This window comes from Rhizobium sp. TH2 (genome assembly GCF_024707525.1).
Taxonomy (GTDB): Bacteria; Pseudomonadota; Alphaproteobacteria; order Rhizobiales; family Rhizobiaceae; genus Rhizobium_E.
Genome location: NZ_CP062231.1, coordinates 334,353 through 391,126, shown reverse-complemented (window position 1 = coordinate 391,126; position 56,774 = coordinate 334,353). Strand labels below are relative to the sequence as shown.

General features: G+C 62.4%; 52 protein-coding genes (2 of these 52 cut by a window edge). 19 read left to right on the top strand and 33 right to left on the bottom strand.

The window, feature by feature from the left end; genetic code table 11:
• The 3 genes in view from IHQ71_RS02045 to IHQ71_RS02035 are tightly spaced (at most 3 nt apart) and all read left to right on the top strand, a layout consistent with a single transcriptional unit that may run on beyond the window.
• Positions 1–261, top strand: the end of a protein-coding gene (locus tag IHQ71_RS02045; RefSeq protein WP_258160234.1) for an ABC transporter permease. It extends 804 nt beyond the left edge of the window; 261 of the gene's 1,065 nt are visible here — the last part of the coding sequence; its start codon lies off the left edge, out of view; its stop codon occupies positions 259–261.
• Positions 262–264: 3 nt separating this feature from the next.
• Entirely contained in the window at positions 265–1,302 is a 1,038-nt protein-coding gene (locus IHQ71_RS02040; protein ID WP_258160233.1) for a Gfo/Idh/MocA family protein, read from the top strand.
• On the top strand, positions 1,299–3,176 hold the full coding sequence (locus IHQ71_RS02035) for a hypothetical protein (RefSeq protein ID WP_258160232.1): 1,878 nt from the start codon (positions 1,299–1,301) through the stop codon (positions 3,174–3,176). Before IHQ71_RS02040 ends, IHQ71_RS02035 begins: the two co-directional genes overlap by 4 nt.
• A gap of 4 nt (positions 3,177–3,180) precedes the next feature.
• Here IHQ71_RS02035 and IHQ71_RS02030 read toward each other — a convergent pair whose 3' ends face one another.
• A complete protein-coding gene (locus IHQ71_RS02030; protein ID WP_258160231.1) occupies positions 3,181–4,113 on the bottom strand; it encodes a dihydrodipicolinate synthase family protein in 933 nt (310 codons plus the stop codon).
• A 177-nt stretch (positions 4,114–4,290) separates the two neighbouring features.
• Positions 4,291–5,013, bottom strand: a complete 723-nt coding sequence (locus IHQ71_RS02025) for a transcriptional regulator NanR (protein ID WP_258160230.1) — start codon at positions 5,011–5,013, stop codon at positions 4,291–4,293.
• 155 nt (positions 5,014–5,168) lie between these two features.
• On the opposite strand from IHQ71_RS02025, the gene oiaX reads away from it, so the two are divergent.
• Positions 5,169–6,425, top strand: coding sequence for a 3-oxo-isoapionate-4-phosphate decarboxylase OiaX (oiaX, locus tag IHQ71_RS02020; protein WP_258160229.1), 1,257 nt, complete (start codon positions 5,169–5,171; stop codon positions 6,423–6,425).
• Between the two features lie 3 nt (positions 6,426–6,428).
• Positions 6,429–7,727, top strand: coding sequence for a four-carbon acid sugar kinase family protein (locus IHQ71_RS02015; protein WP_258160228.1), 1,299 nt, complete (start codon positions 6,429–6,431; stop codon positions 7,725–7,727).
• A gap of 15 nt (positions 7,728–7,742) precedes the next feature.
• Here the strand turns inward: IHQ71_RS02015 and IHQ71_RS02010 are convergent, their stop codons facing one another.
• The 10 genes from IHQ71_RS02010 to IHQ71_RS01965 all read right to left on the bottom strand — a co-directional run bounded on the left by IHQ71_RS02010 (position 7,743) and on the right by IHQ71_RS01965 (position 17,108).
• Positions 7,743–8,336 carry a flavin reductase family protein gene (locus IHQ71_RS02010; RefSeq protein ID WP_258160227.1) on the bottom strand — a complete coding sequence of 198 codons (594 nt, stop codon included), beginning with the start codon at positions 8,334–8,336 and terminating at the stop codon, positions 7,743–7,745.
• Positions 8,333–9,559, bottom strand: a complete 1,227-nt coding sequence (locus IHQ71_RS02005; protein ID WP_258160226.1) for an acyl-CoA dehydrogenase family protein — start codon at positions 9,557–9,559, stop codon at positions 8,333–8,335. The genes IHQ71_RS02010 and IHQ71_RS02005 overlap by 4 nt, the downstream gene beginning before the upstream one ends.
• Positions 9,560–9,642: 83 nt before the next feature.
• The gene (locus tag IHQ71_RS02000; RefSeq protein WP_258160225.1) at positions 9,643–10,422 is read right to left on the bottom strand and encodes an alpha/beta fold hydrolase; all 780 of its coding nucleotides are present in this window, start codon (positions 10,420–10,422) and stop codon (positions 9,643–9,645) included.
• A 32-nt stretch (positions 10,423–10,454) separates the two neighbouring features.
• On the bottom strand, positions 10,455–11,459 hold the full coding sequence (locus tag IHQ71_RS01995) for a zinc-binding dehydrogenase (RefSeq protein ID WP_258160224.1): 1,005 nt from the start codon (positions 11,457–11,459) through the stop codon (positions 10,455–10,457).
• Positions 11,456–12,493, bottom strand: a complete 1,038-nt coding sequence (locus IHQ71_RS01990; protein ID WP_258160223.1) for a branched-chain amino acid ABC transporter permease — start codon at positions 12,491–12,493, stop codon at positions 11,456–11,458. The genes IHQ71_RS01995 and IHQ71_RS01990 overlap by 4 nt, the downstream gene beginning before the upstream one ends.
• A gap of 4 nt (positions 12,494–12,497) precedes the next feature.
• The gene (locus tag IHQ71_RS01985; RefSeq protein ID WP_258160222.1) at positions 12,498–13,355 is read right to left on the bottom strand and encodes a branched-chain amino acid ABC transporter permease; all 858 of its coding nucleotides are present in this window, start codon (positions 13,353–13,355) and stop codon (positions 12,498–12,500) included.
• The gene (locus IHQ71_RS01980) at positions 13,342–14,070 is read right to left on the bottom strand and encodes an ABC transporter ATP-binding protein (protein WP_258160221.1); all 729 of its coding nucleotides are present in this window, start codon (positions 14,068–14,070) and stop codon (positions 13,342–13,344) included. The genes IHQ71_RS01985 and IHQ71_RS01980 overlap by 14 nt, the downstream gene beginning before the upstream one ends.
• On the bottom strand, positions 14,067–14,795 hold the full coding sequence (locus IHQ71_RS01975) for an ABC transporter ATP-binding protein (protein WP_258160220.1): 729 nt from the start codon (positions 14,793–14,795) through the stop codon (positions 14,067–14,069). Before IHQ71_RS01975 ends, IHQ71_RS01980 begins: the two co-directional genes overlap by 4 nt.
• A 113-nt stretch (positions 14,796–14,908) precedes the next feature.
• On the bottom strand, positions 14,909–16,210 hold the full coding sequence (locus tag IHQ71_RS01970) for an ABC transporter substrate-binding protein (RefSeq protein ID WP_258160219.1): 1,302 nt from the start codon (positions 16,208–16,210) through the stop codon (positions 14,909–14,911).
• Between the two features lie 79 nt (positions 16,211–16,289).
• Entirely contained in the window at positions 16,290–17,108 is an 819-nt protein-coding gene (locus IHQ71_RS01965; protein WP_258160218.1) for an SDR family NAD(P)-dependent oxidoreductase, read from the bottom strand.
• Between the two features lie 348 nt (positions 17,109–17,456).
• On the opposite strand from IHQ71_RS01965, the gene IHQ71_RS01960 reads away from it, so the two are divergent.
• Positions 17,457–19,067: a XylR N-terminal domain-containing protein gene (locus tag IHQ71_RS01960; RefSeq protein ID WP_258160217.1), complete on the top strand. Its 1,611-nt coding sequence runs from the start codon at positions 17,457–17,459 to the stop codon at positions 19,065–19,067.
• 90 nt (positions 19,068–19,157) lie between these two features.
• Here the strand turns inward: IHQ71_RS01960 and IHQ71_RS01955 are convergent, their stop codons facing one another.
• From IHQ71_RS01955 to IHQ71_RS01945, 3 genes are read right to left on the bottom strand one after another with little or no spacing between them, the layout of a single operon-like run.
• Entirely contained in the window at positions 19,158–20,432 is a 1,275-nt protein-coding gene (locus tag IHQ71_RS01955) for an ABC transporter substrate-binding protein (RefSeq protein ID WP_258160216.1), read from the bottom strand.
• 35 nt (positions 20,433–20,467) lie between these two features.
• Positions 20,468–21,130, bottom strand: coding sequence for an alpha/beta hydrolase (locus IHQ71_RS01950; RefSeq protein ID WP_258160215.1), 663 nt, complete (start codon positions 21,128–21,130; stop codon positions 20,468–20,470).
• A gap of 8 nt (positions 21,131–21,138) precedes the next feature.
• Positions 21,139–22,095, bottom strand: coding sequence for a VOC family protein (locus IHQ71_RS01945; RefSeq protein WP_258160214.1), 957 nt, complete (start codon positions 22,093–22,095; stop codon positions 21,139–21,141).
• Between the two features lie 135 nt (positions 22,096–22,230).
• On the opposite strand from IHQ71_RS01945, the gene IHQ71_RS01940 reads away from it, so the two are divergent.
• A complete protein-coding gene (locus IHQ71_RS01940; RefSeq protein WP_258160213.1) occupies positions 22,231–23,220 on the top strand; it encodes a LysR family transcriptional regulator in 990 nt (329 codons plus the stop codon).
• 3 nt (positions 23,221–23,223) lie between these two features.
• Here the strand turns inward: IHQ71_RS01940 and IHQ71_RS01935 are convergent, their stop codons facing one another.
• The 8 genes from IHQ71_RS01935 to IHQ71_RS01900 are packed head-to-tail and all read right to left on the bottom strand — an operon-like array spanning position 23,224 to position 31,247.
• The gene (locus IHQ71_RS01935) at positions 23,224–24,111 is read right to left on the bottom strand and encodes an intradiol ring-cleavage dioxygenase (protein WP_258160212.1); all 888 of its coding nucleotides are present in this window, start codon (positions 24,109–24,111) and stop codon (positions 23,224–23,226) included.
• 7 nt (positions 24,112–24,118) lie between these two features.
• The gene (locus tag IHQ71_RS01930) at positions 24,119–25,873 is read right to left on the bottom strand and encodes an FAD-dependent monooxygenase (protein ID WP_258160211.1); all 1,755 of its coding nucleotides are present in this window, start codon (positions 25,871–25,873) and stop codon (positions 24,119–24,121) included.
• Positions 25,866–26,966 (bottom strand): branched-chain amino acid ABC transporter permease, encoded by a 1,101-nt coding sequence (locus tag IHQ71_RS01925; protein ID WP_258160210.1) that lies wholly within the window; start codon positions 26,964–26,966, stop codon positions 25,866–25,868. Before IHQ71_RS01925 ends, IHQ71_RS01930 begins: the two co-directional genes overlap by 8 nt.
• A 7-nt stretch (positions 26,967–26,973) precedes the next feature.
• A complete protein-coding gene (locus tag IHQ71_RS01920) occupies positions 26,974–27,837 on the bottom strand; it encodes a branched-chain amino acid ABC transporter permease (RefSeq protein ID WP_258160209.1) in 864 nt (287 codons plus the stop codon).
• A complete protein-coding gene (locus IHQ71_RS01915) occupies positions 27,824–28,543 on the bottom strand; it encodes an ABC transporter ATP-binding protein (protein ID WP_258160208.1) in 720 nt (239 codons plus the stop codon). Before IHQ71_RS01915 ends, IHQ71_RS01920 begins: the two co-directional genes overlap by 14 nt.
• A complete protein-coding gene (locus IHQ71_RS01910) occupies positions 28,543–29,262 on the bottom strand; it encodes an ABC transporter ATP-binding protein (protein ID WP_258160207.1) in 720 nt (239 codons plus the stop codon). Before IHQ71_RS01910 ends, IHQ71_RS01915 begins: the two co-directional genes overlap by 1 nt.
• Before the next feature lie 60 nt (positions 29,263–29,322).
• Positions 29,323–30,387 (bottom strand): maleylacetate reductase, encoded by a 1,065-nt coding sequence (locus tag IHQ71_RS01905; RefSeq protein ID WP_258160206.1) that lies wholly within the window; start codon positions 30,385–30,387, stop codon positions 29,323–29,325.
• Positions 30,384–31,247 carry a dioxygenase gene (locus IHQ71_RS01900; protein WP_258160205.1) on the bottom strand — a complete coding sequence of 288 codons (864 nt, stop codon included), beginning with the start codon at positions 31,245–31,247 and terminating at the stop codon, positions 30,384–30,386. The genes IHQ71_RS01905 and IHQ71_RS01900 overlap by 4 nt, the downstream gene beginning before the upstream one ends.
• A gap of 92 nt (positions 31,248–31,339) precedes the next feature.
• Here IHQ71_RS01900 and IHQ71_RS01895 point away from each other — a divergent pair, with 92 nt between their 5' ends.
• The 5 genes from IHQ71_RS01895 to IHQ71_RS01875 all read left to right on the top strand — a co-directional run bounded on the left by IHQ71_RS01895 (position 31,340) and on the right by IHQ71_RS01875 (position 39,759).
• Positions 31,340–32,290: a LysR family transcriptional regulator gene (locus tag IHQ71_RS01895; protein WP_258160204.1), complete on the top strand. Its 951-nt coding sequence runs from the start codon at positions 31,340–31,342 to the stop codon at positions 32,288–32,290.
• Positions 32,291–32,517: 227 nt separating this feature from the next.
• Positions 32,518–33,930, top strand: a complete 1,413-nt coding sequence (locus IHQ71_RS01890) for an adenylate/guanylate cyclase domain-containing protein (protein ID WP_258160203.1) — start codon at positions 32,518–32,520, stop codon at positions 33,928–33,930.
• Between the two features lie 119 nt (positions 33,931–34,049).
• Entirely contained in the window at positions 34,050–35,993 is a 1,944-nt protein-coding gene (locus IHQ71_RS01885; protein ID WP_258160202.1) for an adenylate/guanylate cyclase domain-containing protein, read from the top strand.
• A gap of 13 nt (positions 35,994–36,006) precedes the next feature.
• Positions 36,007–37,356, top strand: a complete 1,350-nt coding sequence (locus IHQ71_RS01880) for an aspartate aminotransferase family protein (protein WP_258160201.1) — start codon at positions 36,007–36,009, stop codon at positions 37,354–37,356.
• Between the two features lie 105 nt (positions 37,357–37,461).
• Complete coding sequence (locus IHQ71_RS01875; protein WP_258160200.1) at positions 37,462–39,759, top strand: diguanylate cyclase; 2,298 nt, start codon at positions 37,462–37,464, stop codon at positions 39,757–39,759.
• A gap of 7 nt (positions 39,760–39,766) precedes the next feature.
• Here the strand turns inward: IHQ71_RS01875 and IHQ71_RS01870 are convergent, their stop codons facing one another.
• Positions 39,767–40,966, bottom strand: coding sequence for an MFS transporter (locus tag IHQ71_RS01870; protein ID WP_258160199.1), 1,200 nt, complete (start codon positions 40,964–40,966; stop codon positions 39,767–39,769).
• A gap of 161 nt (positions 40,967–41,127) precedes the next feature.
• Between IHQ71_RS01870 and IHQ71_RS01865 the strand changes: the two genes are divergently transcribed.
• Positions 41,128–41,349 (top strand): hypothetical protein, encoded by a 222-nt coding sequence (locus tag IHQ71_RS01865; RefSeq protein ID WP_258160198.1) that lies wholly within the window; start codon positions 41,128–41,130, stop codon positions 41,347–41,349.
• Positions 41,350–41,357: 8 nt separating this feature from the next.
• Here IHQ71_RS01865 and IHQ71_RS01860 read toward each other — a convergent pair whose 3' ends face one another.
• Positions 41,358–42,782, bottom strand: a complete 1,425-nt coding sequence (locus tag IHQ71_RS01860; RefSeq protein WP_258160197.1) for a mannose-1-phosphate guanylyltransferase/mannose-6-phosphate isomerase — start codon at positions 42,780–42,782, stop codon at positions 41,358–41,360.
• Between the two features lie 284 nt (positions 42,783–43,066).
• On the opposite strand from IHQ71_RS01860, the gene lnt reads away from it, so the two are divergent.
• The 4 genes from lnt to trmB all read left to right on the top strand — a co-directional run bounded on the left by lnt (position 43,067) and on the right by trmB (position 47,600).
• Complete coding sequence (gene lnt, locus IHQ71_RS01855) at positions 43,067–44,659, top strand: apolipoprotein N-acyltransferase (RefSeq protein WP_258160196.1); 1,593 nt, start codon at positions 43,067–43,069, stop codon at positions 44,657–44,659.
• A 150-nt stretch (positions 44,660–44,809) separates the two neighbouring features.
• Complete coding sequence (locus tag IHQ71_RS01850; protein ID WP_258160195.1) at positions 44,810–45,232, top strand: helix-turn-helix domain-containing protein; 423 nt, start codon at positions 44,810–44,812, stop codon at positions 45,230–45,232.
• Between the two features lie 401 nt (positions 45,233–45,633).
• Positions 45,634–46,872 (top strand): methionine adenosyltransferase, encoded by a 1,239-nt coding sequence (metK, locus tag IHQ71_RS01845; protein WP_258160194.1) that lies wholly within the window; start codon positions 45,634–45,636, stop codon positions 46,870–46,872.
• Positions 46,872–47,600 carry a tRNA (guanosine(46)-N7)-methyltransferase TrmB gene (trmB, locus tag IHQ71_RS01840; protein WP_258163006.1) on the top strand — a complete coding sequence of 243 codons (729 nt, stop codon included), beginning with the start codon at positions 46,872–46,874 and terminating at the stop codon, positions 47,598–47,600. Before metK ends, trmB begins: the two co-directional genes overlap by 1 nt.
• A gap of 157 nt (positions 47,601–47,757) precedes the next feature.
• Here the strand turns inward: trmB and IHQ71_RS01835 are convergent, their stop codons facing one another.
• From IHQ71_RS01835 to IHQ71_RS01820, 4 genes are all read right to left on the bottom strand, one after another.
• Complete coding sequence (locus IHQ71_RS01835) at positions 47,758–48,465, bottom strand: RES family NAD+ phosphorylase (protein ID WP_258160193.1); 708 nt, start codon at positions 48,463–48,465, stop codon at positions 47,758–47,760.
• A gap of 11 nt (positions 48,466–48,476) precedes the next feature.
• Positions 48,477–48,890, bottom strand: a complete 414-nt coding sequence (locus IHQ71_RS01830; protein ID WP_258160192.1) for an MbcA/ParS/Xre antitoxin family protein — start codon at positions 48,888–48,890, stop codon at positions 48,477–48,479.
• A gap of 275 nt (positions 48,891–49,165) precedes the next feature.
• Entirely contained in the window at positions 49,166–49,426 is a 261-nt protein-coding gene (locus tag IHQ71_RS01825; protein ID WP_258160191.1) for a DUF1150 family protein, read from the bottom strand.
• A 46-nt stretch (positions 49,427–49,472) separates the two neighbouring features.
• A complete protein-coding gene (locus IHQ71_RS01820; protein ID WP_258163005.1) occupies positions 49,473–49,907 on the bottom strand; it encodes an Hsp20 family protein in 435 nt (144 codons plus the stop codon).
• 152 nt (positions 49,908–50,059) lie between these two features.
• Between IHQ71_RS01820 and IHQ71_RS01815 the strand changes: the two genes are divergently transcribed.
• Positions 50,060–51,004 carry a nucleoside hydrolase gene (locus IHQ71_RS01815; RefSeq protein WP_258160190.1) on the top strand — a complete coding sequence of 315 codons (945 nt, stop codon included), beginning with the start codon at positions 50,060–50,062 and terminating at the stop codon, positions 51,002–51,004.
• A 15-nt stretch (positions 51,005–51,019) separates the two neighbouring features.
• On the opposite strand, the gene IHQ71_RS01810 is transcribed toward IHQ71_RS01815, so the two are convergent.
• The 4 genes from IHQ71_RS01810 to IHQ71_RS01795 form a co-directional block, all read right to left on the bottom strand.
• A complete protein-coding gene (locus IHQ71_RS01810; protein WP_258160189.1) occupies positions 51,020–51,715 on the bottom strand; it encodes a L,D-transpeptidase in 696 nt (231 codons plus the stop codon).
• A gap of 193 nt (positions 51,716–51,908) precedes the next feature.
• Positions 51,909–54,140, bottom strand: a complete 2,232-nt coding sequence (locus tag IHQ71_RS01805) for a methyl-accepting chemotaxis protein (RefSeq protein WP_258160188.1) — start codon at positions 54,138–54,140, stop codon at positions 51,909–51,911.
• A gap of 191 nt (positions 54,141–54,331) precedes the next feature.
• Positions 54,332–55,240 (bottom strand): ribokinase, encoded by a 909-nt coding sequence (locus IHQ71_RS01800; protein ID WP_258160187.1) that lies wholly within the window; start codon positions 55,238–55,240, stop codon positions 54,332–54,334.
• Between the two features lie 50 nt (positions 55,241–55,290).
• Positions 55,291–56,517, bottom strand: coding sequence for a DNA recombination protein RmuC (locus IHQ71_RS01795; protein WP_374990072.1), 1,227 nt, complete (start codon positions 56,515–56,517; stop codon positions 55,291–55,293).
• 151 nt (positions 56,518–56,668) lie between these two features.
• Here IHQ71_RS01795 and def point away from each other — a divergent pair, with 151 nt between their 5' ends.
• A protein-coding gene (def, locus tag IHQ71_RS01790; RefSeq protein ID WP_258160185.1) for a peptide deformylase crosses the window boundary here: on the top strand, positions 56,669–56,774 show its start. Its footprint extends 404 nt past the window's final position; the window shows 106 of its 510 coding nt (coding positions 1–106); the start codon lies at positions 56,669–56,671; its stop codon lies beyond the right edge, outside the window.

Below are 56,774 nucleotides of genomic sequence, written 5' to 3'. Positions count from 1 at the left end.
ACCAATCTCGAGCTCAACGCCATCGCAGCAGCCGTGCTTGGCGGAACCTCGATGTCCGGTGGGCGCGGCACGATCGGCGGTACGATCATCGGCGCTTTCGTCATCGGCATCCTCTCCGACGGTCTTGTCATGATGGGCGTCAGCTCTTTCTGGCAGATGGTCATCAAGGGTCTTGTCATCATCGTGGCAGTCGTGGTTGATCAGGCGCAGCGCCGCTTGCAGCAGCGCGTGACCCTGATGCAGATGGCAAAGGCAGGCTGAGAAATGAAGGTTTTCAAGGGTGCGGTGACCGGCTGCGGCTTCTTCGCGGTCAACCAGATGCATGGCTGGCAGGATCTCGACAATGCCGAGATCGTGGCGATCTGCGATCGCGATCCGGAACGGCTCCGGATCGTCGGCGACCAGTTCGGCGTGGCGCGGCGCTACGCGTCGGCCGAGACCATGTTCGCCGATGGCGGTTTCGATTTCGTCGATATCGCAACCACGGTGGCGAGCCACCGGGCGCTGGTCGAGCTTGCCGCACGCCACAAGGTGCCGACGATCTGCCAGAAGCCTTTTGCGCTCAACCTCGATGACGCGAAGGCGATGGTGAAGGCAGCCGACGATGCCGGCGTGCCACTTATGGTGCATGAGAATTTCCGCTGGCAGACGCCGCTGATGGCCGTCAAGGACGCGCTCGACAGCGGCGCGATCGGCAAGCCGTTCTGGGGCCGCGTGTCGTTCCGCTCTGGTTATGACATTTTCGCCGGACAGCCCTATCTCGCCAAGGGCAAGCGTTTCATCGTCGAGGATCTGGGCATCCATGTGCTCGATATCGCTCGCTACTTGTTCGGCGATGTCGACCGGCTGACCGCGCGGACCCTGCGCGTGCGGCCCGATATTGCCGGCGAGGACGTGGCTACAATGCTACTCGACCATGCGAACGGCATCACGTCGGTGGTCGATTGCAGCTACAGCACCTTTTTGCCCGAGGAGCAATTTCCCGAGACCTTCATCGAGATCGACGGGTCGGACGGCACCATCCGGCTATCCAAGGATTACAAGCTGGTGATCCATGGCAGGACGTCCGGCACCAGCAGGCGGGATGTCGAACCCGAACTCCTGCCCTGGGCGGCCAAGCCCTGGCACAATATCCAGGAAAGCGTAGCGATCATCGAGAAGCACTGGATCGAAAGCCTCGCCACCGGCACCGAGCCGGCGACCTCCGGCCACGACAATCTCAAGACCTTCGCGCTGGTCGATGCCGCCTATCTCAGCGCCGAGACCGGCAGGACGGTGGACCTCAAGGACCTGCTGGGATGAGCGGCGACGGCTTCCGGCTCTACGGCACCGAATTGCAGGAGCCCGAGGCGCGTGAGTTGACCGCTGGCGCGCTGAGCGTCACACTGCAGGATGGAAATCTCCGGAGCTTGCGTTTCAAGGGGCATGAAGTCCTGCGGGCCGTCGCCTTCCTCGTCCGCGACAAGGATTGGGGAACCTGCAATGCCGCGATCAACGGTCTGTCCGTCCGCTCCGAAGACTATGGCTTTACGATCAGCTATGCCGCGCGCTTCACCGCACCCTCGGGCGCCAATCTCGATTGCGAAGTCAGCATTCTGGGAACCCCGGATGGCTTGAATTTCTCGGCGGACTGCGTCAGCGATGCGGCGTTCGAGACCGCCCGCGCCGGTTTTGCGGTGCTGCACCCTATCGTCGGCGTGGCGGGCGAGCCGGTGACGGTGGAACATGCCGATGGCGCGATCGAGCAGGCACACTGGCCCGACGGGATCGATCCCTGGCAGCCGTTCAAGGAGATCGCCGCGATCACCCATCGCGTTGCCGAAGGCATCGAGGCGACGACGCGTTTCGAAGGCGATGTCTTCGAGATGGAAGACCAGCGGAACTGGACCGACGGTTCCTACAAGACCTACGTGCGGCCGCTAGCGCTGCCATGGCCCTACATGCTGAAGAAGGACAAGGCGTTCAGCCAGCGGGTTTCTGTGGCGATCAAGGCCGATGAAGATGCGGTGCCTGCGTGGGGCATGGGTGAAGCGATTTCCATTCGCATCTTGCCGACCTCGCTTAGATTGCCGGAGATCGGTGTCGGGCTGCGACCGGAATCTGTCGATCAAGATCAGGCTTCCATCGCGACATTGAAGGCGACGGACGCCCGGCATCTCATCGCCCATTTCGATCCACTTGCCGGACATGGCGTGGATGCTCTCAAGGGCTACGCAGCGATTGCCGAGGCTTCAGGGCTGAAGATGACGCTGGAACTCGCAGTTCCCTGTGTCCGGTCGTTGCGCGAGGAACTCTCCGAAATCGCCGCTCTCGTACGACAGTCCGGACTTACGCTCGACACCCTATTCGTCAGCCCTGCGATCGACCGCCAATCGACGCCACCGGGAAGCGCGTGGCCAGCCTGCCCTCCCCTTGAAGATGTCTACGCCGCGGCCCGCGAAGCCTTTCCCGGCATCCGTCTTGGCGGCGGCATGCTGTCCTATTTCACCGAGCTCAACCGCAAACGCGTGCCGGGCGAATTGCTCGACTATGTCAGCCATTGCACGAATCCGATCGTACATGCCGCCGACGATCTCTCGGTGATGCAGTCATTCGAGGCGCTGCGCGATGTGGTCGCCTCAACGCGCGCCATCTACGGCGACAAGGCCTATCGCATCGGTCCCTCGACGATCGCCATGCGGCAGAATCCCTATGGCAGCGCGACCAAGGACAATCCCTCGCTGGCGCGCATTCCGATGGCGAATGTCGATCCGCGCCACAATGGCCAGTTCGGCGCAGCGTGGACGCTGGCCTATGCCGCAACGGTTGCCTCCGCCGGTCTCGAAGTGCTGACGCTATCGACGCTGACAGGTCCGTTCGGGCTGGTGGCGGACAAAGGAGAGCCGGTGGCGGAGGGCCAATTGCGGCCATTGGCGCATGTGATCTCGCGGCTTGGTGCGCTGTCCGGCAAGGACTATCAAGAGGTGAAGACCTCAAGGCCTGATGCGGTGCTCGGGCTTGCCACGCATGGCCGGCTGCTGCTGGCGAACATCACGCCGCAAATCCAGCGCGTGGCGCTTCCTGTCATGGCACTGGAGATCACAGCCCTATCCGCCGGACAGCGGGAAATCCCCGCCACGGACGTTCTGGAACTCGGCGTTTACGAATGCGCCGAGATTATTTTCGATCCGGCTTGAGGCCTCAAGCGTAGCGCGAGGCGTACCAGGCCTTGAACAGCTTGTACTGGCTTTCGAGGTGGCGCTGCTGCGAGGCGCTGAGCTTGTCGGTCTCGTTGAAATGCAGCGTGTATTCCGCGTCTCCATTCAGCACCATCAGGTGCTTGTAGTGCAGGACGAGATCCGGGCCTTCGTCATAGGTCGAGAGAACCGTCAGCGCTTCTTCGAGTTCCAGTGCCTCGCGGCGTGCCGTGGCATCGCCCTTGGCGGCCTTTTCGCAGAGGGCGACGAGGTGCAGCACTTCCTTCGGCAGAGCATTGCCGATGCCGGTGATCGCGCCGCCCGCACCGCAATTGACGAAGCCGTGATAGACGCCGGTATCGACGCCGACCATCAGGGTCAGGCTGTCATCGCCCGAGGTGATGTTCTCGGCCGCATAGGTCATGTCCTGCTTGCCGCCGAATTCCTTGAAGCCGACGAGATTGGCGTGGCGCGAGCGCAGTTCGAAGAACAGGTCGGCGCGGGTCGCGAAGCCATAGTATGGGCTGTTGTAGATGACGGCCGGAATATCCTTGGCGGCATCGAGAATGGCGGCGAAATGGTCGCGCTGGGCGGAGACCGAGGAGCCGCGCGACAGTACGCGCGGGATGACCATCAGGCCCTGCGCGCCGACTTGTGCCGCGTGCGCCGCATGGCTGACAGCCGACTTGGTGTTGATCGCGCCGGTGCCGACGATGACGGGGACGCCCGCCTCGCAGAGCCTGCGCACGCCTTCCTGGCGCTGTTCATCTGTCAACAGTGGCCAGTCGCCCATCGAACCGCAATAAACGACGGCGGACATGCCTGATGCGATCAGTTCCTTGCCCTTCTTGACCAGCAGGTCGAAATTCGGCGTGCGGTCGGGGTTGCAAGGGGTCATCAGCGCCGGGATGCAGCCAGAGAAAACATTTCCTGCCATCGAAATCTCCTGATCTAGAAACCGGCGCTTCGGCCGCTATGTTGGAATGTCATCTGATATATCAGATGCTGATTTTACTGTCTATGAGAAAATGAGAGCAGCCGGGATTATCTATATAACACGGGTTTCATACCGGTTTCCTGCTCAAACATGCCAGATATTTCAGAGAAGAGAAGACTAAGAGGTCTTGTGGTTTCTCATCGCATAGAGCGCGCGGGAGCGTTCGAGATGCTTGATCATAGCCTTCTCAGCGATGTCGGAATCGCCCTTCTCGATGGCCCGGATGATTTCCTCGTGCTCGACCAGGGTGAAATTTTCGCGGCCGGTCCAGATCAGCATTTCCGTGTGATAGCTTTTCAGCCAACCAAGCATGGCGCCGCTGACGGCCGCGAAAATCGGGTTGCCCGAAATCTGCGCGATATGCTGGTGGAAGGCCATATCGGCATTGATGAAGGCTTCGGAATCGCCGAGGCTCTGGCTCTGCCGGTCGAGCAGCGCACGCAGCTCTTCGATGTCTTCCGGTGTCGCCTTCGCTGCCGCCTCTCGCACCATGCCGCGCTCGAAGAAGATGCGCGCGCTCTTGAGGTGTTCGAGCGAATCCGACGAACCAGAGAGCATCAGCTTGGCCGGCAAATCCACCTGGCGGAAAATGGACTCGGCGGTGACCTGCAAGACCTTGGCGCGCTCGCCGTGGGAAATTTCCACCAGCCCCTTGCCGGCCAGCGCCTGCATCGCCTCGCGGATGGCAGGGCGGCCGACGCCGAAACGCTCCATCAATTCACGCTCGGACGGCATGTCATCGCCGGCCCTGAGTTCGCCGTTTTCGATCAGGAGTTTCAGGCGGGCAAAGACTTCGTCCGAAAGCTTCTTGCGGACGATCGGCTCGTTCAGAAGACTCATTGGCCCCTCGGGTTTTGCTCCGGCTAATTATGCATAATAATCGCCGCTGCCAATCGCGATTTCGCGGGAAGGAACACTTGTTTTAACTTGAATACTCATTATACCAGTTGCGAAAGATTGACAAGCCGCGAACCTTGGCGGCCGGAGGAATGCGCGTGATCCGCTTGACCTACAGGATCGAGACGCCGGGCTCGGTGGAAGCCATGGCGACCAAGATCGCCAGCGACCAATCGACCGGCACGTTCGTCGCCCTTCCCGGCGAGACGGAAGAGCTGAAGGCGCGGGTGGCCGCGCGTGTCACCGGCATCCGTGAATTGCCTCCCACGGACAAGGCGTCCTTCCCGGATGAAGCCGGCAACGCCACGCATTTCAACCGCGCCGATGTCGATGTGGATTTCCCCATGGACGCGGTGGGCACCGACCTTTCGGCGCTGATGACGATCGCCATTGGTGGCGTCTTCTCGATCAAGGGCATGACCGGCATTCGGATCGTTGATATGAAGCTGCCGCAGGAATTTGCCGCCGCACATCCCGGGCCGCAATTCGGCGTGCGCGGCAGCTTCGCGCTGACCGGCGTCAAGGGCCGGCCGATCATCGGCACGATCGTCAAGCCGGCGCTGGGGCTCCGGCCGCATGAAACGGCCGAGATGGTGGGTGAATTGATCGATGCAGGCGTCGATTTCATCAAGGACGACGAGAAGCTGATGAGTCCGGCCTATTCGCCGCTCAAGGAGCGCGTCGCCGCGATCATGCCCCACATCCTCGACCATGAGCAGAAATCTGGCAAGAAGGTCATGTATGCCTTCGGCATCAGTCACGCCGATCCCGATGAAATGATGCGCAACCATGACATCGTTCTCGAAGCGGGCGGCAATTGCGCGGTCGTCAACATCAATTCGATCGGCTTTGGCGGCATGTCTTTCTTGCGCAAGCGCTCGGGCCTGGTGCTGCACGCGCACCGCAACGGCTGGGATATACTGACGCGCCATGCCGGCTTGGGCTTCGAATTCTCCGTCTGGCAGCAGTTCTGGCGTCTGCTCGGGGTCGATCAGTTCCAGATCAATGGCATAAGGGTGAAGTACTGGGAGCCTGACCAGAGTTTTGTCCGCTCCTACAATGCCGTTACTACGCCGCTGTTTTCGGAGAAGGATGTGGCGCTGCCGGTGATCGGTTCCGGCCAATGGGGCGGCCAGGCGCCGGATACGATCAAGGCGACAGGCGGCTCGACCGACCTGCTCTATCTCTGCGGCGGTGGAATCGTCAGCCATCCCGGCGGGCCGGGTGCGGGCGTGAAGGCGGTAAAGCAGGCGTGGGAGGCGGCGATGACAGGTGTGCCGCTCGAGGTCTATGCGCGGGAGCATGCGGAACTGGCACAGTCGATCGAGAAGTTTGCAGATGGTAAGGCGGCGTAAGGCATGACCAAGCCCCTGATCAGCTATTACGGCGACGACTTCACCGGCTCGACGGATGTCATGGAAGCTCTCGCCTCGAACGGCGTCGAGACGGTGCTGTTTCTCGAAAAGCCCGATGATGCGCTGCTTTCGCGCTTCGCCACCGCCCGCGCGTTCGGACTTGCCGGCACCAGCCGCAGCGAGACGCCAGAATGGATGGATAGCCATCTGCGCCAGGCATTTGAATGGCTGAAGACGCTCGATGCGGAACTCTGCCACTACAAGGTCTGCTCGACCTTCGATTCCGCGCCCGGAATCGGCAATATCGGACGGGCGATCGAGCTTGGCCGTGCCGTGTTCGGCGAGACCACGGTACCGTTGATCGTAGGCGCTCCGCAGATCCGGCGCTATACCGCCTTCGGCCAGCTCTTCGCCGCGTATCAGGGCCAGAACTACCGCATAGACCGTCATCCCGTCATGTCGCGCCATCCCGTTACGCCAATGGACGAAGCCGATATCCTGAGACATCTGGCACGCCAGACCGACCTCTCGTCGGCGCTCATCGACAATGTCGCGATTTCCGGCGCCTTTGGCGGGACCGATGCTGCTATCCTGCTGCTCGACGTGCTCGACGCCGCGACACAGGCTACCGCTGGCAATCTCCTTTGGAACGAATTGAGGCGGGAGAGCCGCTTCGTCTGCGGCTCCTCCGGTGTCGAATACGCGCTGATCCATGCCTGGAGTGCGGCGGGTGTGATCGGCGAACGTCCCCGGTTCGATGATGCCGGCCCCGTCGATCGAATCGCGGTCGTGTCGGGTAGTGTTTCGCCGACGACGGAGCGGCAGATCCGCCATGCCCTCGACAATGGTTTCGATGGCATCGCGCTCGATCCGCTCGCCCTGTCGGGCGATGAGTCCGGATCGGCCATCAATCACGCAACCGAGGCTGCACTAAATATCCTCTCCAGCGGCAAGAGCGTGGTGCTCTACACGGCGCTGGGGCCATCGGCCGATCGCGGCGGAGAGTTCACGTCTTCCGGCGCACGCCATCGAATTGGCGGAGCCCTCGGTCGCATCCAGCGGGAACTCGTGGCCAAAGCCGGACTGTCCCGTGCGGTCGTGGCTGGCGGTGATACGTCCAGTCACGCGCTGGGGGAAATGGGCATTTCGGCGCTGACGCTGAAAATGCCCCTGCCCCAGACGCCCGGTTCCCCGCTCTGCATCGCCCATGGCGACAAGGCCGATGGGCTCGAAATTGCGCTCAAGGGCGGCCAGGTCGGTGGCGACGACTATTTCTCGATGATCCGCGCCGGTCGATCTTAATCGCTGGAACGCATTTCAGAACGTCGCGGAATCCTCGGGCCATAGGTGTAGCGGCGCCTTGTTCGCATCGGACATAGCCCGCAGTCCGTGCCAAGTGCGGTTGGCATAGACAAGCGTGTCAACGTCTCGCGCCTCCTGAGAATGAGGTGACGCTGACAGCAGCTCGGCGGTGACGAGGCATGCGCCCGATACGGCGAGCCGGTCGCGCAGTGCCGCCCGGAACCAGAGGCCGACCTGGGGATAATAAGGTTCTCCCGAATTAAGCCTGTCCCAGCGCACCTGCGGCCCGAAGCGATCGACGCCACTGGTCGCGCACAATCTCGCGAGCTCCATGTCGGCGCGGCGCACGAAATGGACGACCACGGTTTTCGCGTCTTCGACCGCCCTTGCGGTCGAAGACGAGGCCGAAAGCGAGAAGGCGACCGTTGGCGGCGACGCGCTGACTGATATCAGCGAACTGACCGTCAGCGCCACGGGTCCGCCACCCGCATCCGCCGTGATGATCGCCACCCCGGAGGGATGATGACGGAAGGCCGAAAAGAAGGCCTCCGTCAGTGTCGCGGGTTGCATGGCGGTGCTGTCCGCCGATGCGTTTGTCAGGCCGCTCATGGCTTCTCGATCAGATCGTAGAACTGCCAGACCCGGTCGCTCCACAGCCCGGCGAGTTCGCGGCCGGCGGCGCCAACGATGTTGGGGTTGATCGTGAAGTGATTGGCCGCGGTCAGCATTTCGCGGTAGGTGCGCTGCATCACGCCATAGCGCAGCGAAGCGCCGCCGGCTGCCCGGTAGACGAACTGGCAGGCATCGACGCCGGCTTCATGCACCTCGGATTTGGCGAGATGCACAAGGCTGATCTGGCGGGTCGACACGCGGTTGCCGGCTTCGATCGAAGCTTCGACATCACGCCAGACCTCGAACAGGAAGGCGCGCGCCGCCCGCACGCGGGTTTCCGCCCGGCCGAAATCGAACCAGAACTTGTCGCTCTCACCGAGGAGGCCGGCGCGGCCAGTCTTGGTCACAGCATATTTCGCCATCTCGTCGAGGATGCGCCGCGAAGCGCCGATGGCCCATCCGGAATGGCCGATGGCCGCGAGCCCGACCACGCCGAGGCTGAAGAATTCCTTCATCCGCTGCGGTTCCGCGGTCAGGATCGGGAACACCATGTCGTTGGGGATGAGCACGTCCTTGGCGGCATAGTCGATGCTGCCGGTGGCCTGCAGGCCCAGCGAGTTCCAGTTCCCGAGCAGATCGTGATCGCCGACCGGCGCATGGGCGCAGAGCACGATCACATTGCCGTTCTCGTCCTTTGCCGGCTGACCGTTGCCGTCGTCGAGGAGCGCGGCGGTGTGAGTGAAGGTGGCGTGATAGATGCCGCTCGCATAGGACCATTTGCCATTGAGCAGATAGCCGCCATCGACCTTCTTCAGCATGCCGGTCGGCGTGCCCTGGCCCGAGAAGCGATTTTCCGCGTCACCGCCGAACAGCCGGGCGATGGCGGTGTCGGGCAGGAAGGCCGCCGACATCGCGCCGATGCAGGCATGAACCATCGATATCCAGCCGGCAGCACCGCTGTGATAGGTGATGGCTTCGATGAGCTGCAACCCTTGCGTCGGCGACAGCTGCGCGCCGCCGATATCCTCGCCGGCAAAGATGTGCGACATCCTGAGCGGCTTCAGGGCCTCGAACGTCGCCTCGTTCAGCCGTCCGAGCTTTTCATTGTCCTGCGAGTTCTCTTCGAGAACGGGGCCGATCTTGCGCACCTGCTCCATCAGCGATGCGAAATCCGTCTTCGTACCCCAGTAACCGCTTCCATGTTTCAACGGTGCATTCATGAGTGTTCCTCCTTGGAATATCAGTGATGTGTGGCGGGCCGGATCAAGCCGGCCGGCCCACGTGTTCAAGATCTCGCGGCGCCTCAGCCCGTGAGAAAATCTCCGATAGCAGTCACCACGCGCGGATCCTCCTGCATGGCAAAATGGCCGGCATTCGCGACGATCAACGTCCGGGCATTCGGGATGCGCTCGGCCCAGACCGGCGCCTGCGATGCCGGCATCATGCGATCCTGATCGCCCCAGACGACGAGCGTTTCGTTGGGAATGCGGCCCAGCCAGCGGCCGAGATTGGGATGGCCCATGCCGTGTACCTTGAGAATGTTGCCGAGCGCACGTCCCTCCTTCTCGCGTGCGGCAAGAAACTCGTCGAGCGGTGGGCATTCCACGCCGCCGGGGAAGTAGCGCAGGGCGATATCGACATTGTGAGCGAGGTAACCGGGCAATGCTTCGGGGCCGATCGCCGCCATATCGGCGGCGGGATGGTCCGGATGATTGAGGCCTGCGGGCGCATTGAGCACGAGCCGGGCGAAGCGCTCGCCAGCCACCGCGGCCATTTCCGCCGCCATCCATCCGCCCATGGAATGGCCGACGAGATGTGGCCGGTCGAGGCCCAGCGCCTCGACGAGACGCAGATTGTGCACGACCATGTCCTGCATGCCGGTGATATGCGGCGCGTCGTCGCTCTCGCCGAAGCCCGGATGAAATGGCAGGTAGACACGGAAGCGGTCGGCAAGGCCCCTCGCCCACGCATGGCCTTCAAGCGTGGCGGCACCATGCAATGCCAGCACAGCCGGTCCCGATCCGATCGCTTTCACGACCACGGATACGCCGTCGATGTCCTGTGTCAGTGTTTCGAAATCCATCCGTTCCTCCCGGAATTGGCCGATCCGCCTGGTTAGGCGGTGATCAGCACCTTGCATTGTGTCGTCCTGTGGCGAAGCGCCTCGAAGGTGCCGGCAACAGCGTTAAAGCCGATCCGCTCGGTGATGAGTTCCTGCGGCCGGAAGCGGCCGGGTCCGAGCGCCTCGAGCGCGGTTTCGAATTCGGCCATGTTGAAGAACACGGCGAAGACCACGTTGATTTCCTTCGACAGCGCCGCGAACGGGTTCCACTCGTCGCCGCCGACACAAAGGCCGACGCCGACAACGGTGCCGTGGGTGCGGACCAGGCGACAGGCGAAATCAATGAGGCCGCGCTTGCCGACGCATTCGAAGACGATATCCGGCGCACCGCCCGCCTTGTCCTGGAACTCATCGGCGAGACCCGGTCCCGACAGCGCGAAGCCGGTCGCGCCGAGTGCGGCGGCCCGCGCCTCCTGATGCCGGCCGAGGTCGGCGACGATCACCGCGCGCGCACCTTGGCGGCGGGCCCAGAAGGCAACCAGCAGGCCGATCGGTCCGGCACCGAGGATGAGCACCCGGTCGCCCGGCTTCAGGCCGGATCGCATGACCACGTGCAGGGCCACGGAAAGCGGCTCGGCCAGAGCACCCTCGACCGTCGGCAAATCCTCGGGAAGCACGCGGCACTGACGCGCCGCGACGGTCGTAAATTCGGCGTAACCGCCGCCGATCAGCCGCATTTCGGCACACCAGGCGGGTTCGCCCTGCTGGCAACTGTCGCAGTGGCCGCAGCCGCGCATCGGCGCGACCGCCACCCGGTCGCCCGGCTTCAGATCCGCGACAGCGGTGCCGCAGCGGACCACTTCGCCGGCGAATTCATGGCCGAGCACATCATAGGGCTTGAGGCCGAACGTCACCGGGTCCTCGGTCATGTGCAGGTCGGAACCGCAGATGCCGCAGGCGGCGATCTTGAGCAGGACCTCGTCATGGGCCGGCTCTGGCACGGCGATTTCATCGATCCGCAGGGGCTGGCCGACGCCGTCGAATAGGGCTGCTCTCATGGCTTGTCCTCCAGGAGTACGCGCCGCGTGGGGAACCAGGGTGCATCCACCACCTTGCAGATCAGCCCCCAGATGCCGCCGCGGGCGAACAGCGCCATGAACAGGGTGAGCAAGCCCAACACGACGAGATAGGTCGCGCCATATTCGCCGAACCACCTGTCGGCGAAGAAATAGATGAGCGCGCCGATCAGCACCCCTTCGAGCGATCCCAGCCCGCCGACCATGACGATGAAGATCGCGATATTGGCCCAATTGGGGTCATAAGCGGATGGCGGCGTGATGCGAAGCTGGGCCATGAAATAGATGGCGCCGGCAAGCCCGGTGCCCATGGCCGCGGCCACCCAGAGCAGGAAGCGCACGCAGCCGACATTGACGCCCTGGCTGGCCGCGGCGATCGGATTGTCGCGCATGGCGATCAGCGCCAGTCCATAGCGCGAGCGCAGAAGCGCATAGCTGCCACCGACAGTGAGAAGCAGCATCAATGCGCAGAGCAGCGAGACGCCGAGTGCGCGTTGATCGGCGCTATAGCTGGTCATCACGCGCAGGCTCATGCCGGCGCCGGCATTGACATAGCCGAAGACGGAGGTGGCGAGCCGCATGACTTCGGCGATCACCCAGGTTCCGATGGCGAAATAGGGTCCATCGAGCCGATGCAGCAGGCCATAGGTGGGGATCGCGAGGATCGCCGGCGCGATCATGGCCAACAGCACCGAGACGAACGGATTGATGCCCCAGAGCTGTGCCATGACGAACAGCATGTAGGCGGCCACGCCGACAAAGGCCTGCTGGCCGACCGAGACCATGCCGCCGTAGCCGGCGAGAAGGTTCCACATCTGCGCCACGGCGATATAGCAGCAGAGCTCCACGACGTCGCGGATCAGGCCCTGGCTCGCCCAGAGCGACATGGAAGCAATGGTGAGCAAAACACCGATGCCGATGATCAGCGCCGCGACACCGGATGCGGTCTGGCGCTGCACGCGGACGGAAGCAGGTTGAGCGGCCTCGGCATGAGCGGGCGCAAATATGGCTGCCATGGGCTCAACCCTTTCCAAGTATGCCCTGCGGCCGCAGGGCGAGAATGATCAGGAAGACGAGATGGCCGGCGAGGATGCCGAAGCCCGGATCGATGCGGAAGCCGATCGACTGGCTGATGCCAAGCACCATGGCGCCGATGAAGGCGCCCCAGATCGAGCCCATGCCGCCAATGATCACGGCCTCAAAAGCGTAGATCAGCTGGTAGGCGCCGTCGGCGGGGGCAACCGTTGACCGCAGCGACTGGAAGACCGCCGCAAAACCCAGGATCGCCACGGCCAGCGCCGTGGCGCCGGCATAAATCCGCTTCGGATTGACGCCGGTCATCGCAGCGGCTTCGACATCGGCGGAGGCTGCGCGCAGCGCCCGGCCGAACTTCGTATAGCGCAGGCCGGCGTGGAGTCCGGCGGTCAGGACGGTCGCCGTGCAGAGCACGATGACCGGCAGCACGCCTACGAAGATCGGCCCGAGCTGCACCGATGCCTGCGCGAGACCAGCGCTCGGAAGCGAGCGGGTATCCGCCGACCAGATCTGCTGCATCGCGTTCTGGAGCGCCACCGACAGGCCGAAGGTGGCGATCAGCGACGGCAGGGGATCTTCGCCGACCACCCGGTTGAGGATCAGGCGTTGCAGCAGCAGGCCGAAGACGGCACCCAGCGCCACGAGTATGACAAGCACCGACCAGGGTCCCAGCGAGAAGGCCGAGGCGAGGCTGATGCCGATCAGCGCGAGCAGAATCATCAGGTCGCCATGGGTGATATTGACGATGCGCATGACGCCGAACATCAGCGCCATACCGAGCGCGTACTGGGCATAGAGGCCGCCCAGCAGGATACCTTGAACGAGCCCGTCAACCCAATGCATGAGACGCTCCGAAATAGGCTTCGCCGATGGCCTCGCGAGAGATATCCGCGGACCAACCGGTGAGAGTGACGCGACCTTCGAGCATGCAGTAGAGCCGGTCGGAGGCCGAGCGGGCGAGGCCGACATCCTGTTCGACCACGACGACGGCGGTGCCGCTGTTGGCGATCGAGGGAATGGACTGGTAGATTTCGCGCACGACCTTGGGTGCCAAGCCGAGGCTGATCTCGTCGCACAGAAGCACGCGTGGCTGGTTGAGCAATGCCCGGCCGATGGCGACCATCTGCTGCTGGCCACCCGACAGCGATTGCACGGGAACAGCCTGCTTCTCATGCAGGATCGGAAAGAGCTTGTAGACACGGTCGAGCGTCCAGCCCTCGCCATGCAGCGGGGCGGCGTGGTCCATCGCCACGCGCAGATTGTCGGCGACCGACATGCCCGAAAACAGGCGCCGTCCCTCGGGCACGATCGCCACGCCATCGGCGACCATGCGATGCGGCTGGCTGCCGCCGACCTGGCGGCCATCGAGGCGCACCATGTCGGGCGCCACGCGCAGCAGCCCCATGATTGATTTCAAGAGCGTCGACTTGCCGGCGCCGTTGGCGCCGATCAATGCCACGACCTCGCCCGCGCCGATTTCGAAATCGACGCCGTAAAGCGCCTGAAAATCGCCGTAGCGGGCGACCAGCCCGTGAGTGGATAGCAGGGCCGCACTCATGTCTCGATCCCCATATAGACGCGCCTGACTTCGGGGTTGTTGATGACCTCGTCCGGCGCGCCCTCGGCGATCTTTTCGCCGAAGTTCAGCACCAGGATGCGGTCGGCGACGGCGAGCAGCGCGTGCAGGACGTGCTCGATCCAGACGATGGTGACGCCGCTGTCGCGTATGCGGCGGATGAGTGCCACGAGCGCCTTGCCTTCGTCGTCGGTCAGGCCGCCGGCGATCTCGTCGAGCAGCAGAAGCTTCGGCCCCGAGGCGAGCGCGCGCGCCAGTTCAAGCCGCTTGCGGTCGAGAAGCGTCAACGAACCTGCCGGGCGGTTGGCCTTGTCGGCGAGTTCGCAATGGCGGAGGATCTCGGCGCATCTGGCATAGCTGGCCGCTTCCGATCGGCCGCCGCCGAAGGACGCCGCGACGAGCAGGTTCTCGAACGTGGACATGCCGACATAGGGACGCGGGATCTGGTAGGTCCGGCCGATGCCCATCTGACAGCGCCTGTAGGGCGGTTGTCCCACAAGCCTGTCGCCGGCAAAGACCAGTTCGCCGCTGTCGACACGGATATCACCGCTCACCAGGTTGAAGAGCGTGGTTTTCCCGGCCCCGTTCGGACCGAGAATGCCCAGCACTTCGCCGCCCCGAACATCGAAGGTGATATCGTGCAGGACACGCAACGCCCCGAAGGACTTGCCCAGTCCCCGCGCCTCAAGCAATACGCCGTCTATCATGCGCCTCCATCCCGAAAATTCTCGCATGCAAGTCATGCGGCAATGCATCGCCGCCTTGCTTGGCCTGCCGCCCGGTGAAGGCGGCGGGCCTGGTTATTGCGTACCGATGCTGGTCAGACGGCCCAAGGGATCGTCACCATCTTCTGCTCAGGCTCGAACAGCTTGTTGACGGTGTTGTCGACGATCTTCAGGTCGTAGGGCCACTTCTCACCCTTCCGCCACTGGCCACCGAAGATCGGCGTCGTGGAGACGTTCTTGTGCGGCCCGCTGGAGAAGTCGACCTTGCCGATCAGCGTGTCGAGCTTGGTCGCCACCATGGCATCACGGTTGGCGGTGCGGTCGAGCGGGTTGGACGAGCGCTTGAGAATGTCGAGCGCCACTTCCCAGATGGCGTGGCTGTAGCCGAGCGGCTGCGTCCACTGCTTCTTGGTCTCGCTCTCCCACTGGTCGGCGATGTCGCGGCTCACCTGGCCGGTCAGCGTCGACTTGAAGGGGAAGGCAGGTGTCCACCACACCTCGGACGACATGCCGTCGCCGAGCGGCCCAAGCGCCTGCACGCCGCCCGGGAAGAGCAGCGCTGCCGCCACCGTGACGGCCTTGGGCTTGTAGCCCTGCTGGGCGCACTGGTTGACGAAGGTCTTGAGGTCGTCGGGATAGGTGATGCCGCCCACGATCTCGCAGCCCGCCTGCTTGAAGGCCGCGATCTGCGCCGAATAGTCGTTGGTGCGCGGCTGGAAATAGCCCGGCATGGTGATCTCGAAGCCGGCCTTTTTGGTCGGCACGGGCAGGCCATAATCGTTGTTGCCCCAGGTCTCGCCATCGGCGTTCTGCGGAAACAGCATGCCGACCTTGCGGTTGGTGTCGAGCGTGTTCCACAGGCCGACAAAGGTGTTGAGTGCCTCGTCGAGACCCCAGAAGAAGTGGTAAGTCCAGTTGAACGGCTTGTCGGCGCCGCCGCGTGGCATGATGATCGCCTGCCAAGGCGCGCCAGTCGACAGGCAGGGGCATTCATTGAGTTCCGCCTGGTCCGCCGAGGGGCTGACCGTATCGGTGGTCGATGCCGGCAGAAGAAGATGCACGCCATCGTTCAGGATCAGGTCGCCGGCCACTTCCGCAGCGCGGTTGGGATCCGACTGGCTGTCGCGGATCAGGATTTCGACGTCATATTTGCCTGATGTTGTTTCGAGGCCGTCCTTCAGAAGGGCCTTGATCTTGTCCGCCGCCCAGCCGTCGGTCTCGCCGAACAGCGCGAGCGGGCCGGTCGCCGGCGTGACGAAGCCGAGCTTGATCGTGCCTTTGGATTGCGCGCGCGCAATCATCGGCGCTCCAAGCGCCGATGCCGCGAGGCCTGCGCCAATTCCCTTGAGGACCGTTCGACGCGACGGCCTCGCTATTTTGCTTATCAGTTCCACCATGGTCTCCTCCCGTTGGTTTTCTCTGTTGATCTTCGCGATCGCCACCTGCGTCCTCCACGCAACCGGCAGTCCGCGTTATTCACTTGATGCGGTGCATTGCGCCGCCATCGATGACGATCTGGCTTCCGGTCACGTAAGACGAGCACGGAGACGCCAGGTAGAGCGCCAGACCCTTGATATCCTCGGTATCGCCGATCCGGCCGATCAACGATTGCGCCTCGAACGCCTTGCGGTCGGCGGCGATCTTCAGCCGGCCGCCGGCGATATTGGTCATGAAGGGACCGGGCGAAATGCAGTTGATCAGGATGCCGTGAGCACCGAGCTCCATCGCCATCTGGCGGACGAAATGGTCGACGCCTGCCTTGGCCGGCATATAGGGCGTGCCGACGATCGCCTCGTTGATCTGCGCCGCGATCGACGACGTGACGATGATCCTGCCGCCGCCGGTCTTCTTCATATGCCGCGCGGCGTGCTTGACGGTGGTGTAGACGGAAGTGAGGTTGACCTCGATCACCCTGTCCCAGTGATGATCGTCCAGCACGTCGATTGCGCCTTCGGGAATGCGGCCGCCCTCGGTCGATAGAAAGCCGGGACCGGCATCGATACCGGCATTGGCGAAGACCACGTCGATGCGGCCATTTCTGCTCGCCACGGCGTCGAATGCCGCAGCCATCGCGGCGCGGTCGCTGACATCGATCACCTGCCCCCAGACATCGGCGCCGGCGTCCTTCATGTCTGCCACAACGCTGGAGAGACGATCCGCATCCAGATCGAAAATGCATACATTTGCGCCGTTGTCGGCCATGACCTCGGCATAGGCGCGGCCGATCCCGCTGGCCCCGCCCGTCACGATAACCGATTTGCCACGAACGTCGAACATATCCTGTAAAGTCGTCATTCCAGCTCCCATGCCGCAGCCCGACAGACCCGATCGGGCGACCTCGCACCCAATCGACTTGTCCTCTCCCGACGCTCGTCCGCCCCTCCCGGGCAGCGGTTTTGATTTCCTTGGAATGATAAGGACTGCCAAAGGGTAGCTCTGTCAAATGATTGAACGATATCAATTTCTCTTCATACGACATAAATCATAAGCAATTGATATTAGAAGATTTATTTTCAATTTTTGTTGCACTGCGAAGGTTGAATACCACCGACGTGATTGATGAAATCATCAAATCCGCTTGACCATTTGATGAAAAATCGCAAGCTGCGAATCCAAGCTTCCGTGACCTGGGGAGGGCATGTCTTGAGGGCTCCGATCGAGACGTCGAAAGTGCTGGATCGCGGCGGCAGTCCGACGGTCCGGGAATTGCTGTCCAGCATCGTTTTCAATCCCAGCAATGGGATGATCAGCCTCAACGGCGATCGCATCGTCATGCAGCGAACGGCCGTCAGCAGCCTGCTCCGGCGAGAACTCACACGCATGCTCGGTACACATGAGACGCGCATTTTCCTGATGCGGCTGGGCTTCCTGTCGGGGCAATCCGACGCGCGTTTCGTCCGCGCCAGCTGGCCCAATCTCGACGCCCGAGACGCCTTTACCGCCGGCACCAGGCTGCACACATTCAGCGGCGTGGTGCGGGTGGAAACGGTGTTCAACACTTATGATTTCCGTAAGCAGAAACTTACGGCTGAGTTCCTCTGGCACGACAGCGCCGAGGCCGCGGAGTTCCGCAGCAGCAACAGGCCCTCCCCCGATCCCGTGTGCTGGACACAGCTTGGTTACGCCTCGGGCTATGCCAGCGAATTCTTCGACACGCTGATCGTCTACAAGGAGGTCGAATGCGCGGGACAGGGTCACAGCAATTGCCGCGTCCTCGGCAAGCATGCCGATGGATGGGGCGCATCGGATCCCGAAGTCGCGCTGTTTCGCGAGCGGATCATAGCCACGCCGGAGCCGGCGTCATCCGGTCCTATCCGCAAGGCCGGCGTAGCCTCAGGCGAACAATCGCTTGGGGGACTTGACCGGGTGCTGCTCGCTCCGGTCCGGACCCAGCTCGACTTGCTGGCGCCGATGGCGCTCCCGGTTCTCGTCTCTGGCGCCTCAGGCACGGGCCGGAGCCGGGCGGCAGGCTATCTCCACAATGCATCCGCGGTGCACGCGACGGAGATGCGGCGGATCTTCGGCGCGCAGGTCGATCTTGAACTCTGCATGGAAATCGCCCGCCCCGGCAAGTCGGCCAAACGAAAAGCCGGTGGAGAGACGATCCTGATCGATGGTGTGGAGAACATCCCAGCCGAAATCCAGCCGCAACTCGTGCGTTCGATCGAGGATGGAATTCTTGGCGGCGGGCCCCGCATCATCGCCCTGTGGGACGAGAGCCGGACTGGTTCTCCTGGCTTGTCGACTGAGCTCCGCTCGGCCCTTTCGGCACTGACAATACGCGTGCCGACTTTCGCCGAACGTGCCGGCCAGCGCGCCGAGATCGCGATTGAATTGCTGCCGATGATTGCCGGGCGGATGGGTGTGGAGTCACCTGCCTTGGACAATTCCGCGACGAAATGGATCGAGGAGTTTGCGTGGCCGGGCAACCTGCACCAGATGCGTGGCGTGTTGACCACTGTACTTGCGGGCCATGCGGGCAAGAACCGCATCACCGGGAAGGAGATCGCGGCGCAGCTTTCGCGGCTCGCCGACCCGCCGGCTATCGGCGGCCAAGAGAGCGCTGCATTGTCGCCGCTGCTCGACAACCTTATGGAATCGCAGACCTTCTCGCTGCCCGACTTTGAGCAGTCGATCTATCGTGTGGCCCTCGAACGGGCGGGTGGAAATCTGTCGGCGGCGGCGCGGTTGCTCGGGCTGACACGCGCCCAATTGGCTTATCGCGTGAATGGGAAGCATGAAAAGACCGCTTGAGATGGTGATCTTGCGATGGGTGGTTTGAGAAAATGACGAGGTCAGCGGAATCCTGAAATCCCGCTGGCCTCGATTCTGAACGCCGTCCTGTCAGGCCAACGGTTCCATGGTGCCGCCCGCCGGTATGAATGTCGCGGTCTTGTTGTCGACGATGACCAGTTCGAATTTGCCATCCGGCTGGCGCCGCCATTGACCCCCGACCAGCGGTGTCTTGGCCACGTTCTTGGCCGCGAAAGGCGGCAGGCCGGCACCGTTCCACTCGATATGGCCAACGACCGTATCGACCTTGGAGGCAGCGATGGCAGCGGCGACCCCTTCGGCGTCGGTCACGTCCTCGACCCTGCCCATCACGTTCGAAGCCATTTCGAAGAGCGAATGGATGAAGCCGATCGGCTGGGTCCATGGCCTGCCGGTCTTCGCAGTGAACTCGGCGGCAAGATCGGCCGATGATTGGCCGGTCACCGACGATTTGAACGGATGGCTGGCCGACCACCACACCTCGGACGACAGGTTGTGACCGTTTTCGCCGAGCGCCTCGACCGATTGCGGAAACAGGATCGCCTTCGCGACGGTGACCGCCTTCGGCTTCATGCCCTGCTGCTTGGCCTGGTTCCAGAAGGTGGTGAAGTCCGGCGGGATCACCACGCCGGTGATGATGTCGCTGCCGGCTGCCTTGAAGGCGTTGATCTGGGCGGTGAAATCGTCGCTCAGATTCTGGTAGCGGCCGGGATCGTTGAGTTCGAAGCCGGCGGCTGCCAGCCCCGGCTTCAGGCCGTTCTGGGGATCGCCCCAGGCATTGCCGTCACCATCGTTGGGGAACAGGCCGCCGACCTTCTTGTTGGTTTCGAGCTGCGCCCACATGTTGGTGAAGACGGCGATGATGTCCTCGAGACCCCAGAAATAATGGTAGGCGAAGTTGAACGGCTTCCAGGATGCCGGATCGCCGGGATTGCCCTGCTGGCCGATGAACCAGGGCTGCCACGGTGCCTTTGTCGAGATGCAGGGGATTTCCTCCGCCTCGCAGGTGGTGGCTACCGGATTGGTGTTCTCAGGCGTCGATGCCACCAGCATCAGGTTGATCTTGTCGGAAACGATCAGTTCCTTGGCGACCTCGGCGGCGCGGTTGGAATTGGACTGGCTGTCCTTGACGATGATGTCGAAATTCTTGCCGATATCGGTCGCCAGGAAGGCATCGATATTGAACTTGTCGCTTTCGGCAAATGCCGCAAGCGGGCCGGTCTGCGGGCTCACATAGCCCAGCTTGATCTTGGCATTCTGCGATATCGCCGGCGCCGGAAAGGCCCCGAACGAGGTTCCCACCGCCATGGCGGCGGTGCCTTTCAGAAGTGTTCTCCGCTTTATCATGTTTTTCTCCCACCGTGACGCATGCGAATGCGTGACTATCCGGCGGCCGGCCGGAACGGTTTCCTGCCGGAGGCGAGCCCCGACAGTATTTCATCGAGTTGCGCCAGTTCCGTGTCGGATGCCTCGTGCCCCCGGTCCGGAAAGATGTCGCAGCGCAATTCGGCGCGCGCCTTGCCGAGCGCTTCGGCTGCACCCGCAAATGCCTCGACCGGTATCCACGGATCCTTGTCGGAACCGGTGAGATAGACCGGCATGCGATCGAGATCGGCGAAAGGCCGGTCGCAGCTCCGCGTGCCGACGCGACAGCCGGTGAGGTTCACCATCCCCCCATCCCAGGGTCCGTATTTCATCGCGTATTCCAGCGTCAGGCAGGCGCCCTGGCTGAAGCCGCCGACGAGCATCGGCAGGGAGCGTCCGGCATTCCTGGCGAAATCGGTGACGATGTCGCGGACATAGACCAGCGAGGCGTTGAGCTGGCGGCGCGATTCATCCGTCAGCGGATCGGTGGCGCGGGCGTCGTACCAGCTGTTGCCGGCTGCGCGGGGCAGCACGAACGAAACGCCTGATGTCTTCAGTCGCTCGACGACCTGCTCGCGCATGTCCTCGGGCGCCTGGGTGCGCCCGTGGACGAATACGCAAAGAACTTTCGCCTCGGTGGGCGGCACGCCCAGGCGCAGTGGAGCATCATGCATCTCCATGGCGCTGCTCAAAAGTTGGCGGGTTCGAGCCCGGCGGTCAGTTCTTCGCGGCGATCCTCGAACCAGGGCGGAAACACCAGCGTCGTGCCGATCTTGCCCGGGGGCTCGTCGAGTGCCCAGCCGCCCTCGACGGACCAGGCGATTTCGAACAATGCGCCGCCCGGCGAGCGGACATAGCACGACTTGAAATAGTTGCGGTCCTTCTGGTCCGAAACGTCGGTGAAGCCGAGGCCTTCGAGATGGGCCTTGAGCGTCAGCTGGTTCTCTTCGTTGAGCGTGTTGAGCGCGAGATGGTGGATCGTGCCGCCCGCAAGCGTCCAGGTGCCCTGGCGATCGTTCGGCTCGTGCAGAATCTCGACCATGCTGCTCGGACCAGCATTGTTCGGCACCGAGAACATCAGGCCTTCGTCGCTGTCGGCTTCCTTCTTCATCGACAGGCCGACGGTCAGGAAATCGTCCATAGACGTGCGGTCGAAGACGGCGATCGCGGCGCCGTAGATGCCCTTGATACCGTGTTCAGCGGCGACGCCCTGCGCCTCGTTGACGATCGAGGGCCGCGTGTCGGCCGGGCTTTCCACCAGTTCGTGCGGAATGCCGCAGGGATGCTTGAAGCCGACGCGGGTCAGGCCGAAGCGGCTGAACTTCGCCGCCTCGATGCCCTTGGCGTTCAGGCGATCGACCCAGTAGTCGGCCGAACCCACGGGAATTGCCTGCTGGATGATTTTCGACTGGTTGGTGCCGCGCCGGCCGAAGACGGCCGGCTTGCGGAAGGGAAAGGTGGTGATGATGGTGGAGGCATCGCCGTCGCGCGAGCCGTAATACAGATGGTAGACGGGAATGGTGCCGTCGAACAGCACGGTCCGCTTTACCGAATAGAGACCCAATATCTTCGTGTAGAAATCGTAATCTTCCTGCACGCCATCGGTGCTGAGCGTCAAATGGTGATACCCGCTGATGAAAGCCATCGCGTCGTTCTCCTCCTCAAGGATCCAATCCCAATCTCCGGCACGCCTCCCGCGTGTCATCCCGGAGTTGATTGACTATACACCTGACGAATGCCCACTTGTTGCGAATACTCATAACCATTATAGCAATTTGCTATGAAGATCGATGAACGACATCTCGTCCAACTCGCCGCCGTGATCGAAACCGGCGGCGTGACCGAGGGTGCGGCCCTGCTGGGCATGACCCAATCGGCCGTGTCGCGCACCATTTCCACGCTCGAAAAGCGGATCGGCGAGGAGCTTTTCATCGCGGGACGCAGGCCGATGCAGCCGACGCCGCTCGGCGAACAACTTGGCCAGCAAGGCAAGGCCATCCTGTCGTCGTCGCGAAAGGCCGACGAGATCATCCGCAGCTTCAAGTCGGGCTCGTCGGGGCGGGTCCGGCTCGGCGGCGTGCCGTTCTTCATGGATGCCGTGATCTCGCCGATGGTCGCCTCGTTCCAGCGGAGCGAGCCGGGGATCATGATCGACCAGTCCTATGGCAATTACCCCGACCTGATGGCAGGGCTGGAATCCGGGCAGATCGATCTCGCGGTCACACCTACCGGCGCATCGGATCTCCGGGCGGATTATGCGTTCGAACCCATTCTCTCTGCCCGCAACGTGCTGGCCTGCAGCGTCGGCCATCCCCTCGTCCACAAGCGGACCATCGCCATCGAGGACATCGTCCATTATCCCTGGGTGGCGCCGCTGCCGGGCTCGCCGCTGGTATTGGACCTGCACAACATCCTGATCACCCTTGGCATATCGGAAGTGGCGATCCGCTATGCGGGCGGCTCGCTGCTCAGCGTCATCAACTACCTGACCGGAACCGATGCGCTGGCCCTGATGCCATTTTCGGTCGCTTTTTCCTTCCGCGGCGAAAACAAGATCACCGTCATTCCACTCGACATTCCGCAGCCCGAGCGCGCGCTCGGCGTCATGACCAAGCGCAAGCCCTATACCAATCCGGCGAGCCGCAAGTTCATCGGCCACCTCAGGCGGGAATTCTCCGAACTGCGTCGGATGATCGAAAAACACGACAGCTCCATTCCATGGGCGCACGGACCTTTCATGGCCGAGCGCGACCGCCGGCCGATGGCGTGAGCCTTACGCCTCGCCTTTCCGGGCGAGGACGAAGTCGTAATCCACATCCCAGAAATCGCCCGAGAACCCATAATCCTGTGCCCGCGCGGGATCGTGCGTCTTGTTGAACTTGGCGAGCAGGCTTTCCTTCACACCGAACACGGCGTCTGAATTGATGTAGGGATCATCGGGGTCGAAGATATGGGTGACGAGCGTGTCATAGCGATCGGCCTTGATGATGTAGTGCAGGTGCGCCGGGCGATACGGATGGCGGCCGAGCTGGCCGAGCAGTTGACCCACCGGGCCATCATCCGGGATCGGATAGTATTTCGGCTTGACCGCGCGGAACCAGTAGCGGCCGTCCGGGCCGGTGCGGAAAATGCCGCGCAGGTTGAAATCCGGTTGGATCCCCTTCTGCTGGACATCGTAGAAGCCTTCGTCATTGGCCTGCCAGACATCGATCACTGCGTCAGCGATCGGCCTGCCCTCGGTATCGAGGATGCGGCCCTCGATGAACATGTCCTCGCCCTTGGCATCGAGGCAGATATTGGCGCCCATCGGCAGTTCCGGTGCGTCGGCAACGTGGAAAGGTCCGAGAACCGTGCTCTCCGAGGCCCCTGACGGCTTGCGGTTGTTGATCGCATCGACCAGCATCGAGACGCCGAGCACATCCGAGAGCAGGATGTATTCCTGGCGCCATTCGTTGCAGATCTGGCCGGTGCGGGTCAGGAACAGGATCGCCTGCATCCACTCGTCCTGCGTCGGCTCGATCTCCTTGACCGCCTCGTGCAGCTTGCGGGTGATGACCTCCATCACCTGCCTGAGCCGCTCATCTTTTGCATTCTGGTTGCGGCCGGTGACGACCGCGACGGAATCTTCTTCGGTGAAAAAGCCTCTTTCGTGCGCTTCCATGGTCATCTCACTTTTTCAGGATTGCATTGAGGACGCGGCGGAGTTCGGTTTCGGGGTCGGCGACCATGCCTTCCGCCCGCCAGGCGACATGGTGATCCGGCCTGACCAGAAGAGCGCCGGAATCACGGATCTCCCTGATATTGGCCCAATCGCCGACGAGATCCTGCCATTGCTGGCGCGGGCCGATCTTGTGGACTGTGATGGTCATGCCGAACTCCTTGCCGAGCACCTTCGCGGCCTGCACCCAGCCATCACCGCCGATACCGGTCAGGATGGTGAAGGCGCCATGGCCGGTGAGATCGAGCGTCGAGACTTTCTCGCTGCCATGGCCGAACAGCCAGGCATGCGGCAGCCGTGCGCCGGGCCAGGTGGTGGGCTGATAATGCAGCTCGGCGTCCTTCTCGAAGGCCGGTTCCGGCTGGCCGTCGGTGACGACAGCGCCCGACTTGTAGCGCTGGTTCATCTCGACGCCATGGGCATCGAACTCGTAGGCCTTGTAGGCGATCGCCTCGCGGATGGCGGCGCGCTGCAGTTCGGCGGCATCGGTGTCGTCGCAGCGGGCATCCATGTTCTGCTGCATCTTCACCGGATCGACGGAATCGAGCAGGCCGAGCGCCTTGAAGATCGGGCCGAATTCCTCGATCGACTGGTTGGCGCGGGTAACGATCTGCTTGGCGATCGGCGCTCGCTCGGCATCGTAGCTGTCTAGCAGCGCCGGTCCCGCTTGGCTCTTGAGCACCGCTGCCAGCTTCCAGGCCAGATTGAATGCATCCTGGATCGAGGTGTTGGAGCCCAGCCCGTTCGATGGAGGATGCCGGTGGATGGCGTCGCCCATGCAGAAGACGCGGCCATTGGCGGTCTTGGTCGCATACATGTTGTTGACCGTCCACGTGGAGACCGACTTGATCTTCGGCGTGAGTTGCTGGTCGCCGACGAGGTCGCGCACCACGCTGATGGCGAAATCCTCGTTGACCTCCGGCGCGGGCTGGTTGATGTCGTAACCCCAGACGATCAGCCATTCGTTCCACGGGCGAACCATGCGCACGAGGCCCATCCCGATGCCACCGACATCGGCGCCCGGCTGCAGCACCCAGTAGAGCACCGACGGACGGTGGGCGACGTGGCGGGAAAGATCGGCCTCGAACAGGATGTTCATCGAGCCGCCGACGCCCATCTTGCCCTCATAAGTCAGGCCGGCATGCTCGGCGACCTTGGAATTGCCGCCATCGGCGCCGACGAGGAATTTCGAGCGGATGGTGATGTCCTTGCCGGTCAGCCGGTCGCGGCAAGTGGTTGTCACACCATCGGCATCCTGGACGTGGCTGACATATTCCGTCGACATGCGGGCCTGTGTGCCGCGCGAACAGGCGGTCTTGAACAGCAGCGGCTCCATGAAGGTCTGCGGCAGGTCGTTCATGCGGCTCGGTGAGGAAAGCTGGTGCTCGGCGCGCGACAGCGGATGCTTGCCCCAGCTCTTCATCCGGCCGATCTCCTCGCCGGTCAGCGAGGTGCAGAAGACGTTCTCCCCCATCAGGTCCTGCTCGGCCGCGAACATATAGGCCTCGTCTTCGACGTTGCGGCCGAGATCGCGCAGCACCTCCATCGTGCGCTGGTTTGTGATGTGGGCGCGCGGTGTACTGGCCAGCCACCGGTAGCGGTTGATCACCATGTTCTCGACGCCATAGGTCGAGAGCAGCGCTGCGGTTGCCGATCCCGCCGGACCGGTGCCGATGATGAGTACGTCCGTGGTGATGTCAGCCATGCGGGCCTCCCTTTATGTCTTGTGAATTCGAAATGTCCGGCGTGCCAACCTTGAGGATGCGGCGCACGGGAAAAAGCTGGATGCCGGTGCGGGCCGAGAACAGACCCCAGAGCCCGCGTGGCGCAAACAGCATGGTTGCGATGGCGATCGTGCCCAGGATCAGCAGATACCAGGAGCCGTAATCGGCGAGCAGGTTCTGCAGCAGGAAGAAGACGATGACCCCGACGATCGGCCCCTCGATCGTGCCGATGCCGCCGATCACCACGATGAAGATGACATAGGCCGTCCAGTCGAGCAGCGAGAAGGCGGCATCGGGCGAGATACGCTGCTTCTGCACATAGATCAGAGCGCCGGCCATGCCGGTGATGACCGCCGTGACGAGATAGACCAGCGCCTTCATTCGCCGCGCATCGACGCCGACGGCACGCGCGGCTTGCTCGTTGTCGCGGACGGCTGCGAGGCCGAGCCCCTGCTTGGAGCGCAGCAGGCGATAGAAGAAGCCGATCGAGGCAACCGCCAGGATCAGCGCCAGCCAGTAGGTAAGCGCATCACCCGCCTGCGCCGACTTCATACTGAGCGTGCTTTTGAGAAAATCGATGCCGGCCATGTCGCGGACGGCCTCGCGCGGCAGGGACGTCCCGGTGCCGCCGCCGAGCGCCTTCCATTGCGCGAACAGCAGCCGGCCGACTTCAGCAATCACCCAAGTGCCGATGGCGAAATAGGGTCCATAGAGCCTGAAGGTGAAGAAGGCCGTCGGCACCGCGACCAGCCCGGCGAACACGCCAGCGGCGAGAATCGCGATCAACGGATCGAGCCCGGCCAGCGTCACCACCGCGAACATCGCATAGGCGCCGCAGCCGACGAACAGTTGCTGGCCGACCGAAATCAGCCCGGCATAGCCAGCCAGAAGATTCCAGCATTGCGCCAGAACCAGCATGGTGAGGATGAAAAAGAGATCCTGGATCGCCCCGCGCGAGACCAGGAATGGCGCGGCCAACGCCAGCAGGACGATCAGCCCGGCGACGACGGCAAAGACCGACGACGCCTTGGTGCGGGTCTCGACGTTGAATACCTGTCGGGAGAGCGTGGTCATCGGCACCTCAATCGACCGCGCGCGGAAACAGGCCGCGCGGCTTGAACAGCAGGACGAGGAGGAAGGCGAGATGTCCGGCGAGGATCTGCCATTCCGGATTGATCGAAGCGCCCAGCGTCTGAGCGACACCGAGGATGATGCCGCCGGCCAGCGTGCCCCAGAGCGAACCGAGCCCACCGATGATCACAGCTTCGAAGGCATAGATCAGCCGCGCCGGCCCGGATGTCGGATCGAAATTGGCGCGGGTGCCGAGATAAAGGGCTGCGATCGTCACCACCACCATGGCGAGGCCCGTGGCCAGCGCGAAGATGCTTTGCGGGCGGATGCCCATCAGGCCGGCCGTCACCGGATCGTCCGAGGTGGCTCGGAAGGCGCGGCCGACGGATGTGCGGTAGATCAATTGGTTGAGTGCGACGATGATCAGGATCGCGGAGGCAAACGTGAGCACCGGCATGACGCCGGCATTGACCGGGCCGAGCGGGATGGAGGCCGTTTCCAGCCATCCGGCCGATACGCGACGGCTGTCGGCGGTGAAGCCTTCGAGCAACGCGTTCTGGATCACGATCGACAGGCCGAAGGTGACCAGCAGCGGTGGCATCATATCCTTGCCGAGCGTGCGATTGAGCAGATGGAACTGCAGCAGCCAGCCGGCGGCGAACATCAGCGGTGCTGCGACCAGTGCTGCGAGAAACGGATTGAGGCCGAGCGCCGACACGAGAACGAGGATCACGAAGGCTGCCAGCACGATCAGGTCGCCATGGGCGAGATTGACCAGCCGCATGATGCCGAAGACGAGGCTCAGGCCCGCCGCGAACAGCGCATAAAGACCGCCGAGCAGCACGCCCTGGAGAAGCGTATCAAGCAGATTCATGGCCATCCGCTCCGAAATATGCCTTGTGGATGGCGTCGCGATGCAGGTCGCCCGATTTGCCGGTGAGCGTGATGCGTCCCTCCATCATGCAATAGACCCGATCGGCGACCTTGAGCGCCTGGGCGATATCCTGTTCGACGATGACGATCGCCGCACCCGTCTCGCGGATACTTGGGAAGGCCGCGTAGATATCGCGCACGACGACAGGTGCGAGGCCGAGGCTGATCTCGTCGCAGAGCAGCACTTCAGGATTTGACATCAGCGCCCGGCCGATCGCCACCATCTGCTGCTGGCCGCCCGAGAGCGCGGTCGATGGTTTGTGACGGCGTTCCTTGAGGATCGGGAACAGGCCATAGATGGCCTCCAGGTTCCACGGCCCCGCGACCTTGCGGCCGTAATTGCCGACCAGCAGGTTTTCCTCAACGCTCAGCGACGGGAACAGCCGGCGACCCTCCGGCACCATGGCGATGCCCCGGCCCATGACATCAGGTGCGGCCAGCGCCCCGATCGCCTGGTCGCGGTAGAGAATGGAGCCTGGATCGTTCTTGAGGACGCCCGCGATCGAGCGCATCAGCGTCGTCTTGCCGGCGCCATTGGCGCCGATGATGGCGATGGTCTCGCCTTGTTCGAGCACGATATCGACGCCGAACAGCGCCTGGAAGTCGCCATAGAATGCCTTGAGCGCGCGGGTTTCGATCAGGGCCATCAGATTTCGATCCCCAGATAGATTTCCCGCACATCCCGCGATGCCATGATCTCGTCGGGCTTGCCGATGCCGATCACTTTGCCGAAATGCAGGACCAGCAGCCGTTCGACCACGGAATTGAGCGCATGCAGCACATGCTCGATCCAGATCACCGCGACACCCTTGGCGTGGACGCCCCGGATCGTGGCGACCAGCGCCTGGCACTCGCCTTCGGTCAGGCCACCGGCGATCTCATCAAGCAGAAGCAATTTGGGTTCGGTTGCCATGGCCCGGGCGAGTTCGAGCCGCTTTCTTTGCAACAAGGAGAGACTGCCGGCGGTGGCATTCGCCTTGTCAATCAACCCGGTGTCGATCAGGATCTCGGCACAGCGATCGGTCACCTCGCCCTCCGTCTTGCGGGCGCCAAAACTGCCCGCGACGACGAGATTCTCGAACACGGTCAATTGCTCGAACGGCTGCGGGATCTGGAACGTACGGCCCATGCCGGCGAAGCAGCGCTGCATCGGCGGCGTGCGCGTCACGTCGTGGCCTTCGAAGCGGATCGTGCCCGCATCGGCGGGAATATTGCCAGTGATGAGGTTGAACAGCGTCGATTTGCCGGCGCCGTTCGGGCCGATGATGCCGAGCGCCTCGCCCGGCTGGACCGCGAACGAAATCGCTTCGGCGACGGTCAACGCCCCGAACTTTTTCGACACTCCATCCAGTTCAAGAATCGGCATTCCTCTCTCCCGTATAAAGGCCGCCTCCTCGCGGCCCTCGTTGGTTCTATCTGGTCCTCGTCAGGCCTCGTTCGGGCGATTGCCTTCCCACGCCTGCTGCAAAAGTTCGCGGATCGACCGGCGGTCGATCGGCCGCGGATTCCAATAGGGATTTTCGACGGCGATCTGGCTTGCGCGATCGAGATCGGTTTCGGTCAGGCCGAGTTCCCGGAGCGCCATGGGCGCACCGATCGAGCTAGCAAAATCCCAGAGACCACCGCCCACCGATCCGCCGAAAATCTCGGCGACCGGCGTCAGCAATTCAGGCACGGCGACGGCATTGAAGCCTGCGGTATGCGGCAGCATGATCGCATGCGTTTCGGCATGCGGCGTATCGAACGTGCCGCCCAGCGTGTGACAGATCTTGTGATGCAGCGCCATGCCGACCGTGCCGAGCACCGTGCCGCAGAGCCAGGCGCCATAGAGGGCATCTGCCCGGACAGAGAGGTCGCCTGGCGTCGCCACGATAGCTGGCAGCGCGGACTTGAAGGCACGCAGGCCCTCTGATGCCATCAGGCTGGAGATCGGGTTGCGGTCCTGCGCGTAGAGAGCCTCGAGCGCATGCGCCATGGCGTTGAGCCCTGACGTAACCGAGAGTGTGACGGGCAAGCCGGTGGTCAAGCCGGCGTCATAGATCACCACTTCCGGCAGTATTCTGCGATCTTTGATCGTGGTCTTGCGGCCGCCCTCGGTCTGGCCGAGGATCGAAGTCACTTCCGAGCCGGCATAGGTGGTGGGAATGACGATCTGCGGCAGGTCGGTGCGATAGGCGATCGCCTTGCCCAGGCCGGTGGTCGAACCGCCGCCGAGCGAGACGACGCAATCGGCGCCGCTATCGCGAACGACTTGCATCGCGGTTTCGGTCACCTCCACCGGCGTGTGCATCACCGCGCCGGCGAAGACGCCTGATGAAAGCGGGCCGAGCCTTGCTGACAGCGCTTCGGCATCTGCCTTCTGGTGCGGTGTCGAGAGCACGAGCGCATGGCTGCAGCCGAGCTTCTCGACCCACTCGCCTGCCGTCTGGCTACGACCTTCGCCGAACACGATATGGGCCGCGCTGCCCTGATATGTGAACAGTCGGCTCATGTGCGTACTCCATTTCTCGACCGCGCCATCACGAAGGTCACGTCAGCCTTCCAGCCATCGCCAGCCTCTTCGAAATCGACGACCAGTTCCTGCTTCACGCCGAAAATTGCGTCGCCTGCGAGATGCGGGTCGCTGGCGTCGAAGATGTGGGTGGTAATGGGTTCGAAGCCCGGCGCGCTGACCATGAAATGCAGATGCGCCGGCCGGCGCAACGAATAGCCCGCCTGCTTGAACAGCATGCCGACAGGCCCATCATCGGGCACGCCGTAGCCGGAGGGCCGCACCGTGCTGTAATGGAATGCGCCATCCTGGCCGGTCTTGAAGATGCCGCGCAGATTGAACTCCGGCTGCATATCCGGCTGCTGGTTCTCATAAAAACCCTGCGCATTGGCCTGCCACGTCTCAATGACCGCGCCCGCGATCGGCTGGCCGTCGAGATCCCGCGCTCTGCCCGAAACGAGCAAGCGCTCGCCAACGCCGTCGAGCGAAATCGAAGCGCCGAGCGGATAGTGCGGGGCATCGGCGCGATAGAAGGGGCCACGCACCGTATTGGGCGTCGCGCCCCTGGGGCGGCGGGAATTGATTTCCTCAACCAGTGCCGAAGCGCCCAGCAGGTCCGACAGCAGAACCCATTCCTGGCGACGCTCGTCGCTGGCATGGCCGACTTCGGTGAGGAAGGCGATCACGCGCTTCCATTCCTCCGGCGTCGGGCGGAAATCACGGATCAGGGCGTGGAGATGCTGGACGGCGGCGGCGAGAATTTGCGGCAGCGGCTTCTGCTCGACGCCGGCAAGGCGCTCAGCGAAAATGTCAGCGGAATTGCTCTCGCTGAAACTCGGCGCTGGCTTTGCCTGCCGCATGCTCTCCCTCCCGGATGATGGCTTATGGTGAGAGTAGCAAAGACAAACCACGCCGTTGATGATTTGATTGCTAATCTATATAACGATTTGTTATGAAGTTCGACGAACGACATCTTGTCCAGCTCGCCGCCGTGGTCCAGTCCGGTGGCGTCACCGAAGGCGCGGCCCTGCTGGGGTTGGCCCAGCCGGCGGTGTCGCGCACCCTGTCGATGTTGGAGAAGCGTGTCGGCGAGCCGCTGTTCGTCAGGGGCAAGCGGCCATTGCAGCCCACGGCACTCGGGCGGGCACTGGCCGAACATGGCAAGGCCATGCTGGCGGCCAGCCGCAAGGCATCGGAAACCATCGAGAGTTTTCGCGTCGGCAAGAGCGGCGTCGTCAGAGTCGGTGGTACGCCGTTCTTCATGGATGCGCTGATCGCGCCGATGATCGCCGAGTTCCAGACCCGTCATCCCGACGTGCGGGTGGATCTCACCTATGGCTATTTCCCCGATCTTCGCGCCGCCCTGCAGGCCGACCAGATCGACCTTGCCATCTGCCCGATCGATATCCTTGATGAAGGTTCCGGCATGACCTTCCAGCAGATCCTACCCGGCCGCAACGTGATCGCCTGCAGCGTCACGCATCCGCTGCTGCTCAAGAGGCGGCCGCAGCCCGCGCATCTACTCGATTATCCCTGGATCGCGCCGCCGCCGGGCAGTCCGCTGATGGCCGACCTGCGCGGCATGCTGCTGTCCTTCGGGGCGACCGAGATCAAGATCCGCTATTCCGGCGGATCGCTGATGAGCGTGGTGAACTACCTCAAGACATCGCAGGCGTTGACGATCATGCCGCACAGCGTGGTCTTCGCGCTGCGCAACGAAAAATCGATCACTGCCCTGCCGGTGACCATCCCGCATCCCGATCGCGCGCTGGGGCTGCTGAAACGCGCCGATGCACCGCGTGTGCCGGCCATCGACCAGTTCGCGCGCTACATCGGCACGTCATTCGAGGATCTGAAATCGCTGATCAAGCGGCATGAACAGGCGGTGGTATGGGGGATGTAGTGCGGAGGGCGCGCCGCGAATATGGCCGAAACGGGCCGCCTGATCGACCGGCCGGCTTGGCCATAGAGCCTCGCTGCGACGCGTGGCCCACCGGTCGACCATCCAACTCCGTTTGAGCCAACAGAATGGCTCCCAATAGCTGCTCACATCTAGCTTGCAATTTTCTTTCTGCCTATATTCGCCGCTCCATTGGCGTGTCGCACAGCGACCGAGGGATCACGCAGCATATGCAGGACTTAGTTCGCCAGCTTGAAGCCATTATCGACCGTCTCACCAAGGAGTTGATGGCGGCGCATGAGGCGCAGGCGGTGACATCGGATGTGTTGAAGCTGATCAGCCAGTCGGCTTTCGATCTTGACACGGTCCTGACCACGCTCATCCGCTCGGCGATCGATCTTTGCGAGGCCACGCGCGGCGTCGTCTGGCTGAGCCGGGACGGGCAATTGTATCTTGCCGCGCATGTCAATTATCCCGAGGAATGGGTCAGCTACGCCCGCATCCTGGCACTCACGCCTGCCGCCGACGCGGTGACGACCTCCGCGATTGCCGCCTTTACCGGTGAAGTCGTGAATGTCGAGGACATACCGAACGATCCGCGTTTTCGCTCACTGACCGGCCATCAGCTCGGTGATTATCGCGGCGGCCTGGCTGTGCCTTTGAAACGCGACGGCAAGGTGGTCGGCGTCATCGCGATGTCGCGGCCGGAGGCACGGCTTTTCACCGATCGCCAGATTGCACTCGTTCACACCTTCGCCGACCAGGCCGTGATCGCGATCGAGAATGCCCGGCTGATTGTCGAACTCGAAGCGCGCAATCGCGAGGTGCTGTCGCGCTATTTTTCGCCGGGATTGGCCGAAAGACTGGCCGGAGATGCAGGCGCGCTCGATCTTGTCGGGCAGCGCCGAGAGGTGGCGACGATCTTCACCGATATTGCCGGCTTCACGACACTGGTCGAGACGCTCGAGCCGGATATTCTCGGTGAAATGCTCAACGAATATCTCGCGGGAATGACGTCCATCGTGTTCGCCCACGAAGGCACTGTCGCCAAGATCGTCGGTGATGCACTGCACGTTCTCTTCGGCGCGCCGGGCGAGCAACCCGACCATGCCCAGCGCGCCATCGAATGTGCGCTCGATCTCGATGCATTCGCGCAGGTCTTTCGCGACACATGGCTGGCAAAGGGCATCGCGATCGGCACAACACGTATCGGGGTGAATGCCGGGCCGGCGATCGTGGGGAATTTCGGCGGCGGTCGCTTCTTCGATTACACCGCCTATGGCGACACGATCAATATTGCTGCACGGCTGGAAACAGCCAACAAGCAACTCGGCACGCGCATCTGCGTGAGCGAAAACGTGACGAAGCAGGTTGCGGATTTCCACGGCCGGCCGGTCGGCGACCTCATGCTGAGGGGCAGGACCGAACGACTGCGCGCATTCGAGCCGCTGCGCCCCGGCCAACAAGACGAAGCTTCCGGGGAAGACTACGCGGCTGCGTTTGCCAAATTGGAGGCGGGCGACCCCGGTGCTCTCGGCGCCTTCGCGGTACTGGTCGGCAGACGGTCCGACGATGGGCTCGCAAGCTTCCATTTGAAGCGACTCCTAAACGGGGCGACGGGAACGAAGATCAACATGGATTGATCCGGATCCGGCACATGCGCGAAGCGAGACACTGGCGTTCCGCGCCGAAAATCGGCTAGAGCGTAAATGTATCAGCTGTCGACGGAGCGATCTCCTCGGACAGGAACCGGGGATATTGCGTGGCCAATGCATTGGAGGAAGCCGACCGGCGCTGGAGCCGGCCATCGCTCAGGCTGATCCTGAGCGTGGTGATGGTGGGCCTTGTCGTGGTGGTGGCAGGTGCGCTGATTTCCATCGGATACGTCCGCGCCCGGGAGAACGCGGTCGAGCGGGTGCAGGAGCGGATGAACGATTTCTCCGACCGGCTGGTCAACCGGCTGGCGGTGATCTCCGGCGACACCGCGACATTCGTCAACATCTTCGCCTCGGCGGCCAATTCCTTCCTGGCGCCGGCAACCGAAAGGCTGAATGACAAACTGGTCTTCGCCCGCGAGGCGCTGCTGCGCTCGCCGACCGTCGATGGGCTCTATGCGGGGTATCCGGACGGCTCGTTCTTCCATGCGATCAACCTGAGGGAAACGCTGTGGCGCAAGGCGCTTGAGGCGCCGAAGGAAGCGATGCTGGCGGTCAGGACGATCGACAGGTCGCAAGCCGGTACGCCGGTGATGCGGGTGCTCTTCCTCGATGGGGCCGGCAAGCGGATGCAGGCGGAGCGCACCAGCCCAGCCGATTTCGATCCGCGCAATCGCCTCTGGTACCAGAAGGCGGAGGGCGGCACCGAGGCCGTTACCACCGGCCCATATGAGATGGCGGTCACCGGTGCCCTGGGCATGACGATCTCGCAGGGCCATATCCGCAATCCGAAGGTCGTCATCGGCGCCGATGTCGTCCTCACCCGCGTTACCAACTTCCTCCGTGGCGAACTGCTGACGACCCATTCCGTGGCGTTCATTGCCGACGACACAGGCCGGCCGGTTATCCATTCCAGCCTCAGCGAGATGCAGAAGATCATCGCTGCGACGCGCGACAAGCAGAACGGAACCGATGCGAAGATCGATCCCCTGACCCGGGGGCTGAGCCGGCTGTTGAAGGCCCAGGACGGGCGGGTCGATGCGGTCAGCATCAACGACGTGACCTATATCGTGATGTCCTCCAAGATCACCACATCGCAACTCTTCGCCGGCAATACGCTGGTGATCGCGGCGCCGCTGGAGGAAATCCTCGGACCGGCCTATAACGAACTGTTCCAGGGCCTGGCGGTCGCCGGTGGCGTCGTGGTGGTGGTCATCGTTCTCGCGCTGGTGCTCGCAGGCGTTATCACGCAGTCGCTGAACCAGCTGACGACCAGTGCCTACCGGCTGCAGGAACTCGATTTCCAGACCGAGATCAACGTGCCCAGCCGGGTGCGCGAAATCTCGGCGCTCAGCGGCGCGATGAGCCGCGCCCGCGACGCGATTTTCACCTTCAGCCTCTACGTGCCGAAGGAGCTCGTCCGCAAGGGCATCGAGTCCGGCGAATTCTCGCGCCGGACGGCGGCGCGGCAGGAAGTCACGGCGCTCTTCACCGACATTTACAATTTCACCGCGATCAGCGAGCAGCATTCGCCGGAGGAAGTGGTGATCATGCTGTCGGAATATTTCGATCTCCTCAATGTCGCGGTGAACAGGCACGACGGCACAATCATCCAGTTTCTTGGAGATTCGATCTTCGCCATGTGGAATGCCCCGATCAACGACGACAGGCATGCCGAAAAGGCGTGCCGTGCGGCGCTTGCGATGCAGCAGGCGCTCGAAAACTTCAATGCCCTGCAGGTGGGCAAGGGGCTACCTGAATTCCGCACGCGCTTCGGCATTCACACGGGTGCGGCCGTGGTGGGTAGTGTCGGAGCCGCCGACCGGCTGCAATATACGGCGATGGGTGACACGATCAACGTCGCCTCGCGCCTCGAAGGCATGAACAAGGAACACGGCACGACAATCCTCGCAAGCCGCGCGGTGCATGAACACTGCCATGACGTGATCCAGTTCCGGCCACTCGGCCAGGCGCATGCCAAGGGACGCGCCGAGGAAGTCGAACTCTATGAGGTCATCGGCGAGATCGACGAACCGGCGACACATCAATGAGAACGGGAAGAGCATGACGCAGTCACACCTCGCAAACGCCGCCAACAATCCCACCACGGATGGTTTGCCGCGTGTGGCCTATGCCCGCGGCAGCTATCTCTTCGACGTCGACGGCAAGCGCTATCTCGATGGATCGGGTGGTCCGGCCGTCTATTGCCTCGGGCACGCGCATCCCGAGGTCAACGAAGCACTGAGGATCCAGAACGAGAAGGTGGCGCATGCCTATCGTTACCATTTCACCAGCGACGCCAGCGACCAGTTGCAGGCGATCATCACCGAACGCACGGGCGGTCACTTTCGCCAGATGGTGTTCGTGTCATCGGGTTCGGAAGCGGTCGAGAGCTGCCTCAAGATCGCGCTGCAATACCACGCCGCGCGCGGCGAGACGGCCCGCCGGCGGTTCATTTCCCGGCGCCGGTCATGGCATGGCAATACGCTGGGCGCGCTTTCGGTCTCGGACTTCAAGACCCGGCGCGAAGCCTATGAGGGCTCGCTGCTAGACGTTTCCTTCGTATCCTCGGCGAATGCCTATCGGCCGCTAGAGGGCGTCGCGCCGGATCAACTGGCGGCACATCTCGCCGTTGAGCTGGAGGCGGAGATCCTGCGCGTCGGACCGGAGACGGTCGCGGCCTTCATTTTCGAACCCGTTGTCGGTGCCGCCGGCGGCGTGGTGCCCGCGCCGCAAGGTTATGCGAAGGCCGTGCAGGCCGTCTGTCGGCGGCATGGCGTGCTTGTTATCGGCGACGAGGTGATGTGCGGTTCCGGTCGGACCGGCACCTGGCGGGCGCTGGAGCAGGACGGCGTGGTTCCCGATATCATGAGCGTGGCGAAGGGCCTCGCGGGTGGTTATGTGCCGCTGGGTGCGGCGCTTTATGCCGATGCGATCCATGACGCGCTGGTCGCGGCCCATGGCGGCGTGCAGACCGGCCACACGTTCACCGGACATACGACGGCCTGCGCGGCCGGCGTCGCGGTGCAGACGATCATCGAACGCGACGGCCTGCTCGACCATGTGCTGAAGCGCGGCGCCCGGCTGCGCGACGACTTGCGCGCCGCACTCTCCGATATGCCTGAAGTCGGCGACATACGCGGGCGCGGCTATTTCATCGGCATCGAGATTGTTGCCGATCCAGACACCAAAAGACCATTCGACCCGGACCTGATGGTGCATGCGGTCATCGGCCGGCGGGCGCTGGAGAAGGGCCTGATCTGCTATCCCTGCACCGGCAATGTCGGCGGCACGGCTGGCGACACGATCATTCTCGCGCCGCCCTACAATGCGAGCGAAGAGGAACTTGAGGAGTCGGTCGCCACGCTGGCTGGCGCGGTGCGGGAGACCGTGGCGCGCGCACGGACTACATAAAGACCGACCCTCGGAATCCACCCCTGATCCCGGACAGTCAAAAATTAAGGAATCGTTGAAACCTGCGCTTTAGGGTCTCCTCATATTAAATGGAAAACCCTGCGCATGGATCAGATCCTGTGGCTTGCGACCCTGCAGAGCTTTGCGATCCTCGGCGCCGTCGTCGCGGGATGGAGTTGCCTGCGCCATGTCGTCCCCTGGCCATGGCCGCGCCTCGGCGATTTCGTCTTTGCGGTTGCGATGGGCAGCGGCACGATCATCGTCATGTCCATGCCGGTCGAACTTGCCCCGGGCGTCCGCTTCGATTTTCGTACCTCATTGCTGGCTGCGGCTGCGCTGATCGGCGGGCCGATGATGGTCATCGCCGGGGTGATCGCGGCGGTTTACCGCATCTATCTGGGCGGTGACGGCGCGCTGAGCGGTGTCGTCTCGATCATGATCGCAACGGGACTCGGCATCCTCTTTCATGTCAGGGGGCGCGGAAAGGATCCCTCGTTCACGACAATCGCGCTCTTGTCGGTGCTCACGTCGGTCAGTGGACTGTTCTCTACGCTTCTCCTGCCCATGCAGGCGTTCGGGAAATTGTCCGAGTGGGGCTTCCTGATGACGACCGTGATGCGGGTCCTCGCAACCTTCCTGTCGGCCGTCGTGCTGCGCCAGGACCGGATCAGCGTGAAGATGGCGAAGGACAATCTCATCTACCGCAAGATCATCGACGCGCTGCCCGACAGCCTCAACGTCAAGGACAGGGAGGGCCGCTTCATTGCCGCCAATCCGGCGACTGCGCGTCTCATGCGGGCCGTCAGCGCGGAGGCGCTGTCCGGCAAGACCGATTTCGATTTCTATCCGGCGAGCGTCGCCGAGACGTTTCGCCACGATGAGGAGGCCATTGTCGAGGCGCGCAAGGCCGTGACGCTCGAGCAGACCGCTGTTCTGCCCGATGGCACGGAGCGGAAGCTGGTGACGCTGAAGGCGCCGCTCTTCGGCAATGACGGCGAATTCATCGGGCTGATTACGCATAACAGGGACGTGACGGAAACCGAGGCCCTCAAGCGCGATCTCGAAGGCGCACGGGCGAAGCTGCAGACCGCCATCGACAACATGAACGACGGCATGGCGATGTTCGGTGGCGATGGCAGGCTGATTTATTGCAACGATCGCTACCGGCAACTCTTTCCGCTCACCGCGCATCTCAGGGTACCGGGCGCCGCCTTCAAGGATCTGGTCTCCACATCGGCCGCGATGGGCGAGGCCCTGATCAATGCACCGGAAGTCGATGCATGGGTGACCCGGGTTGCCGGCGCCGCGACCGGCGAGGCAGTCAACACATTCCAGATGTTCAATGGTCGCTGGCTGCAGTCCCGCGCCGCGATCGTCAGCGACGGCCTGCTGCTGCTGATCACCGACATCACCGAGAAGCGGCAAGCCGAGATCGAGACCGTGAAGAGCGCTGCCGAATACCAGGCGCTGTTCGTCCATTCGGTCGCTGGCATCTTCCGCTCGACGAGCGATGGCCTGATGCTCCGGGCCAATCCCGCGCTCGTGAAGCTCAACGGCTACGACAGCGAAGCCGCACTGCTCGAAGGTGTCGGGGATATCGCCGCCGAATGGTATGTCGATCCCCAGCGCCGTGAGGACTTCAAGCGCCTGATGCTGCGCGACGGCCGGGTCAACGATTTTGTGTCGGAGATATACCGCCACAAATCCCGCGAGCGCATATGGGTCTCGGAGACGGCCTGGACGGTGCCCGGCGACGACGGCAAGCCTGCCTATTTCGAAGGCACGGTGATCGAGATCACCGATCGCAAGCGAGCGGAGGAAGAGATCAAGAAGACGAATCTCAAGCTCCTCTCGCTGGCTGCGACCGACGGCCTGACCGGCCTCATGAACCGTCGTTCCTTCGACGAAGCCCTGGACCGCGAACTGGTCAATGCCGCATCCACGAAAGAACCGCTCAGCCTGATCCTTATCGATGTCGATCACTTCAAGAACTACAACGACCGTTACGGCCATCCCCAGGGCGACGAGTGCCTTCGCTTCCTGGGCCGGGTGCTGAGGGCCACCTGCCGCAGCCCGTCGGACATCGCCTGTCGCTACGGCGGCGAGGAACTGGCGATCATCCTACCGGCCACGACGGCGGATGATGCCCTGGCGGTTGCGACGCGGCTCTGCGAAAGCGTGCGCGGCCTCAATCTTCGGCATGAAGCAAGCCGCGCGGGCATGGTGACGATCAGCGCCGGCGTGGCGACAGTTGTTCCAGCCGAGGGCGATCCGGCATCCGGGCTGGTCCGCAAGGCCGACGAAGCACTCTATGCGGCCAAGGGCGGCGGCCGCGACCGCGTTGAGGCCTATGCTTCAGATGGCGCCGGCCCTTCACGCAACAAGACGAACCGGGTCAGCTAAAATCCTATCAGCGATGCCCTGGCAGCTTCGGCAGCAGGATCGTCAGCAGGCCGAGCAACGGCAGGTAGGACGACATGCGGAAGACCCATTCGATGCCTTTCGAATCCGCGAAGACGCCGAGCACGGCGGCACCCAATCCGCCCGCACCGAAGGCAAGGCCGAAGAATATGCCGGCGATCATGCCGACCCGGCCCGGCACCAGTTCCTGCGCGAAGACGACGATGGCCGAGAAGGCCGATGCGAAGATCAGGCCGATGACCACGACGAGGACGCAGGTCCAGAACAGGTTGGCATAGGGCAGCAGCAGCGCGAAGGGAATGACGCCGAGGATCGAGAACCAGATCACGAAACGCGCGCCGAGCCGGTCGCCGATCGGCCCGCCCATGAACGTGCCGACGGCGGCTGCGCCGAGGAACAGGAACAGCATCAGCTGAGAGTTCTCGATGCTCATGCCGAACTTCTCGATCGTATAGAAGGTGAAGTAGCTTGCCATCGAGGACATGTAGACGTTCTTGGTCGCTGTCAGGACGACGAGGATAGTCAACGCCCAGAGCACGCGATTTTTTTCCAGCGGCAGCGCGCGGCTTGCCGGCGGCTTCGAAGCCTGCTGGCGGCGGTGCTCCATGAACCATCGTCCGACCCAGGTCAGGATCATCATGCCGGCAAGGGCGATGACGGCGATCCAGGCGACGCTCTTCTGGCCGTAGGGCAACACGATAAACGCAGCCAGAAGTGGGCCGATCGCCTGGCCCGCATTGCCGCCGACCTGAAACAGAGACTGCGCCAGGCCATGCCTGCCGCCCGAGGCAAGACGGGCAATGCGCGAGGATTCCGGATGGAACACGGACGAGCCGAAGCCGATCATGCAGGCGCCCAGCACCAGAAATCCGAAGCTGTGCGCATTGCCCAGCACGATCAGGCCGAAGAAGGTGCTCGCCATGCCGACCGGCAGCGAATAGGGCATCGGCCAGCGATCGGTGACCAGTCCGACCATCGGCTGCAACAGTGAGGCCGTGACCTGAAAGGCGAGCGTCAAGAGGCCGATCTGGACGAAATCGAGATCGTAATTGGTCTTGAACAAGGGATAGAGTGACGACAGCAGCGACTGCATGATGTCGTTGATCAGATGGCAGAGGCTGACCGCCATGATCACCGACAGCGTCGTCTTGCCAAACCTGGAGCCCGCGCTCTGATCCGCCACGGCCATGATGAATTCCTTCACGAAAGGCTTGGGGGTCCAGCCCCTAATTGGTCAGTCGTTTAGCATTGGACCGGCCGGAAGGTAAGTGCGATTTGACGCCAAAGTGTTCGGTTGGAACAAAAGATTTAGCCGCGCGTTTTATCAAATCGTGTCACGAGGATCCCACGATGTCCACACGCGCCTGGCTGACCGCCCTCGTATCCCTGATCGTCAATGCGGTGCTATTCGGCATCGGCGTCGTCATCGTCATCAACGTGCCCGCGTTCAACAGGGAGGCAGCGATGATGCTGCCGGTTGCCGTGCTCGCAAGCTTCGCGCTCACACCCGTCATCATCGGCTATATCGCTCCGCGGCTGTGGTTCAACCGCGACCATTGGCATCACGGCTGACGAAGAAGTCAGGCTCTTCCGAACGTATCCTCAAGACGGATGATATCGTCCTCGCCGAGATAGGATCCCGTTTGCACCTCGATCAGTTCGAGCAGAATCTTGCCCGGATTGGTGAGGCGGTGAACGTCGCCCTGGGGGATATAGACCGATTGGTTCTCGCGCAGCATCTGGACTGTATTGCCGATCTGCACTTCGGCCGTGCCGCGCACGACAATCCAGTGTTCGGAGCGGTGATGGTGCTTCTGCAGCGACAGCTGCTTGCCCGGCTTGACGAACAGGCGCTTCACCTGGAAGCGCTCGCCCTGCAGGATCGACGAATAGCCGCCCCAGGGGCGATAGCTGGTGCGATGCTCCTCGGTGAGCTTGGCGGTGTCCTTGTTCTTTGCCAGTTCTTTCACAACGCGGCCGACATCCTGCGCATCCGAGAGCTTGCCGACATAGACGGCATCTTCCGAGACGATCACCACGGCATCCTCGACGCCGTTGACCGCGACATGGGCGCCTTCCGACAGCACGAAGGAGTTCTTCGCGTTGAACAGGTTAACCGGGCCGCGTGTGACGTTACCGTTGTCGTCACTGGGACTTTCCTTCCACACCGCGTCCCAGGCACCGAGGTCCGACCACTGGATCGGCGACGGTACGACCGAGGCGAGCGTGGTCTTCTCGAAGATCGCATAGTCGACCGAGATATCGGGTGAAGCCGCGAATTCTTCCTCACCCAGCCTGATGAAATCGAGATCCTCATGGGCTGATTTGACCGAGGCCTCGGCGGCATTGAACACGTCGGGAACCAGCGCCCGACATTCCGACAGAAAGACCGAGGAATCGAACAGGAACATGCCCGAGTTCCAATAGTAATTACCGGAAGCGATCATTTCCTTGGCACGGTCCTCGTTCGGCTTTTCGACGAAACGGGCGACATGGTGGGCGCCGGTCGCCTCCTTCTCGCCGGCCTCGACATAGCCGAATCCGGTCGCGGGCGAAGTGGGCGTGATGCCGAATGTGACGAGCCGGCCTTCGCGGGCGGCGGCAGCGGCGGTATCGATCGCGGTGAGATAGGCATCGTCGAGCGCAATATTATGGTCGGAAGCGAGCACATGGACGAGGCGCGGCTCGTTGCGCGAGGCGATCAGGGACGCAGCAGCAATGGCGGGCGCGGTGTTGCGCGCTACGGGTTCGAGCAGCACGGCTTCGAGTTCGACGCCAGCCTCTTGCGCCTGCTCGGCAACGAGGAAACGGTATTCCGCATTGGTCACCACGATCGGCTTGTCATAGCGCGCGGGGTCCGCCAGCCGCTTGAGGGTGAGTTGGAACAGGCTGAGATCGCCGGTCAGCGCCAGGAACTGCTTGGGCCGCTGCGAACGCGACATCGGCCATAGCCGCGTGCCCTTGCCGCCCGCCAGGATCACCGGAACGATCAGACCATTTGCCATCTATGTCTCCAATCACATGCGGTCCGTAACGGACCGGAATTTGCTTTCGATATACTGACTTCAACGCCGTAGGCCTAGAGTCGGATCGATCGAATTGTTGGTCGCGCGCAGATTCATCACCTGCCGGTGCCATCCGGTTAATTTTCGCGGGTCCGGCTCAGGTTTTTCCACGCTATCGTTAATGCGGTCTTTGGACCCGTGAACGGAGATTTCGCGGACAAATGCGGCGAAATCCTGCAAGACTTCGGCAATTCGACTGATTCGCGCGGAATGGGATAGTGTGCATGCAGCGGTTCGCGGCCTATGTCATGCTGAGTTCGGGCTTCAAACGGTTCCTCATCGCCATTCTCGCCGGCGCCTTTTCCACCCTCGCCCAGCCACCCTTCGGCATCTTCGCCGTCAACTTCATTTCCTTTCCCATCCTGCTCTGGCTGATCGATGGTGCCGCGGGCGACCCGGACCGGGGCTTCATCGCCCGCCGCCTGCCTTCCTTCATGGTCGGATGGGCCTTCGGCTTCGGCTATTTCGTTGCCGGGCTCTGGTGGACGGGCAATGCGCTTCTCGTGGAGGCCGACGAATTCGCCTGGGCCTTGCCGCTCGCCATCCTGGGTCTTCCTGCCTATCTCGCGCTCTTCTATGGCCTTGCGACCTTCATCGCGCGCCTGGTCTGGACCGACGGCTTTGCGCGGCTGCTGGTGTTCGGAGCCGCCTTCGGCCTTGCCGAATGGTTGCGCGCGTTCGTGCTGACGGGCTTTCCGTGGAATTCGGTGGGCTATTCGATGATGCCCTTCCCGCTCTTGATGCAATCGGTGGCGGTGACCGGCACCTATGCGATGAACATCCTCGCGGTTCTGGTTTTTGCCGCGCCGGCGCTGGTCGTCACAGGACCCGGACGCTGGCCTGCAACCCTTCTCGCGCTTACATTGCTAGCACTGCATTTCGGATTTGGCGCCTACAGGTTGAACACCTCGGATGTCGTGAAGGTTAATGATCCGCGAACGATCCGGATCGTGCAGCCGATGATCGACCAGGCCGCGAAGATCGACGACAATGAACGGGGCCGGATTTTCGAGGAGCATATCCGGCTCACGACGGCGCCGCCCAGGGAAGGCGCGAAACGCCCGGATTACGTGATCTGGCCTGAAACCTCGGTGCCGTTCATCCTGACGCAAAACCCTGACGCGCTGGTGCGGATCGCGGACGCGCTGGAGGACGGCCAGATCCTGATCGCGGGTGCGGTGCGGACCGAAAGCGACGGCAGCGGCTCCCCCACCCGCTATTACAATTCCGCCTATATGATCGACTCCCAGGGGCAGATCATCGCCGCCGCCGACAAGGTGCATCTCGTGCCCTTCGGTGAATACCTGCCCTTCGAGAGCTTCTGGAACAGCATGGGTTTGAATGCGATAGCAGCGTTTCCCGGCGGCTACAGCGCAGCACCACGCCACCAGATATTGACGGCGCCGGATGGCAACCGGCTGCTGCCGCTGATCTGCTATGAGGTGATCTTTCCCGAAGAGGGCGCGGCGGAAGGACAGGAGGCCGATGCGATCGTCAACCTCACCAATGACGGATGGTTCGGTTACACGCCGGGACCATGGCAGCATTTCCACCAGGCGCGAATTCGCGCCGTCGAAAGCGGCCTTCCGGTGATCCGCAACTCCAACAGCGGCATTTCCGCCATCATCGACGGCTATGGCAGGATCCAGGCCGGCCTCGACTTCGGCGCCGTCGGAGTGGTCGATGGTACCATGCCACCCAGGACTGCGCCAATCTGGCACATCTTGTTACCCTCACTTAACTTCGGGTTGCTGGAAAGCCTATTGATCTTGCTAGTGTTTTTCTCCCGCATGAGTTTTATTTTCAGCCGGAATTGACCAAAAACCCCTAAAAAGGCATAGTGGTCCGAGTGGCCGATGCCCGCTATGGTGAAGACGTTCGCAATGGTTTCCCAGCGCTTGCGTATTGCACGTAGCGGAATTGACAACTGTCAGTCGCTCCACCGCTTCACATAGGAAATAACAGCCATGATTGAAAACAAGAAGAAGCCCAACCCGATCGACATCCATGTTGGAAGTCGGATCCGATTGCGCCGTACTATGCTTGGCATGAGCCAGGAAAAGCTTGGGGAAGCACTCGGAATTACATTCCAGCAGATCCAGAAATACGAGAAGGGTACCAATCGCGTCGGCGCCAGCCGTCTGCAGGCGATATCCGGCATCCTGAATGTTCCGGTCTCGTTCTTCTTCGAGGACGCGCCCGACGGCAACCCGGCAAATACGCCTGCCGGCATGGCCGAAGCGTCGAGCTCGAACTATGTGGTGGACTTCCTGTCCTCTTCCGAGGGCCTGCAGCTCAACCGCTCCTTCGTCAAGATCAACGATCCGAAGGTCCGCCGCAAGCTGGTCGATCTCGTCAAGGCGCTCGCCGCCGAAGCCGAAGCTGAATAATCCATACGATTGCGAGCCCGATAAAAAGGGCTCGCAACCGACCGTCTCACCATGGACATTTGCCGCGCATCAGCGGTGGCAATTTCCTGGGAAATATTGCGCGAATAGCCGGCCGATGGGTCAGCGGGCTCTTGGTTGCCAGTGCGCAAAACACAACTCGCAACAATCCAATCACTTGTCCTCGGCGCGACGATAGCTGCGAAATGTTTTTGCGGGGAAAGGACTCTTCGGGAATTCCTATTGTCGGAATTCACCGATGGATGGCCGAAAGTGGCAAAAAGCGGGCATAAACCGCGAAAAACGAATGATATAAAGATATATCCATATCCTTGTGCGCTTGTTTTTCCGCAGCGAACTCTCTACACAGAGCACCGCTATCTTCACTGAGGGGAATTCCCATAATGCGCCCAAGCTATCTCTTCACCAGCGAGTCCGTTTCCGAAGGGCATCCTGATAAGGTCTGTGACCGGATTTCGGATGAGATCGTCGATCTGGTCTACCGCGAAGCCATCAAGACCAAGACCGATCCCTGGAACGTCCGCATCGCCTGCGAGACGCTCGCCACCACCAATCGCGTCGTGATCGCCGGCGAAGTGCGGGTTCCGCACAGCCTGATGAAGAAGGACAAGAACGGCGTCGAGGTCATCAACCCCGCCAAGTTCAAGCAGGTCGCCCGCAAGGCGATCCGCGACATCGGCTACGAGCAGGCCGGCTTCCACTGGAAGAACGCGAAGATCGACGTGCTGCTGCATTCCCAGTCGGCCGATATCGCCCAGGGCGTCGATAATGCGTCGGACCAGCAGGGTGACGAAGGCGCCGGCGATCAGGGCATCATGTTCGGATACGCCTGCACCGAGACGCCGGACCTGATGCCGGCACCGATCTATTATTCGCACCGCATCCTGCAGCTTCTGTCCGAAGCCCGCCGCAAGGGCGAAGGCGACGTCGGCAAGCTCGGCCCGGACGCCAAGAGCCAAGTGACCGTGCGTTACGAGAACGGCAAGCCTGCCGGCGTGGCCTCGATCGTGCTGTCCACCCAGCACATGGATGCGAGCTGGGATTCCAAGAAGGTCCGCAAGGTCGTGGAACCCTTTATCCGCGAAGCGCTGGGCGACCTGCCGATCGACAAGGATTGCAACTGGTACATCAACCCGACCGGCAAGTTCGTGATCGGCGGACCGGATGGCGACGCGGGCCTGACCGGCCGCAAGATCATCGTCGATACCTATGGTGGTGCGGCTCCCCATGGCGGTGGCGCATTCTCCGGCAAGGACACGACCAAGGTCGACCGCTCGGCCGCCTACATGGCGCGCTACCTCGCCAAGAACGTTGTCGCGGCCGGTCTCGCCGACCGCTGCACGATCCAGCTCGCCTACGCCATCGGCGTGGCGCAGCCGCTGTCGGTCTATGTCGATCTGTACGGCACCGGCAAAGTGTCCGAGGAGCAGATCGAAGAGGCGCTCCGCAAGGTGGTCGACCTGTCGCCGACCGGCATCCGTCGTCACCTCAACCTCAACAAGCCGATCTACGCCAAGACATCCGCCTATGGCCATTTCGGCCGCAAGGCTGGCCGCGACGGGTCGTTCTCCTGGGAGAAGCTCGACCTCGTCAAGCCGCTCAAGGATGCGTTGAAGGCGTGATCGCAGACAACGACAACGAGGAACAGGATCTCGGTGGGGGGCGCAAATCGCGCTCCACCGAAGCCTTTTTCGGGCGCCGCAAAGGCAAGCCGCTACGGCCGAACCAGGAACGGCTGATGGGTGAATCGCTCGGGCTCTTGAAGCTCGACCTCAAGTCGCCTCCACCCCCGGCGTTCGCATCCCTCTTCGAGGTTCCCGTCAAGGCGATCCGGCTTGAAATCGGCTTCGGCGGCGGCGAACACCTGATCCATCGTGCGGCGACCAATCCGGAAACCGGCTTCATCGGCGTCGAGCCCTTCGTCAATTCCATGGCGAAGCTGCTGGCCCTGATCGAGCAACTGGGCCTGAAGAATATCCGGCTTTATGACGACGACGCGGTGGAAGTGCTTGACTGGCTGCCGCCGGAGTCGATCGACCAGATCGACCTGCTCTATCCCGATCCGTGGCCGAAGAAGAGGCACTGGAAACGGCGCTTCGTCAGCCAAGTCAATCTCGCCCGCTTGCATCGGGCGCTGAAGCCGGGTGCGCTGTTCTGCTTCGCGTCCGATATCGACACCTATGTGAACTGGGTGCTCCAGCATGTCGACCACCACGGCGGCCTGGAATGGACGGCCCGCAACGCCAGCGACTGGTTGACGCCGTTCGAGGACTGGCCGAGCACGCGCTATGAGGCCAAGGCGCGGAGAGAGGGCCGGAGTTCGGCTTATCTGACGTTCAGGAAGGTTTGACGGGAGGCTTCAGCCAACCCGAGGGGCCGGGCATCTTTCCGCCAGGATCAGAGGCGATCGGCTCGGCCGTAGATCTGGGTACGACCTTCGCCAATCGCCTCTGATCCTGACGAAAACCTGCTCCGGCAGAACCGGCTCCATTTCAATGCAAGAGGCTCTAAACCACCCGGTACACCGCGCCGGACCCTGCATCCCGCACCATGTCAACCCGCCCGCCATCCCAATGGTAATCGAGATGGCGACCTTGGCGGGCGTTGCCAGCCAGATCGGGATAGAACAGTGCGACGCATTCTCCGCCCTCCCTGCGGATGCTGGGATAGACGATGCCTTGACTGTCTGAGTCCTTCAGCCTCTGGCCGAGAGCCTGGCTTTCGAAATAATCGGCTGGATTGAGCACGGCCGAAAAGGCATCGTCACCGCGAATATCATGGAGTTCTGCCTCGACATCCATCAGGATCTCCCGGAACTGCGATGTCCAGCCCCGCCGTTCGCTCGTTCGTGCCATGAACAGCGCGTGATGATGGATGGTCTCGAAAAGTGCGGTCTCGAAGGCATCGGCGACATAGAGGATGCCGAATGTCCCGTTGCTGAAACGACTCGGCCGGTCGGGGGTGGCATGGGTGAACGGCGCCATGAGGTAGCTCGAGCCCGGGCCGGAGACGCGGCGGGCGGGCGGCACGAGGTCGAGGCTGCCGATACTCTCCATCAGCCGCGGATTGGTCTTCTGTTCGGCAGCGATCAGAAGCGGCCAGTCGGCGGGATCGGCAATGTCCTCGAAGAGATCGATCGGCGGAAATAGGCTGCGGATAACGCGGACGGCACCACGCCATTCAATCTGCGAGACGGGAAGCGCCGTAACATCCATTCACGGCTCCATCACCAGGCGCCGCGCTCGGCGTCCAGATATCGCCGCACCCGCATCAGGTCAGTCAGTTCGCCGCCGAGCATCACGTCGATGGCGGGGCGGCCGCCAAAGGCCGCGTTGGGTGCCTTTACCCACGAATAACCGCGGGGCGGTTCATGGAAGATCAGCCGCAGCGCCTTGTGGATACCCATCAGATTGGAAAGCCGCGCCTTCAAGTCCCGGCTCATGCGGCCGGTATCGCCCGCCTTCCAGCGCCGGAAGGTGCGGACGGGCATATCGAGCAGCGTCGCGGCGTGGTCGTCGGTGATATCCCACAGGCGGAACAGAGTGAGCGCGGCGCGGAACATCACCTGCGCCTCCGCATCGGTGATCGGATGCGGAGAAAAATCATAAGGCGTGGTTTCAATCAGTTGCAGGTTGGCCATACATTTCTCCAATATGGTCATATATAGAGCATTCGCTGCCAAATGGCAATATCCCTCCCTACGAAACCCACGCTGCGGAAATACTTGTGTTGAATGAAATCAGATTCACCAACGGGGCCATTACGCTCACCCGTGTCGCCGGCTCATTTTAACTCCGGCGATATCGCGGCTCTTTCGTTCAGCGGCTCGAGTCGAGCTCCCACGAAAAGCCTGCATATGCTACTCGTCCCGCATCCGGCATCCACCGGATGGTCATCTTGCGTATACGCCGGCGCCTAGTGCAGCGCCACGGTCGTCAGATCGTCCTCGGCGGCCTTGAAGAAGGTCGAGGAGCGGTTGTCCGTCAGCAGGATGGGCGTGCCATCGGCGCCGAACAGGGCCCAGAGATCGAGGCCCGGGTTGAGGTCCGGCGCTTCCGGAAATACGCTGGAAACTTCTTCCGAACGCATCTTCCTGATGTAGCCAACCTTGCCCGCGCCGAGATGCGCGAATTCATTCCTGGTCATGCGACCCGCCTGTGTGTTTTTGGAGATCATGTCAAAAACTCCTTCTAATTAGGAGACGCGGCAATTCCGCAATTATTCAGTCTGGGACAGAAATATTAATTTTTCGCACCATTTTCGCAGGTTCGGGACGAACAAGATCGATGGAGAGAAGGCCGTTCTTCAGCGCTGCCGCGGTGACGATCATGCCGTCGGCGAGCATGAAACATCGCTGGAACTGTCGCGATGCGATGCCACGGTGGAGGAATTCCCGCTCGCCGGGTTCAGCGGCCTGGCGGCCACGGATGGTGAGCTGGCTTTCTTCGGTGGTGACGTCGAGGTCTTCCTCGGCAAAGCCGGCGACGGCCAGCGTGATTCGCAGCCGGTCAGGTTCGCCGGTCACAGTGTCGGCGCGCAAACGTTCAATATTATAGGGCGGATAGCCGTCATTGATCTTGGAGAGGCGCTCCAGCGTCTTCTCCATTGCGTCGAAGCCCAAGAGAAGCGGGCTCGCAAAGGGGGTCACTCTCGTCATCATCATGTCCTTGGCTGCAAGCGACAAATCGTGGACCTCGATGAGCATCCACGGTGTTTCATATGGTGTAACCGTACGGGAGTTGCAAGGCGTCGAAGGCGTGGTTAGACAAGGTCGCGCAAGGCTGACAAAAGACTGAAGGATTCGCATTGATGGGAAGTCCCAGGAAGATCATCATCGACACAGATCCCGGCCAGGACGATGCTGCCGCGATCATGCTGGCGCTCGGCTCGCCTGAGGAAATCGAGGTGCTTGGCATCACGGCCGTTGCAGGAAACGTGCCGCTGGCGCTCACCTCCAGGAATGCGCGGATCGTCTGCGATTTCTCCAACCGTACCGACGTGAAAGTGTTTGCCGGCTGCGACAGGCCGCTGAAACGGCCGCTGGTGACCGCCGAGCATGTGCATGGCGCGACCGGACTGGACGGTCCCGAACTCTTCGATCCGGTGACGCCGCTTCAGGTGCAGCACGGCGTCGATTTCATTATCGAGACACTGCGCAGCGAACCCTCGGGCACTGTCACGCTCTGCCCGCTCGGCTCGCTGACCAATATCGCGACGGCTTTCCAGAAGGCGCCTGATATCGTTGGCCGTGTCCAGGAGATCGTGTTGATGGGCGGCGCTTATTTCGAGGTCGGCAACATCACGCCGGCGGCGGAATTCAACATCTATGTCGATCCGGAAGCAGCGGAGATCGTCTTCAAATCCGGCATCCGCATTGTCATGATCCCGCTCGACCTGACGCATAAGGTGCTGACCTACAGGCGGCGCGTCGACAAAATCCGCGCTGTCGGCACCAAGCCCGCGGTGGCGCTGGCCGACATGCTGGCCTTCTTCGAGCGTTTCGACGTCGTGAAATACGGCTCGGATGGCGGGCCGCTACACGACCCCAACGTGATCGCCTACCTGATCAGGCCAGAGTTCTACAAGGGCCGGGAATGCAATGTCGAGATCGAACTCAACTCCGAACTGACACTGGGCATGACGGTGGTCGACTGGTGGCAGGTGACCAAGCGCAAGCACAATGCGCTGGTGCTTAGGGATGTCGATGACGAAGGCTTCTTCGAACTGCTGACCGAGCGGGTGGCGAGGCTTTAACGCCTCGCTACGAGCCTATTGATAAACGACGATCTTGGCGTGGTATGGCACGCGCTCATAAAGATCGATCACATCCTGATTGATCAGCCGGACACAGCCCGACGAGGTCGCCTTGCCGATGGAATCCCATTGCGGCGATCCATGGAGCCGGTAAAGCGTGTCCGCGCCGTTCTGGAAGATATAGAGCGCACGCGATCCCAGCGGATTTTCCAGCCCCGGCTTCATGCCGCCCTTGTCAATCGAATAGCGGGCCAGTTCGGGCTGACGCGCAACCATCTCATTCGGCGGCTTCCAGTGAGGCCAGTGCTGCCGCCATTGGATCACGCCCTCGCCCTGCCAGGCGAAACCATCGCGGCCGATGCCGACGCCGTAGCGCATCGCAGTGCCACCCGGCTCTATGACATAGAGGAACCGCGACGGCGTATCGACGACAACGGTGCCCGGGCGCTCAGCGGTCGGGTTGGCAACGCGCTGGCGGTAGAATTTGGGATCGATCCGCTCATAGGGTATTGCCGGCAGGACAAAGTCACCATCCTGCTTGGGCCCGTAGATAACGGCGAGTTCCGCTGATGTCGGCGGCGCGATGGGGCGCGTGGCAAATCCGGGAACTGGTGCGCGGATCGAGGTGGAACACCCCGCCAAAGCAGCAGTCGCTGACAGGGAGCCGAGAATGAAGTGGCGGCGGGAGAGAGGCGATTCAAAGGGCGGCAAGGCGGTTCTTTTCAGGCAGGGATCAATCGAGACCGATTCCTAGCGAGAATTTTTGCACTGCGGCAAGGCGAAAGGCGATCACGATCCCGTCATTCGGTCTGAGCGGATGATGGCCGTGGGATAAATGTCGCAACGTCCGCCAGGCAAGCCATTGCCGGGCGGACGTTGGAGATCTTTGAAGCGCTTGCTGCAATCACGCCCGCATGCGGTGCGCGACTGATCTGAGATCGCGCGATGAGGCCCCGCCTGATACCCGGAACCTCGCAACCAGTGCCTTCAACTGTGCGGCTTCATCGCTGAGCGAGACCGAGGCGGCAGTGGTTTCCTCCACCATTGCCGCGTTCTGCTGGGTGACCTGGTCCATGTGGTGCATGGCGGTGTTCATTTCGCGCAGGCCAGCGGCCTGTTCGCTCGACGACACCGATATCATGTTGATCAGGCCGTTGATGTGTACGACCTGGCTGGAGATCGCCTCCAGCGCCGTACCGGTCTGGGCAACCAAAGCCACGCCATCATTAACCTGGGATTCCGATGCGCTGATCAGAGACTTGATCTCCTTTGCCGCCGTCGCCGAACGCTGCGCCAGTTCGCGTACTTCCTGTGCCACGACCGCAAAGCCCTTGCCCGCATCGCCCGCACGTGCCGCTTCAACGCCCGCATTCAGCGCCAGCAGGTTGGTCTGGAAGGCAATCTCGTCGATCACGCCGATGATGTTGGTGATCTGCGCCGAGGATTTCTCGATGCCATGCATCGCGGCGATGGCATTCTTGACGATGCCGCCCGACTTGGCTGCTTCCTGGTTGGCGTTGTTGACGGCCGAAGCTGCGGTCTTGGCGTTCTCGGCGCTCGAATGCACCTGTTCGGTGAGTTCGTTAAGGGCGGCGGCTGTTTCCTCGATCTGGGCGGCCTGCTGCTCCGTGCGGTGCGACAGGTCGTTGGCGCCGGTGGAAATCTCGCTGGTGCCGGCATCGATATTGGAAACGGCTAGGCCGACCATGCGGATCGTCTCTTCGAGGCTTTCCATGGCAGAGTTGAAATTGGTCTTCAGTTCCTCGTATTCATCAGGGAATTCGGAGTTCATGCGGAAAGCGAGATCGCCGGCGGAGAGCTTGCCGAGCGCATCCTTCAACTGGCCGACCACGAACTGTTGCACGCGCGCATTCTCGCTGCGCTCTGCCTCGGTTCGGCTGCGCTCATCCTCGCCGCGGCGGCGGGCCTCGGTGGCTTCGGCTTCCAGACGGTTGCTATCGGCGAGGCGGTGGCGGAAGGTTTCGAGCGCCTGGGCGACGGCGCCGGTTTCATCCTGGCGGTCCTGGCCGGAGACGGGCGCGCTGTAATCGCCAGCGCTCATGCGGCCGACATCGCCGATCAGGCCTTCGAGCGGCTTGGCGACGAAGCCGCGAGCGGCGAAGTAGAGGCCGGCAAGTGCCGCAAGCAACACGGCAATGCCGCCGATGACCATCATTATGGTCTGGTCACGCACGGGCGTGGCGAGCGCAGCATCCGGGATATCGACGAGCAGCACCCAGCTGACATTGAGATCCGGCAGCGCGAAGGGGTAGACGAGGCGATTGAAGCGGGCGCCGTCGGCCCCTTCGATATCCGTAAGGGTCGTCATCTTGCCATCGGTGAGCGCGGCCTTCACGGCATCCGGCGACACATCCTTATAGTCTTTGTTGAGCAGGTCCGCACTGGGCGAGACCAGCCATTTGCCATCCTGCGACAGCAGCAGCACCCGGCCCGTGCCGAAGGGCGTGAGCTTGGCGAGGCTCTCCTGCAGCATGCCGAGAGAGACATCGACCCCCGTGACGCCGATCAGCTTGCCATCCGACATGACGGGATAGGCGATCGAGCTCATGGCGGTCGGCGGAACGATTTCCGAGGCGACATAGGGCTTGGTGATCGCTCCCATCTGCGATGTCGCTGCTTTCTCGTACCATTCCGCCGCGTAGTCCTCGGCAAACGTGCTGAAGCTCGCCGAGCCATCCTTGGCCTTGGTCCAATAGGGCGTGAAGACGCCGTTCTTGTTGCCGCCGAGATCGAGCTTGTCCTTGGATTCCGCCTGGCGCTTGTCGAAGCCTTCAGGCGCTTCCGCAAACCAACTGCCGAACGCCATCTTCTGCTGTTCGAGGCCGGTCTTGAGAATATCAATCACCGCCTTGCGGTCGAACGAGCCGAGCTGATGACCATGCGAAATGACGCCGGACATGGTACGCGCGGCGCTGGCGAGCGCCCCGGTCTCCGTGACGATGCCCTGCGCGATCGCCTTGGCCTCGGTCTCGGCCTGGGCCATGATCAGCGAATGAACGCGATCACGCGTCTGGCCGATCAATACGAAATTGGAAGCGAGAAGAAGAAGAGCAATGATGGCGCCGGTGACAAGCAGGAGCTTCGGCGCAAGAGACTTCGGGGCGAATTTCAACATGACGGCCTCGGAACGAGTGGCGGGTGAGTTGCCGCTTCCATCATGGAAAAGTCATTGCATTCAAGGCAATAAGCCGGTCAACAAAGCACGGACAGGCGGCATGGTCTTGTCTAAAGCCAATTGGTTAATGACTGGCGAACGGTGCACCGCGACATTTTGACTCCTGCGCCGTCGCGGGATTCCACCGCCGGTCAAGCAGTCTTGAGATTCTTCTGGACGTCGCGGTCAAACGGGATCGACGGCTGCGCGCCAGCCTTCGTGCAGGCGAGCGAGCCGGCGACGGCCGCCCGTTGCAGTGCCGCCTCGAAGCGCAGTCCCCGGTCGAGGCCGGCAGCGAAATAACCGCAGAACGTATCGCCCGCACCAACCGTATCGACGGGCTCGATCTTCAGCCCTGCGGCGCGATGGAGGCTGCCGTTGCGGACGGCGACCACACCCTCTGCGCCGAGCGTGACGATCAGGGTCTGCTTGGTTTCCTGGTTGATCCGCAGCATCTCGGCCTCGCGGGATGCACTGTCGAGCGCCTTCTTGCCCGAGAACAATTCGAACTCGGTTTCGTTGGCGATGACGACATCCGCCATCTCGGCCAGCCGCTTGGCATCGGGTGTGATCGGCGCGATGTTGACCACCGATATGACGCCTTTTTCCTTCGCGGCCTTGAGGCCTGCCTCGATCGCCGCCGGCGGGATCTCCATCTGCAGCATCAGCGTGTCGCCGCGCTTCATATCGCCCACCGCTGCCTTGGCATCCTCCGCCGTCACGGTGCCGTTGGCGCCGGCGACGATGGCGATGACATTTTCGCCATCGGTGCCGACGAAGATCAGTGCCACGCCGGTGGCCTTGGACGCGCTCTTGACGCGATTGAGATTGACGCCATCGTAACGAAGATACGTGAGCGCCGGCACCGCGAATTCGTCCTCACCGGTGGCGCCTGCCATGATCACATCGGCGCCGGCGCGGCGAGCGGCCAGCGCCTGGTTGGCGCCCTTGCCGCCGGGCGCGGTGACGAAATTTTCGCCAGTAACGGTCTCGCCCGGCTTCGGTAGCCGCGAAACGCTGGCGATGAGATCCATGTTGATGGAACCGAGGACGGTGATCATTTTTCTGGCCTGTTCTTGTGATTTCCCCAGGACACCAATGGCCTGGATTCTCAGTCCTCGTCAACCACTCTCAGCTTCAATTGGCCGGTGCGGCTTTCAACACTACGCGACGGCGCCTCGACGGGATTGGAGACCGCGCCTTGCGGCGGCACGACCTCGAACTCCATCGCCTCGATCCGCTCGCCGCGCTTGGCGAGTTTGCTCGATGACGTGACGATCTGCTCGACATCCTTCTGGGCTGCCGAGAAATGCCCCTGCAGTTTCTGCACCCGGTCATCGAGGCGCGTGAGATCCTCCATCAGACGGATGACCTCGCCCTGGATGAGATGGGCCTGCTCGCGCATGCGCTGGTCCTTCAACACCGCCTGGATGACCTGGATGGACAGCATCAAAAGCGAGGGCGAGACGATGACGATCCGCGCCTTGTGGGCGCGCTGGACGATGCCCTCGAAATTCTCGTGGATCTCGGCGAAGATCGATTCCGATGGCACGAACATGAACGCCGTGTCCTGCGTCTCGCCGCGGATCAGGTACTTGTCCGAGATATCCTTGATATGGACCTCGATATCCCTGCGGAACTGCTGGCTGGCGATCTTGGCGCCATCGGGACCCGCATCGCGGATCGCGTTCCAGGCTTCGAGCGGGAACTTGGCATCGACGACGAGCGAGGGCTGGCCGTTCGGCATCCTGATCAGGCAGTCGGGTCGCGAACTGTTGGAGAGGGTTGCCTGGAATTCATAGGCACCCATGGGCAAGCCATCGGCGACGATCGTTTCCATACGTGACTGGCCGAAGGCACCGCGAGTCTGCTTGTTCGACAGGATGGCCTGAAGCCCGACGACATCCTTCGCCAGCGCCTGGATATTGTTCTGCGCCGTATCGATGACGGCGAGCCGTTCCTGCAGGCGGCGCAGGTTTTCGTGCGTCTGCTTTGTCTGTTCGGTCATGGTCTGGCCGATGCGGTGCGTCATGCCGTCGATACGCTGGTTGATCGACTGGTTGAGCTCGTGCTGGCGCGAGCCGAACACATCCGTCATCGCGGCGATGCGGCCCTGCATTTCGGTCTGCGCTTTGAGAATCTCCGCCATGCGGAGTTCGGCCTCGCCAGCGCGGCGTTCGGCGTCCAGACGCGCATTCTCCGCCGAGCGACGCGACGCCGACCAGCCAAGGGCGGCCAGTATCAACATTGCGACAAGCGCCACGCCCGCCGCTATCAGAAGAATTGCCAGCGTGACCGGGTATTGACCGAGGGTGAAGAGCGTCGTGTTAAGTGGGATGAGATCCTGCATCGGGCGACCATAACAGATTCGCGCGCGGTGACCAGATCAAAACGGGAACAGCACTGCGACCTATTCCCATTTCAAACACTGCAATTTCAAGGGATCATGAATATTGCAAGAATTCCCGCGCTGTACTAAGTGAGACGCCATGACGATCAAGCCTCTCATCATCCTTCCCGACCCGGTGCTTCGCCAGGTTTCCTCCCCCATCGCGCAGGTCGATGACGCCGTGCGCAAGTTATCCGACGACATGT

What these genes read in the sequence shown, in the direction of transcription:
- IHQ71_RS02040 (WP_258160233.1), top strand. Translation starts at nt 265, where the DNA reads ATGAAGGTTTTCAAGGGTGCGGTGACCGGCTGCGGCTTCTTCGCGGTC.
- IHQ71_RS02035 (WP_258160232.1), top strand. Translation starts at nt 1,299, where the DNA reads ATGAGCGGCGACGGCTTCCGGCTCTACGGCACCGAATTGCAGGAGCCC.
- IHQ71_RS02030 (WP_258160231.1), bottom strand. Translation starts at nt 4,113, where the DNA reads ATGGCAGGAAATGTTTTCTCTGGCTGCATCCCGGCGCTGATGACCCCT.
- IHQ71_RS02025 (WP_258160230.1), bottom strand. Translation starts at nt 5,013, where the DNA reads ATGAGTCTTCTGAACGAGCCGATCGTCCGCAAGAAGCTTTCGGACGAA.
- IHQ71_RS02015 (WP_258160228.1), top strand. Translation starts at nt 6,429, where the DNA reads ATGACCAAGCCCCTGATCAGCTATTACGGCGACGACTTCACCGGCTCG.
- IHQ71_RS02010 (WP_258160227.1), bottom strand. Translation starts at nt 8,336, where the DNA reads ATGAGCGGCCTGACAAACGCATCGGCGGACAGCACCGCCATGCAACCC.
- IHQ71_RS02005 (WP_258160226.1), bottom strand. Translation starts at nt 9,559, where the DNA reads ATGAATGCACCGTTGAAACATGGAAGCGGTTACTGGGGTACGAAGACG.
- IHQ71_RS02000 (WP_258160225.1), bottom strand. Translation starts at nt 10,422, where the DNA reads ATGGATTTCGAAACACTGACACAGGACATCGACGGCGTATCCGTGGTC.
- IHQ71_RS01995 (WP_258160224.1), bottom strand. Translation starts at nt 11,459, where the DNA reads ATGAGAGCAGCCCTATTCGACGGCGTCGGCCAGCCCCTGCGGATCGAT.
- IHQ71_RS01990 (WP_258160223.1), bottom strand. Translation starts at nt 12,493, where the DNA reads ATGGCAGCCATATTTGCGCCCGCTCATGCCGAGGCCGCTCAACCTGCT.
- IHQ71_RS01985 (WP_258160222.1), bottom strand. Translation starts at nt 13,355, where the DNA reads ATGCATTGGGTTGACGGGCTCGTTCAAGGTATCCTGCTGGGCGGCCTC.
- IHQ71_RS01980 (WP_258160221.1), bottom strand. Translation starts at nt 14,070, where the DNA reads ATGAGTGCGGCCCTGCTATCCACTCACGGGCTGGTCGCCCGCTACGGC.
- IHQ71_RS01975 (WP_258160220.1), bottom strand. Translation starts at nt 14,795, where the DNA reads ATGATAGACGGCGTATTGCTTGAGGCGCGGGGACTGGGCAAGTCCTTC.
- IHQ71_RS01970 (WP_258160219.1), bottom strand. Translation starts at nt 16,210, where the DNA reads ATGGTGGAACTGATAAGCAAAATAGCGAGGCCGTCGCGTCGAACGGTC.
- IHQ71_RS01965 (WP_258160218.1), bottom strand. Translation starts at nt 17,108, where the DNA reads ATGACGACTTTACAGGATATGTTCGACGTTCGTGGCAAATCGGTTATC.
- IHQ71_RS01955 (WP_258160216.1), bottom strand. Translation starts at nt 20,432, where the DNA reads ATGATAAAGCGGAGAACACTTCTGAAAGGCACCGCCGCCATGGCGGTG.
- IHQ71_RS01950 (WP_258160215.1), bottom strand. Translation starts at nt 21,130, where the DNA reads ATGGAGATGCATGATGCTCCACTGCGCCTGGGCGTGCCGCCCACCGAG.
- IHQ71_RS01945 (WP_258160214.1), bottom strand. Translation starts at nt 22,095, where the DNA reads ATGGCTTTCATCAGCGGGTATCACCATTTGACGCTCAGCACCGATGGC.
- IHQ71_RS01940 (WP_258160213.1), top strand. Translation starts at nt 22,231, where the DNA reads ATGAAGATCGATGAACGACATCTCGTCCAACTCGCCGCCGTGATCGAA.
- IHQ71_RS01935 (WP_258160212.1), bottom strand. Translation starts at nt 24,111, where the DNA reads ATGGAAGCGCACGAAAGAGGCTTTTTCACCGAAGAAGATTCCGTCGCG.
- IHQ71_RS01930 (WP_258160211.1), bottom strand. Translation starts at nt 25,873, where the DNA reads ATGGCTGACATCACCACGGACGTACTCATCATCGGCACCGGTCCGGCG.
- IHQ71_RS01925 (WP_258160210.1), bottom strand. Translation starts at nt 26,966, where the DNA reads ATGACCACGCTCTCCCGACAGGTATTCAACGTCGAGACCCGCACCAAG.
- IHQ71_RS01920 (WP_258160209.1), bottom strand. Translation starts at nt 27,837, where the DNA reads ATGAATCTGCTTGATACGCTTCTCCAGGGCGTGCTGCTCGGCGGTCTT.
- IHQ71_RS01915 (WP_258160208.1), bottom strand. Translation starts at nt 28,543, where the DNA reads ATGGCCCTGATCGAAACCCGCGCGCTCAAGGCATTCTATGGCGACTTC.
- IHQ71_RS01910 (WP_258160207.1), bottom strand. Translation starts at nt 29,262, where the DNA reads ATGCCGATTCTTGAACTGGATGGAGTGTCGAAAAAGTTCGGGGCGTTG.
- IHQ71_RS01905 (WP_258160206.1), bottom strand. Translation starts at nt 30,387, where the DNA reads ATGAGCCGACTGTTCACATATCAGGGCAGCGCGGCCCATATCGTGTTC.
- IHQ71_RS01900 (WP_258160205.1), bottom strand. Translation starts at nt 31,247, where the DNA reads ATGCGGCAGGCAAAGCCAGCGCCGAGTTTCAGCGAGAGCAATTCCGCT.
- IHQ71_RS01895 (WP_258160204.1), top strand. Translation starts at nt 31,340, where the DNA reads ATGAAGTTCGACGAACGACATCTTGTCCAGCTCGCCGCCGTGGTCCAG.
- IHQ71_RS01890 (WP_258160203.1), top strand. Translation starts at nt 32,518, where the DNA reads ATGCAGGACTTAGTTCGCCAGCTTGAAGCCATTATCGACCGTCTCACC.
- IHQ71_RS01880 (WP_258160201.1), top strand. Translation starts at nt 36,007, where the DNA reads ATGACGCAGTCACACCTCGCAAACGCCGCCAACAATCCCACCACGGAT.
- IHQ71_RS01875 (WP_258160200.1), top strand. Translation starts at nt 37,462, where the DNA reads ATGGATCAGATCCTGTGGCTTGCGACCCTGCAGAGCTTTGCGATCCTC.
- IHQ71_RS01870 (WP_258160199.1), bottom strand. Translation starts at nt 40,966, where the DNA reads ATGGCCGTGGCGGATCAGAGCGCGGGCTCCAGGTTTGGCAAGACGACG.
- IHQ71_RS01865 (WP_258160198.1), top strand. Translation starts at nt 41,128, where the DNA reads ATGTCCACACGCGCCTGGCTGACCGCCCTCGTATCCCTGATCGTCAAT.
- IHQ71_RS01860 (WP_258160197.1), bottom strand. Translation starts at nt 42,782, where the DNA reads ATGGCAAATGGTCTGATCGTTCCGGTGATCCTGGCGGGCGGCAAGGGC.
- lnt (WP_258160196.1), top strand. Translation starts at nt 43,067, where the DNA reads ATGCAGCGGTTCGCGGCCTATGTCATGCTGAGTTCGGGCTTCAAACGG.
- IHQ71_RS01850 (WP_258160195.1), top strand. Translation starts at nt 44,810, where the DNA reads ATGATTGAAAACAAGAAGAAGCCCAACCCGATCGACATCCATGTTGGA.
- metK (WP_258160194.1), top strand. Translation starts at nt 45,634, where the DNA reads ATGCGCCCAAGCTATCTCTTCACCAGCGAGTCCGTTTCCGAAGGGCAT.
- IHQ71_RS01835 (WP_258160193.1), bottom strand. Translation starts at nt 48,465, where the DNA reads ATGGATGTTACGGCGCTTCCCGTCTCGCAGATTGAATGGCGTGGTGCC.
- IHQ71_RS01830 (WP_258160192.1), bottom strand. Translation starts at nt 48,890, where the DNA reads ATGGCCAACCTGCAACTGATTGAAACCACGCCTTATGATTTTTCTCCG.
- IHQ71_RS01825 (WP_258160191.1), bottom strand. Translation starts at nt 49,426, where the DNA reads ATGATCTCCAAAAACACACAGGCGGGTCGCATGACCAGGAATGAATTC.
- IHQ71_RS01820 (WP_258163005.1), bottom strand. Translation starts at nt 49,907, where the DNA reads ATGACGAGAGTGACCCCCTTTGCGAGCCCGCTTCTCTTGGGCTTCGAC.
- IHQ71_RS01815 (WP_258160190.1), top strand. Translation starts at nt 50,060, where the DNA reads ATGGGAAGTCCCAGGAAGATCATCATCGACACAGATCCCGGCCAGGAC.
- IHQ71_RS01805 (WP_258160188.1), bottom strand. Translation starts at nt 54,140, where the DNA reads ATGTTGAAATTCGCCCCGAAGTCTCTTGCGCCGAAGCTCCTGCTTGTC.
- IHQ71_RS01800 (WP_258160187.1), bottom strand. Translation starts at nt 55,240, where the DNA reads ATGATCACCGTCCTCGGTTCCATCAACATGGATCTCATCGCCAGCGTT.